At 58.5% G+C, this 56,499-nt stretch carries 54 protein-coding genes (1 of these 54 running past the window's edge); 31 read left to right on the top strand and 23 right to left on the bottom strand.

What is annotated here, in order from left to right; genetic code table 11:
* Positions 1 to 146: the final stretch of a TetR/AcrR family transcriptional regulator gene (locus GSQ77_RS15840; RefSeq protein ID WP_158903684.1), read on the top strand. Its footprint begins 445 nt before the window's first position; 146 of the gene's 591 nt are visible here — the last part of the coding sequence; the start codon falls outside the window, past its left edge; the stop codon is at positions 144 to 146.
* 98 nt (positions 147 to 244) lie between these two features.
* A complete protein-coding gene (locus GSQ77_RS15835; RefSeq protein WP_158903683.1) occupies positions 245 to 1,012 on the top strand; it encodes a cysteine hydrolase family protein in 768 nt (255 codons plus the stop codon).
* Here GSQ77_RS15835 and GSQ77_RS15830 read toward each other — a convergent pair whose 3' ends face one another.
* From GSQ77_RS15830 to GSQ77_RS15815, 4 genes are all read right to left on the bottom strand, one after another.
* A complete protein-coding gene (locus GSQ77_RS15830) occupies positions 1,013 to 2,248 on the bottom strand; it encodes a terpene synthase family protein (protein WP_158903682.1) in 1,236 nt (411 codons plus the stop codon). It abuts the gene before it with no gap.
* A gap of 123 nt (positions 2,249 to 2,371) precedes the next feature.
* Positions 2,372 to 2,779 (bottom strand): GFA family protein, encoded by a 408-nt coding sequence (locus GSQ77_RS15825; protein WP_158903681.1) that lies wholly within the window; start codon positions 2,777 to 2,779, stop codon positions 2,372 to 2,374.
* A gap of 55 nt (positions 2,780 to 2,834) precedes the next feature.
* Positions 2,835 to 3,518, bottom strand: a complete 684-nt coding sequence (locus GSQ77_RS15820) for a LuxR C-terminal-related transcriptional regulator (protein WP_158903680.1) — start codon at positions 3,516 to 3,518, stop codon at positions 2,835 to 2,837.
* Between the two features lie 63 nt (positions 3,519 to 3,581).
* Positions 3,582 to 4,850, bottom strand: a complete 1,269-nt coding sequence (locus GSQ77_RS15815) for an MFS transporter (RefSeq protein ID WP_158903679.1) — start codon at positions 4,848 to 4,850, stop codon at positions 3,582 to 3,584.
* Positions 4,851 to 5,100: 250 nt separating this feature from the next.
* Here GSQ77_RS15815 and thpR point away from each other — a divergent pair, with 250 nt between their 5' ends.
* Positions 5,101 to 5,691, top strand: coding sequence for an RNA 2',3'-cyclic phosphodiesterase (gene thpR / locus GSQ77_RS15810; RefSeq protein WP_158903678.1), 591 nt, complete (start codon positions 5,101 to 5,103; stop codon positions 5,689 to 5,691).
* A 41-nt stretch (positions 5,692 to 5,732) separates the two neighbouring features.
* Here thpR and GSQ77_RS15805 read toward each other — a convergent pair whose 3' ends face one another.
* Complete coding sequence (locus GSQ77_RS15805) at positions 5,733 to 6,680, bottom strand: LysR family transcriptional regulator (protein ID WP_158903677.1); 948 nt, start codon at positions 6,678 to 6,680, stop codon at positions 5,733 to 5,735.
* Positions 6,681 to 7,066: 386 nt separating this feature from the next.
* Between GSQ77_RS15805 and GSQ77_RS15800 the strand changes: the two genes are divergently transcribed.
* Entirely contained in the window at positions 7,067 to 8,011 is a 945-nt protein-coding gene (locus GSQ77_RS15800) for a cupin (RefSeq protein ID WP_158903676.1), read from the top strand.
* A gap of 153 nt (positions 8,012 to 8,164) precedes the next feature.
* Here the strand turns inward: GSQ77_RS15800 and grxC are convergent, their stop codons facing one another.
* The gene (grxC, locus tag GSQ77_RS15795; protein ID WP_158903675.1) at positions 8,165 to 8,425 is read right to left on the bottom strand and encodes a glutaredoxin 3; all 261 of its coding nucleotides are present in this window, start codon (positions 8,423 to 8,425) and stop codon (positions 8,165 to 8,167) included.
* 224 nt (positions 8,426 to 8,649) lie between these two features.
* Positions 8,650 to 10,065 carry a PLP-dependent aminotransferase family protein gene (locus GSQ77_RS15790; protein WP_158903674.1) on the bottom strand — a complete coding sequence of 472 codons (1,416 nt, stop codon included), beginning with the start codon at positions 10,063 to 10,065 and terminating at the stop codon, positions 8,650 to 8,652.
* 141 nt (positions 10,066 to 10,206) lie between these two features.
* Between GSQ77_RS15790 and GSQ77_RS15785 the strand changes: the two genes are divergently transcribed.
* Positions 10,207 to 10,497 carry an ArsR family transcriptional regulator gene (locus tag GSQ77_RS15785; RefSeq protein WP_158903673.1) on the top strand — a complete coding sequence of 97 codons (291 nt, stop codon included), beginning with the start codon at positions 10,207 to 10,209 and terminating at the stop codon, positions 10,495 to 10,497.
* Here GSQ77_RS15785 and GSQ77_RS15780 read toward each other — a convergent pair whose 3' ends face one another.
* Both GSQ77_RS15780 and GSQ77_RS15775 read right to left on the bottom strand, forming a co-directional pair.
* The gene (locus tag GSQ77_RS15780; protein WP_158903672.1) at positions 10,498 to 11,418 is read right to left on the bottom strand and encodes a bestrophin family protein; all 921 of its coding nucleotides are present in this window, start codon (positions 11,416 to 11,418) and stop codon (positions 10,498 to 10,500) included.
* A 23-nt stretch (positions 11,419 to 11,441) separates the two neighbouring features.
* Entirely contained in the window at positions 11,442 to 13,760 is a 2,319-nt protein-coding gene (locus GSQ77_RS15775) for an FdhF/YdeP family oxidoreductase (RefSeq protein WP_158903671.1), read from the bottom strand.
* 377 nt (positions 13,761 to 14,137) lie between these two features.
* On the opposite strand from GSQ77_RS15775, the gene GSQ77_RS15770 reads away from it, so the two are divergent.
* The 3 genes from GSQ77_RS15770 to GSQ77_RS15760 all read left to right on the top strand — a co-directional run bounded on the left by GSQ77_RS15770 (position 14,138) and on the right by GSQ77_RS15760 (position 18,835).
* Positions 14,138 to 15,514 carry an MFS transporter gene (locus GSQ77_RS15770; RefSeq protein ID WP_158903670.1) on the top strand — a complete coding sequence of 459 codons (1,377 nt, stop codon included), beginning with the start codon at positions 14,138 to 14,140 and terminating at the stop codon, positions 15,512 to 15,514.
* Positions 15,515 to 15,679: 165 nt separating this feature from the next.
* Positions 15,680 to 17,425 carry a tetratricopeptide repeat protein gene (locus tag GSQ77_RS15765; protein WP_158903669.1) on the top strand — a complete coding sequence of 582 codons (1,746 nt, stop codon included), beginning with the start codon at positions 15,680 to 15,682 and terminating at the stop codon, positions 17,423 to 17,425.
* Positions 17,426 to 17,542: 117 nt separating this feature from the next.
* Entirely contained in the window at positions 17,543 to 18,835 is a 1,293-nt protein-coding gene (locus GSQ77_RS15760; protein ID WP_254067648.1) for an MFS transporter, read from the top strand.
* A gap of 13 nt (positions 18,836 to 18,848) precedes the next feature.
* Here GSQ77_RS15760 and GSQ77_RS15755 read toward each other — a convergent pair whose 3' ends face one another.
* From GSQ77_RS15755 to GSQ77_RS15740, 4 genes are all read right to left on the bottom strand, one after another.
* Complete coding sequence (locus GSQ77_RS15755) at positions 18,849 to 19,388, bottom strand: substrate binding domain-containing protein (protein WP_254067647.1); 540 nt, start codon at positions 19,386 to 19,388, stop codon at positions 18,849 to 18,851.
* Positions 19,385 to 19,759, bottom strand: coding sequence for a LysR family transcriptional regulator (locus GSQ77_RS15750; protein ID WP_158903668.1), 375 nt, complete (start codon positions 19,757 to 19,759; stop codon positions 19,385 to 19,387). The genes GSQ77_RS15755 and GSQ77_RS15750 overlap by 4 nt, the downstream gene beginning before the upstream one ends.
* Before the next feature lie 61 nt (positions 19,760 to 19,820).
* Positions 19,821 to 21,347 (bottom strand): M81 family metallopeptidase, encoded by a 1,527-nt coding sequence (locus GSQ77_RS15745; protein ID WP_158903667.1) that lies wholly within the window; start codon positions 21,345 to 21,347, stop codon positions 19,821 to 19,823.
* 137 nt (positions 21,348 to 21,484) lie between these two features.
* Complete coding sequence (locus tag GSQ77_RS15740; protein WP_158903666.1) at positions 21,485 to 22,789, bottom strand: MFS transporter; 1,305 nt, start codon at positions 22,787 to 22,789, stop codon at positions 21,485 to 21,487.
* 307 nt (positions 22,790 to 23,096) lie between these two features.
* Here GSQ77_RS15740 and GSQ77_RS15735 point away from each other — a divergent pair, with 307 nt between their 5' ends.
* Positions 23,097 to 23,534, top strand: coding sequence for a VOC family protein (locus tag GSQ77_RS15735; protein ID WP_158903665.1), 438 nt, complete (start codon positions 23,097 to 23,099; stop codon positions 23,532 to 23,534).
* 39 nt (positions 23,535 to 23,573) lie between these two features.
* Here the strand turns inward: GSQ77_RS15735 and GSQ77_RS15730 are convergent, their stop codons facing one another.
* Positions 23,574 to 24,290, bottom strand: coding sequence for a GntR family transcriptional regulator (locus GSQ77_RS15730; protein WP_301951158.1), 717 nt, complete (start codon positions 24,288 to 24,290; stop codon positions 23,574 to 23,576).
* A 364-nt stretch (positions 24,291 to 24,654) separates the two neighbouring features.
* Here GSQ77_RS15730 and GSQ77_RS15725 point away from each other — a divergent pair, with 364 nt between their 5' ends.
* The 5 genes from GSQ77_RS15725 (at position 24,655) to GSQ77_RS15705 (ending at position 29,675) form a co-directional block, all read left to right on the top strand.
* A complete protein-coding gene (locus tag GSQ77_RS15725) occupies positions 24,655 to 25,383 on the top strand; it encodes an aspartate/glutamate racemase family protein (protein WP_158903664.1) in 729 nt (242 codons plus the stop codon).
* Entirely contained in the window at positions 25,380 to 26,870 is a 1,491-nt protein-coding gene (gene hydA / locus GSQ77_RS15720; protein ID WP_158903663.1) for a dihydropyrimidinase, read from the top strand. Before GSQ77_RS15725 ends, hydA begins: the two co-directional genes overlap by 4 nt.
* Positions 26,871 to 26,961: 91 nt before the next feature.
* Entirely contained in the window at positions 26,962 to 27,993 is a 1,032-nt protein-coding gene (locus GSQ77_RS15715; RefSeq protein ID WP_254067645.1) for an ABC transporter substrate-binding protein, read from the top strand.
* Positions 27,994 to 28,058: 65 nt separating this feature from the next.
* Positions 28,059 to 28,877 (top strand): ABC transporter permease, encoded by an 819-nt coding sequence (locus tag GSQ77_RS15710; RefSeq protein WP_158903662.1) that lies wholly within the window; start codon positions 28,059 to 28,061, stop codon positions 28,875 to 28,877.
* Positions 28,878 to 28,886: 9 nt separating this feature from the next.
* A complete protein-coding gene (locus tag GSQ77_RS15705; RefSeq protein ID WP_158903661.1) occupies positions 28,887 to 29,675 on the top strand; it encodes an ABC transporter ATP-binding protein in 789 nt (262 codons plus the stop codon).
* A 13-nt stretch (positions 29,676 to 29,688) separates the two neighbouring features.
* On the opposite strand, the gene GSQ77_RS15700 is transcribed toward GSQ77_RS15705, so the two are convergent.
* From GSQ77_RS15700 to GSQ77_RS15690, 3 genes are all read right to left on the bottom strand, one after another.
* A complete protein-coding gene (locus tag GSQ77_RS15700; protein ID WP_158903660.1) occupies positions 29,689 to 30,630 on the bottom strand; it encodes an AEC family transporter in 942 nt (313 codons plus the stop codon).
* Positions 30,631 to 30,787: 157 nt separating this feature from the next.
* Positions 30,788 to 31,891: a mandelate racemase/muconate lactonizing enzyme family protein gene (locus GSQ77_RS15695; protein WP_158903659.1), complete on the bottom strand. Its 1,104-nt coding sequence runs from the start codon at positions 31,889 to 31,891 to the stop codon at positions 30,788 to 30,790.
* A 129-nt stretch (positions 31,892 to 32,020) separates the two neighbouring features.
* A complete protein-coding gene (locus GSQ77_RS15690) occupies positions 32,021 to 33,211 on the bottom strand; it encodes a porin (RefSeq protein ID WP_158903942.1) in 1,191 nt (396 codons plus the stop codon).
* A gap of 306 nt (positions 33,212 to 33,517) precedes the next feature.
* Between GSQ77_RS15690 and GSQ77_RS15685 the strand changes: the two genes are divergently transcribed.
* A complete protein-coding gene (locus GSQ77_RS15685; protein WP_158903658.1) occupies positions 33,518 to 34,495 on the top strand; it encodes a LysR family transcriptional regulator in 978 nt (325 codons plus the stop codon).
* A gap of 179 nt (positions 34,496 to 34,674) precedes the next feature.
* Here GSQ77_RS15685 and GSQ77_RS15680 read toward each other — a convergent pair whose 3' ends face one another.
* Positions 34,675 to 35,385: an SDR family NAD(P)-dependent oxidoreductase gene (locus GSQ77_RS15680; protein ID WP_158903657.1), complete on the bottom strand. Its 711-nt coding sequence runs from the start codon at positions 35,383 to 35,385 to the stop codon at positions 34,675 to 34,677.
* A gap of 443 nt (positions 35,386 to 35,828) precedes the next feature.
* Here GSQ77_RS15680 and GSQ77_RS15675 point away from each other — a divergent pair, with 443 nt between their 5' ends.
* The gene (locus tag GSQ77_RS15675) at positions 35,829 to 36,770 is read left to right on the top strand and encodes a LysR family transcriptional regulator (protein ID WP_158903656.1); all 942 of its coding nucleotides are present in this window, start codon (positions 35,829 to 35,831) and stop codon (positions 36,768 to 36,770) included.
* Between the two features lie 85 nt (positions 36,771 to 36,855).
* Here the strand turns inward: GSQ77_RS15675 and GSQ77_RS15670 are convergent, their stop codons facing one another.
* Positions 36,856 to 37,797: a LysR family transcriptional regulator gene (locus GSQ77_RS15670; RefSeq protein WP_158903655.1), complete on the bottom strand. Its 942-nt coding sequence runs from the start codon at positions 37,795 to 37,797 to the stop codon at positions 36,856 to 36,858.
* 108 nt (positions 37,798 to 37,905) lie between these two features.
* On the opposite strand from GSQ77_RS15670, the gene GSQ77_RS15665 reads away from it, so the two are divergent.
* The 7 genes from GSQ77_RS15665 (at position 37,906) to GSQ77_RS15635 (ending at position 45,075) form a co-directional block, all read left to right on the top strand.
* The gene (locus tag GSQ77_RS15665) at positions 37,906 to 39,417 is read left to right on the top strand and encodes a CoA-acylating methylmalonate-semialdehyde dehydrogenase (protein WP_158903654.1); all 1,512 of its coding nucleotides are present in this window, start codon (positions 37,906 to 37,908) and stop codon (positions 39,415 to 39,417) included.
* 180 nt (positions 39,418 to 39,597) lie between these two features.
* The gene (locus GSQ77_RS15660) at positions 39,598 to 40,497 is read left to right on the top strand and encodes a LysR family transcriptional regulator (protein WP_158903653.1); all 900 of its coding nucleotides are present in this window, start codon (positions 39,598 to 39,600) and stop codon (positions 40,495 to 40,497) included.
* 47 nt (positions 40,498 to 40,544) lie between these two features.
* Complete coding sequence (locus tag GSQ77_RS15655; protein WP_158903652.1) at positions 40,545 to 41,642, top strand: nitronate monooxygenase family protein; 1,098 nt, start codon at positions 40,545 to 40,547, stop codon at positions 41,640 to 41,642.
* Between the two features lie 342 nt (positions 41,643 to 41,984).
* Complete coding sequence (locus tag GSQ77_RS15650) at positions 41,985 to 43,394, top strand: MmgE/PrpD family protein (protein ID WP_158903651.1); 1,410 nt, start codon at positions 41,985 to 41,987, stop codon at positions 43,392 to 43,394.
* Positions 43,395 to 43,420: 26 nt separating this feature from the next.
* The gene (locus GSQ77_RS15645) at positions 43,421 to 43,651 is read left to right on the top strand and encodes a tautomerase family protein (protein ID WP_158903650.1); all 231 of its coding nucleotides are present in this window, start codon (positions 43,421 to 43,423) and stop codon (positions 43,649 to 43,651) included.
* A gap of 19 nt (positions 43,652 to 43,670) precedes the next feature.
* A complete protein-coding gene (locus GSQ77_RS15640; RefSeq protein ID WP_158903649.1) occupies positions 43,671 to 43,871 on the top strand; it encodes a tautomerase family protein in 201 nt (66 codons plus the stop codon).
* A 211-nt stretch (positions 43,872 to 44,082) separates the two neighbouring features.
* Entirely contained in the window at positions 44,083 to 45,075 is a 993-nt protein-coding gene (locus GSQ77_RS15635) for a nitronate monooxygenase family protein (RefSeq protein ID WP_158903648.1), read from the top strand.
* Positions 45,076 to 45,124: 49 nt separating this feature from the next.
* Here the strand turns inward: GSQ77_RS15635 and GSQ77_RS15630 are convergent, their stop codons facing one another.
* Complete coding sequence (locus GSQ77_RS15630; protein ID WP_158903647.1) at positions 45,125 to 45,838, bottom strand: FadR/GntR family transcriptional regulator; 714 nt, start codon at positions 45,836 to 45,838, stop codon at positions 45,125 to 45,127.
* A 124-nt stretch (positions 45,839 to 45,962) separates the two neighbouring features.
* Here GSQ77_RS15630 and GSQ77_RS15625 point away from each other — a divergent pair, with 124 nt between their 5' ends.
* The 3 genes from GSQ77_RS15625 (at position 45,963) to GSQ77_RS15615 (ending at position 50,392) form a co-directional block, all read left to right on the top strand.
* Complete coding sequence (locus tag GSQ77_RS15625; protein WP_158903646.1) at positions 45,963 to 47,492, top strand: UxaA family hydrolase; 1,530 nt, start codon at positions 45,963 to 45,965, stop codon at positions 47,490 to 47,492.
* Between the two features lie 97 nt (positions 47,493 to 47,589).
* Complete coding sequence (locus tag GSQ77_RS15620; RefSeq protein ID WP_158903645.1) at positions 47,590 to 49,302, top strand: lactate permease LctP family transporter; 1,713 nt, start codon at positions 47,590 to 47,592, stop codon at positions 49,300 to 49,302.
* A gap of 202 nt (positions 49,303 to 49,504) precedes the next feature.
* Positions 49,505 to 50,392, top strand: coding sequence for a LysR family transcriptional regulator (locus tag GSQ77_RS15615; RefSeq protein WP_158903644.1), 888 nt, complete (start codon positions 49,505 to 49,507; stop codon positions 50,390 to 50,392).
* On the opposite strand, the gene GSQ77_RS15610 is transcribed toward GSQ77_RS15615, so the two are convergent.
* Both GSQ77_RS15610 and GSQ77_RS15605 read right to left on the bottom strand, forming a co-directional pair.
* Entirely contained in the window at positions 50,376 to 51,152 is a 777-nt protein-coding gene (locus GSQ77_RS15610) for a carboxymuconolactone decarboxylase family protein (RefSeq protein ID WP_158903643.1), read from the bottom strand. The genes GSQ77_RS15615 and GSQ77_RS15610 overlap by 17 nt on opposite strands.
* 411 nt (positions 51,153 to 51,563) lie before the next feature.
* Positions 51,564 to 51,833, bottom strand: coding sequence for a hypothetical protein (locus GSQ77_RS15605; RefSeq protein ID WP_158903642.1), 270 nt, complete (start codon positions 51,831 to 51,833; stop codon positions 51,564 to 51,566).
* Between the two features lie 209 nt (positions 51,834 to 52,042).
* On the opposite strand from GSQ77_RS15605, the gene GSQ77_RS15600 reads away from it, so the two are divergent.
* Entirely contained in the window at positions 52,043 to 52,513 is a 471-nt protein-coding gene (locus tag GSQ77_RS15600) for a MarR family winged helix-turn-helix transcriptional regulator (RefSeq protein ID WP_158903641.1), read from the top strand.
* Between the two features lie 110 nt (positions 52,514 to 52,623).
* On the opposite strand, the gene GSQ77_RS15595 is transcribed toward GSQ77_RS15600, so the two are convergent.
* The gene (locus tag GSQ77_RS15595) at positions 52,624 to 53,730 is read right to left on the bottom strand and encodes a helix-turn-helix domain-containing protein (protein ID WP_254067644.1); all 1,107 of its coding nucleotides are present in this window, start codon (positions 53,728 to 53,730) and stop codon (positions 52,624 to 52,626) included.
* A gap of 49 nt (positions 53,731 to 53,779) precedes the next feature.
* Between GSQ77_RS15595 and GSQ77_RS15590 the strand changes: the two genes are divergently transcribed.
* The 4 genes from GSQ77_RS15590 to GSQ77_RS15575 all read left to right on the top strand — a co-directional run.
* Positions 53,780 to 54,145 (top strand): diguanylate cyclase, encoded by a 366-nt coding sequence (locus GSQ77_RS15590; protein ID WP_158903640.1) that lies wholly within the window; start codon positions 53,780 to 53,782, stop codon positions 54,143 to 54,145.
* Positions 54,130 to 54,480, top strand: coding sequence for an EAL domain-containing protein (locus tag GSQ77_RS15585; RefSeq protein WP_158903639.1), 351 nt, complete (start codon positions 54,130 to 54,132; stop codon positions 54,478 to 54,480). Before GSQ77_RS15590 ends, GSQ77_RS15585 begins: the two co-directional genes overlap by 16 nt.
* Positions 54,481 to 54,488: 8 nt before the next feature.
* The gene (locus tag GSQ77_RS15580; RefSeq protein WP_158903638.1) at positions 54,489 to 54,923 is read left to right on the top strand and encodes an EAL domain-containing protein; all 435 of its coding nucleotides are present in this window, start codon (positions 54,489 to 54,491) and stop codon (positions 54,921 to 54,923) included.
* A gap of 443 nt (positions 54,924 to 55,366) precedes the next feature.
* Positions 55,367 to 56,499 (top strand): exopolysaccharide biosynthesis polyprenyl glycosylphosphotransferase (locus GSQ77_RS15575; protein WP_158903637.1); only part of this gene is annotated, 1,133 nt, incomplete at its 3' end.

Here is a 56,499-nt window from a genome sequence, read left to right as displayed (position 1 = left end):
AACTCGCTGACGATAGGGATGCCGATGAACTTGCCGCGATCCTGATCGAAGCATGGGAAGGGGCTGTCATGCGCAGCAAGGTCGATCAAAACGATAATGCGTGCCGTCGTTTCGAAACCGTCGTATTGCCGCGCCTCATCGGTTAAATTTTTTGGCGTTTTAATAAAGTGACTGGTCGTATATTAATAATTGAGTTTGATGGTTTATCTCCCGCTCCACCCAACCTAAGCAGAGAGGATTTCATATGAGTAATCAGAACAACGGACTAACCGACCAAAACGGCTCGACTGCTTCCAACCCGGACGCGAGCCCCAGCCCCTACGCCGACCCACGCGAGCCGGGCTTGCCGGCAACCGGCTTCCGTCTGGACTTGAGCAAAGCGGCGCTGGTCGTGGTCGATCCTCAAAACGACTTCCTCAGCCCTCAAGGTGCGAGCTGGGCGCTGTTCGGTGCGAGCATTACCGAAAACAATACGGTCGCCAACATCGGCCGCTTGTTCGCTGCCGCGAAAAACGTAGACATCCCGGTTGCCGTGTCGCCGCATTACTACTACCCGAGTGATCACGAATGGCACTTCGGTGGTCCGCTGGAAAAAGCGATGCACAACATCTGCATGTTCGATCGCAAGGGGCCAGTCACGCTGGAAGGTTTCGAAGGCTCGGGTGCGGACTTTCTAGAGGAATACAAGCCCTACATTCTCGACGGCAAGACGATCATCGCATCGCCGCACAAGGTGTATGGCCCCGAGACCAACGACCTCGCGTTGCAGTTGCGCAAGAAGGGCGTATCTCAGATCATCCTGGCGGGCATGGCCGCTAACTTGTGCATCGAATCGCATCTGCGGGAGCTGCTTGAGCAAGGTTTCGAAATCGCCGTGGTTCGCGACGCGACTGCGGGTCCGCGTATACCAGAAGGTGACGGCTACCTTGCCGCCATCATCAACTATCGTTTCCTCGCGCATGCGTTGTGGACTACCGCTCAGACGGTCGAGCAACTCCAGCAATCGCGTTAATTACCGCCGTCGATTCGCAATCGGAACCGGTTGCGAATCGATAACGCGCCCGTGTGCGTCCTCGCACTCAATGCTCCAGAAATCTTCCGCTACTTCATCTGCACGGCGTTGCTCCGCAATGTGAATACGAAACGTACGATTGTCTTCCACTGCGACTGATCGCTTATACCTGATGCAGTCACTATGCCAGAAGCTAAAACCTGAATCCATATACCGCAGGTGATCGAAGAACGTACTCATTCGTTCGCGAAATACGGGCGGGATTCTTGCCAACAGCTTCGCTGCAAGATCATCATATGTTTCGACTGCTTTATCGTGTATTTTTAGAAGCGCGAGACATGAATCATGCAGAGATCCGCCGAAACGCATCCGATGGTACAAAATTACATTCGTTTCTTTTTGTTCATTTTCTATGTCCTTTGGCACACTGACCAAGTCGTTTACGATCCAGCAAATACGTGCTGCCTGATCAACCAGCTCTCTGTAGTCAGGGTCGGTGTGTATCTCATGCGGGACCTCGATACCGACGGCCCGTTCCAGAGGCAAGATGGTTGGACGAATGCCCGCCGTGATAGTGCGCAGCTTGATAGCGTCGGAGAAATTCCGACCTGATATTCCGTCGCTGCCTTTGCGGCGAACGATCTCTTCTTCTACCGCGTGTTTCGTCCATTCGCTCATATCCGCAGCGAAGCGAATCCGCCATTCACGTGTAGCACCTAGGCGTTCGTATTCATCTCCAATGTGTTTGAATGCCAAGACATAGGGGTCATTCTTTCTCGAGGTGAGGACCTCTTCTCCCGCAAGTGCCATCAAAGGTTCCGCGACGTCAGAGTAGTCCGTAGCCACTTCTACACATTCATCATCCCAGAGCAGCCACATGGTGATGTACTTGCAATAGATCAAGGCGTGCTCGTATGACGCCATGGAACGCGAATAGCCCGCATAGTGACGTAGCTCGACCGCCCGAAGATGAGCTCGCCGCTCCACGTTTGTCACAAGGCCGAGAGACTCCATCCAATCGATGGTCTCTTCCTCAATCGTGGAAGCAAATGGCGAAAGCTTTACAGGCGCAAACCAATGCTTTGGATAAGATACAGAGAGAACGTGTGTCTTGACGTCTTCGGGCAGCGGTTCTTCCGAGCTGTACACGACCACATGCCACGATTTCCCTGATTTGGCTTCTGGTTGCTGATCGGCGTGGTCTTGGTGAGGAAAAGGACAAACTGGTTGCGCCATGTATCGTCTCCATACGCGTGCGGAAGGGTGAAAAAATCATATCCCTATCGACGCCAGTTGACGCATCAGGACGAGGGATTTGAGATTTTTCCTGTTCGCTGGAGGCGACGATTGCACGAGAACTCACTTGTTTTGCTGATGTGCGCCGAGGTATTGACGAAGATCGTCTGTGATCTTGTGCCATGACGCCTTCTCCGCCACAAACCTGTGTTCATGCGCCCAATTTTCAAAGGGCGTATCCAGCGTGCCGAGCCTGATTCCGAGTGAGTCAGAGCGCTCGGCACGGTATGCATAAATTGGCGATCCGCAATTCGAACAAAAGGCGCGAAACATACCTGGCGATGATTCGAATTCACGCAACACATCCGCTCCGTTCAACAAGAGGAAGTCTTTCCGGAACACAGGCGCGTTGGCCGCATGAGCGGATCCGCTGGCTTTACGGCAGCTTATGCAGTGGCAGTACCCGAAGTCTCCGGGCTGCGCCAGAAGCGTGTATTGAACTCGACCGCAAAGGCAACTGCCGCTGTACATGGCATCCTCCGTTAAGTTGATCAATTCAATTGAGTTTCCACAAAAGCTCTCAGCATCACACCATGGGCATTCCATGTACTCGCCTTCTAAGACGTGCAACGACGCCGGACAAAACATCGCCTTGTAATTTGGTACGAAGACGTGCGATATGCGTATTGATCGTCCTGAACGAAACGTCGAATGTTCTTGCGATTTCCTTATCGGAGCGCCCGGCGACGCGCTCAAGCAGAACCATTAATTCCATCTCGCTGGGCGGCGTGAAAAAAAAGGGCTCAACTTCAAGGTGCTGCAACAGTTTTTTGATGGCTACGTTCTTCCCGCAGATCTTCTTGTACTGAGTGTAGAGCGTCTGGTGAGACAGGGATTCGGTTAATTCCTGGTTAAACGTATAGATCCCAATCACGTTGCCGCGGCTTCCGCGGGCGGGAAACTTGATCACCGTTTCATGGACAAGAACTCCGCGGTTAAAAAAAGTGGCGGTGTCACGGACCCGTTCTTTTTTCTGCTGTACCAGGCTATCCATCCTGGCGATTTTTTCCGCCAACGTGTTTCCCGACTCCGATTGAGAAAAGTCGAGATCACGTACTGTCAGTCCCACCATCTGCTCTGCAGATTCCAGTCCGATTTGTTTCGCACTGGGGTCATTCGCAAAAACGTACTTTCCCGATTTCGGCTCTTTCAAATTCAAAGGGTTCGGCAACTTCTGGATAAGATCGAATAGTTGGCTTTCGGTTGTCATCGCGTCCCTGCGGTCTGATCGTGATATGGGCTTAAGGAAGAGCTTCATTTTTCTCGCAACGCTTTAGGCCGCAGCGGCGTCCCGCGCACAGGAGCCTTGCGCTGAATCACTCAAGCGAAAAGCGGCGGGCAGAGCCAATACGCAAAACAGCGTTACATAAAACGCCGGAAAGCTAAGCCAGTGCGCTTCGCGCACGAAATAGCTGCAGACCAGCGGCGCGGTGCCGCCGAACAAAGCCGTAGGCAAAGTGAAGGTGATCGCAAACCCCAAGCTTTTCGAGTTGTCCTCGAACAGCTTGTACAGCACAACCATGATGACGCCGCCGATGCTTCCGTACAGCAACGCCAAGAGACACTGCACGGATAACAGCAGTGAAAATGCGTGGAATTGAAGTAGCACGACGAACAGCGGGTACGAAAGGACGGTGATAGAGCACAGACTCGACAGCAGAATCTCTTTGTGGCCAATGTACTTGGTGAAAAAGCCACTTGTGAGAATCGCTGTGATGTAACAGACCAAAGCCAGCGTGTTGCTCAGATGAGCGTCGGAACGCGAATAGTCGAGAAAAATTTCAGCATAATTGGGTAGCCAGACGAGCAGTGTATAAAAGCCGACTTCCATTGCGGCAACCAATAGCGCGCCCTGTACGAATACCTTGGCACGCGTTGAACCGACGCGTTCGATCTTCTTGCGGTTCCCCTCGGGTGGCACGCCCCCAGCGATCATCCCCTTTCTAATATTTAATATGACCAGCAAGATGGGTAGGCCGAACAGAAAAGGGATACGCCATGCCCAGCCCTCGATTTGCGACAGCGAAAATAGACTGCCCAGTAAAAATGCTACGAGCGACGCCAGTAACACGCCAAACGCTCCTCCGGCATGGACCAACGAAGTCATGATTCCCTTTTTTTGGTCGGTCGACTGGCTCGCAACGTAGTAAGCGCTGAGCGGCAATTCACCTCCGGCGGCGAACCCCTGAATCAGTTTGAGCGTCAGCATCAGAGCTGTAGCCGTGTATCCGATGTCTCGATAGGTGGGCAGTAAGCCGATCAAGATCGTTGGAATGGCCATTAGCAGGGTCGCCCACTGCAACGCGACGCCGGCGCCACGCCGGTTGCCGAGATGCCCGAAAAATAGGCTGCCCAAAGGGCGCATCAAATAGCTGACCGCGAAGACCGAAAAGCTTTTGACGATCGCGGTGAAATCATCGTCCCCGGCAAAAAACAGTCTTCCCAAGGTGATTGCCAAGAATGAGGATAGTGAAAAGTCGTACCATTCGAGCATGTTGGCCGTTACAGCGACATGCGTCAGTGAATTTGCTTTCGGTTTCATTTGAATCGAGACCATCTGTGAGCGGACGCAAGAATTCCTCCTTAACCGCCGTCTTCACGATTTTTCCATTCGTGAGTTGATATGCGGAAATTTAAAGGATAACTAATATTGTCTGCGAAAATAGGAATCGGGCGTAACCGTTCCATGAGGTACGCCACGAAGTAAAAAATCATATTCCAAGTTCCCTTTGATTGGACGCAATGGGATCAGGGATTTGGGATTTTTCCTGTTCGAGGGAAACGTTAATCGTATGCCCGTGGAACTCTCATCAGCGGGATTGGAGCCACAGCCACAGCCTCGGCTTGCGGATGGACTATTTTTTGCCGTCTTTCCGGATTCGCATACCGCCGCCCGTATAGCGCAGCTCGCACAGCGCTTACGCAGCGAACACGCATTGAAAGGCCAGCCACTCGAAACCCAACGCTTTCACGTGACGCTGCATTACCTCGGTAATTACGCGGGCTTGCCGCAGGACATCGTGGCCAAGGCTAGCGCAGCGGCACAGACGGTCGCGATACCCCAATTCGATGTTGCGTTCGATCGCGTAGCGAGTTTTTCACGCAAGCGGCGCGACAGTCCGTTCGTGCTTCTCGGCGAGGAGGGGGTAGCTGCGTTGACAGCGTTTCAGCAGACTCTTGGCGTAGCCCTGGAACACGCTGGCTTCGAAGGCATCATCAAGTCGCACTACACGCCGCACGTGACCTTGCTATATGGCGATCACGCTGTTGCCAGTCAAGTCGTGGAGACGCTTCGCTGGAGCGTGAGGGAGTTCGTTCTCGTGCACAGTTTGCTCGGTCAAACGCAATATCTGCAACTCGCGCGGTGGCAGCTTCGATCCTGATGCAGAGTTCTGGATCGTCGGGATATTCAGACTTACCAGGTCTACGAAGAGGGCGTCAGTTGAACATCCCAGTAGGGCGGCTCGCCGACCTTCGCGCTAAAGAAATCGACGAACGCCCGCACCTTTGACGAAACGGTTTTTTTCGGCGGGTATAGAACCCAGATCGACGGCTGCTGACGCTGGGCGTGCGCTTCCCATTGCGGCAGAGCGTGTATCAGTCGCCCGTCGCGTAACGCCGAGCCGACAATCCAGGTTGGCAGAAGCGCAATGCCGCAACCCGACAAAGCCAAAGCCAACATGGCATCGGAGTCGTCGATACGTAAGCGGCCTTGCAACTCGACCACCGCAGTTTCGACGATCATTCTTTCGCGCTCCGTTCGAGCGAAAAACCATTTGTCGTCCGGTACCAGTGAAAAGCGTAGCGACTCGTGTCCAGCCAATTCCGCAGGAAGCGTCGGCATACCGCGACGAGCGAAATAGTCCGGGCTAGCGCATACGATGCGTCGTTGTGGCGCGAGGCGCTTGCCCATCAGAAGCGAATCCGGCAACGCACCGATGCGAATGGCGACATCGATACCCGCGTCGATGATGTTCAAGGTGTTGTCGCTGAGAACGGCGTCCACGTCGATGTCCGGGTACTGGCTCATGAACTCGGGCAAATGCGGCACGATGTGGCGGCGTCCGAATGCAGATGGCATCGTCACGCGTAGTAGACCTTGCGGCGTGCTGTTGAGAGACGACGCGGCCAACCGCGCTTCGTCAAGCGCTCGCACGGCAATCAACGCGTTTTCGCGGAACACTCTTCCGCCCTCGGTGAGCACCAGCCCCCGCGTTGACCGATTGAACAGCGCGATCCCGAGATCTTTTTCCAACTCGCTGACGTATCGCGAGACGGTGGACGTTTTGACGGTCATCTCCTGCGCCGTCTTGCTGAAGCTTTGCAGCTCCGCCGCATGCAGGAACGCGCGTACTGCCGAGAAATAGTCCATAGCGATAGAAAGTTGGGGAAAGTGGGAGAGCGGATAAGGCAGGCCGGGAAGTCACGACGTTATCACGAGCAGACCCGTTTCTGTCGAGTCATGCAAGCGCCGATGCCGATGCCGATGCCAACGCCAACGCCAACGCCAACGCCAACGCCAACGCCAACGCCAACGCTGGCGCAGCGACCCACCTCAGGCAATCTAATCGGCGCGCTACACCCCATTGCGCAAAGGAGATTTCCAGCTCGGGGGCTTCTGGGCGCTGATGCCGGCACCTATAGTGGGTACAGCCGCCACATGCAAGGCAACTGTTTTCAGACAGCAACCTTGCCCGCGCCCAGCCCGAATCGACGCCCAACCGCGCCAAACCGCACCCGATCTCCAAGGAAAAAATCATGCTGGACAAGACTTCCGCCGCCACACTCGCACAAGCCGCGACCGAAACCGACGACGCGCAGTACTTCGAATACACCTCATCGGCAAATCCGATCGGCGCAAAGCTGATCTCGCGTGTGCCGTTCCGCAATTTTTCGCCCACGCTGTATGCCGATGGCGAAACGCGTGTCGTACCGCTCGACCTTTCCCAAGAGCTGGCTTGCCCAAGCCCGGCCACCGGCCCGGGATTGTGCGCGAACTTCGTGCGTATCAATGCAGGCGATGATGTGACGATCGAGCCGAATGCCACCTCACAGGTTTTCTACGCCATTTCCGGCGCGGGCCAAGTCGTTCAGGGCGATTCGGTCTTTCCGTTTGCCGAGGGCGATTTCTTTACTCTGCCGGGTGCTACGGCCGCAACACTGTCGGCGAACGCGACAGCAACGCTTTACTACGTCAACGACGCGCCGCTCATGACCTACCTCGGCGTGACCGGCACGAGTCCGCGTTTTTCGCCGACCCTGTACCCGTCCGCGCGCGCCCAGGCCGAACTGAACAAGGTTGCACAAGACGCCAATGCGGGTCGTCGCAATCGCATCAGCGTGCTGCTCGGCAATGTCAATTTCCCGCAGACGCGCACTGTTACCCATACGCTGTGGGCCATGTTCGGCATGGTGACCGCCAACTCGCAACAACGACCGCACCGTCACCAATCGATTGCACTCGACTTCATTGTGAGTTGCGAACCGGGGTGTTATTCGTTGGTCGGGACCGAGGTCGATGAGCACGGCGACATCGTCAACCCAACGCGCGTGGATTGGGAAGCGGGCATGGCGTTCGTAACGCCACCGGGATACTGGCACGCCCACTTCAACGAATCGAAGGCTGACGCTTACCTGATTCCCATTCAGGACGCCGGGCTGCAAACCTATTTGCGGGCGCTCGACATTCGATTCGCACACTGATTGGCGGAACAAAACACGGCCGGCATGTACATAAACTGCACCCCAAGCGTTGGACAGAGATCCAACCTTTGGGGTGCATTTCACGTCGGCTTTTTTTCTTTTGCAAAGTGTATGCGGGACCGCATCGAACGCGCGGTCCGCACCCGCATGCGCTTAAGCAACTCCGGCCAGAAGTTCGTCGAGACGGCCGGCAATATCGAGTGCATTCAGATCGTCGTATCCACCGACATGCGTTTCGCCGATGAAGATCTGCGGGACGGTACGGCGGCCAGTTCGCTGCGCTAGCGCGGCCGCAGCGGCGCGGTCGCCTTCGATATTGATTTCATCGAAGCCGATTCCTTTGCGACGCAACAGCGCCTTGGCGGCAATACAATAGGGACAGGCCGGTTTGATATGTATCGTTACGTTAGGCATGGTATTTACCTCTGATAGTGATTGCGGGGTTAGGCGTCGGTGTGCGGCGCGGTAACTTCACTGTAGAAGAACGCATTGCTCGCGTTAAGGCCGCACGTGCTCATTAAGTTGCTTGATCGTCTCAACCGCGCGTCTCAACCGCACCCGCGTCTCAACCGCACCCGCGTCTCAACCGCACCCGCGTCTCAACCACCGTCCCAAGTGCCCTGCAAACCCCGCATCGGCTACAAAAACTCCCCAATCAGCTTCGCCAGCAGGATCAGGGCCTGGTCGATTTCAGTGGTCCACGGGTAGCTGTAATTGAGCCTGATGCAGTGCTTGTAGGCATTGCTCACAGAGAACATCCTGCCCGGCGCGATGGTGATGCCCGATTCGAGCGCGCGATGGTACAGCTTCATGGAATCGACCGCTTCCGGCAACTCGACCCATAGCACATAGCCGCCCTTAGGCCGCGAGATGCGCGTGCCATCCGGAAAGAATCGCTTGACCGTCGCGGCCATGATATTGGCCTGCTGTGCGTAAGCTTTGCGCACGCGCCTCAGATGGTGATCGAAGCCGTCGTTCTTCAAGTACTCCGTGATGGCCATTTGCGAAATCGACGAGGTGGTCAAAGTGTTGAGAAACTTCAGCTTTTCCACCCGATCGCGATACCGGCCCGCCAGCGTCCAGCCGATCCGGTAGGCGGAACTCAGGCTTTTGGAAAACGATGCACAGTGCAACACCAACCCCTTCTTGTCGTAAGACTTCAAGGACGTAGGATGTGACTCGCCAAAGTAGAGCTCGTTGTAAACACCATTCTCGATCGCAGGTATTTCGTGGCGGGCCAATAGGTCGACCAGTGCGGCTTTACGCTGGTCCGACATCTGAAAGCCCAATGGATTCTGGAAGTTAGGCATGACCATGCAGGCCGCGATGCGCTGTTCGCCGATTATTTTTTCAAGCGCCTCGATGCTGATGCCTTCGTTGGGATCGGTGGCGACCTCGATCGCCCGCATGCCCATGCGCTCTATCGCGTGCAGCATGGCATAGAACGTCGGCGACTCGACCGCGATCGTGTCGCCGGGTTTGGCCACTGCCTGCAAGCACAAATTGATCGCTTCGGTGGCGCCGACCGTAACGATGATTTCGTGAGGATCCACCGAAAGACCGTTTTCCAGGTGGCGGCGGGCGATCTGGCGGATCAATTCTTCATTGCCCGGCGGCAGATCATCGATCAGACTCCAGGAATGGTGGCGCCGCGCGATGGAGTTAGTGTATTGATTGACGCGTTGCCAAGGGAACAGCGAGGGGTCCGGGTAGGGCGACCCCAGCGGCACAGCTTCGTTGGTGCCGATCGAGCGCAGGGTGGCCAACACCAGTTGGCTGACATCGACCTCGACGGAAACGGGCTGTGGATTGGACGGCTGGATTTCGCGCGAGACGAGCGCCGTGGCCCGCTTGCGGACGAAATACCCGGACTGCGGACGGCTTTCGATGGCGCCCCGGCTTTCGAGCAGCGCATAGGCACGCAGTACGGTGGTGATACTGAGCTTGTGCTGCTGGCTCGTATGTCGCACCGATGGAATGCGTTCGCCCGGCAGCAGCACGCCGCTGCCGATAAGGGCATCGATGTCGTTGGCCAGCTTCTCGTAAAATTTCAACTACGGTTCTCCCGATACCTTTGCCGTTCGTGAGCGCCTGGCAAGACAGGTCACTACGAAGCCGTCTCAACGACCGCTGATAGGATATCAAAAGGCCGGCAACACGCTGCTTAAGCGTGTAAGCGTAACAGGAGAAAAATCATGAGTGAATTCGGCGATGGCCTGGACCCCGCGTTGATCGCGGTGCTGATCCAACTGTGGCGTGCAGCCGACGCGACGCCGGACAAGCCCTGGTCGCTTGCCAAGCTCAGCAAACAGGCGGATATGCAGATGAGTACCTTGCGCCGCAAGCTCGCCGTACTTAAAGATGCGGACCTCGTCACGGTGCTCGACCGCGAGGATGGTTCTGGAACGGCCGCGCTGACACCTGCCGGTCTGCACTTGTGCGGCGAGATTTTTGCCGACGGTGCGCAGGCGGACGACCCGTCGTGATCAGGTCAATCGATAACTCTTGCCAACCGGCATCGGGCTCGGCACGGCCTTGCCACAAAGCTCGAGCAGCGACCGCTCCACGTTGCGCGTCATCGCATCCAGGGCGAGGTGATTAGGCGCTTTGCCGAACGGATCCGCGAGTTCGCTGGCAATCGCTTCCAGCGCAAGCAAGGTGTAGGACACGAAAACCGAGATCAAAGGCGTGGCTACCCCGATCGAATCCACCAAGCCAAATGGCAACAACAAACAGTAGGCATAGACGGTGCGATGCAGCAGTACGCCATAGGGAAACGGCAAAGGGGTCGTGGCGATGCGCTCGCATCCACCCACCATCGCAGCCAGTTCATTGATTTGGGCGTCGCACATCCATACCTGCGTATCGGATAGGGCACCTTGGCGTTGCGCTTGCGCCAGCATCGCGCGCAACTGATCGAGCAAGCCGATGGGGCGATATTGCCAGTGGGCCACGCGCGTCAGATCTTCGGCCGACAGCAGATGAGTGAGATCCGTATGGGGATCCGTTTCGCGCAGTTGATTATTGAGCGCATAGACGGCCGCGATCAGCCGCTTGACGAACAGCATGCGGTCGAAGCCTGCCGTATCCGACGGAATGTAGTTGATCACCTGCGAAGTGAGCGCGCGTGCTGCAATCATCAGATTCCCCCACATCTTGCGCGCCTCCCAGTAACGGTCGTAGCTCGCGCTGTTGCGAAAACCGAGGAAGATGGCCAAGGCCACGCCTAGCAGGGTAAAGGGCCCTACGTTCAACGGCACTTTGTCGCCGAACAAGTGACCATCGGTGAACAAGGCCAAAGTCGACACCAGGAACATAAACAGCAGTTGCGGGGTGATGGACTGGAGCACCGAGCCGTCCCAGATGAACAGGGTGCGAAACCAGTTTTGCGGCGTTCTGACGATCATGGCGCGGGTTTACTCATCTGGCGTTACTGTTCAGGCGACGAGCGCAACAGCACAGGAATCGATTTGTACGCAGGCGTGTTGGCAAAATCGGCGACGCTCGAAAGCGCCACCAGCGGGTTGGTTTCCGGGTAGTAAGCGCCGAGGCAACCGCGCGGAATGTCGTACTCCACCAGGCGGAATCGATCCGCGCGCCGCTCCAGGCCATCGTCCGCGATGCCGAGAATGTCGACCCATTCGCCGTTTTCGAAGCCCAGGGCAGACAGGTCTTCACGGTTGATGAATACCACGCGGCGTTGCCCGTACACGCCACGATATCTATCGTCCATTGCGTAGATCGTGGTGTTGTACTGGTCGTGAGAACGGGTCGTCATCAGCGTCATCAGCTGTTTGCCGTGCAATGCGCGAGCGCGCCGCAGGGGCGTGTCCTGCTGGATCTGGTTGACCAGGAACTGGGCACGGCCGGTAGCTGTCTTCCACACCCGGTCGCGGGCGGGTACGGCGAGATGGAAGCCGCCGGGGTGGCTGACCCGCTCGTTGTAGTTTTCGAAGCCGTCGATGACTTTCTCGATGGCATCGCGCACGCGTGAGTAATCTTCCACATAACCGAGCCAGTCGACCTTGCCGCTGCCCAAGGTCGCGTGCGCCATGCGGCCGACGATCGCAATTTCCGACAGCAGGTGGGGGGACGCTGGTTTGTTCATGCCGTACGAAATGTGCACCATGCTGACTGAATCTTCCACCGTCACGCCTTGCGCTATACCCGCCTGCTCGTCGATTTCAGTGCGCCCGAGCGTGGGCAGGATCAGCGCGTCTTTGCCATGCACCAGGTGGCTGCGATTGAGCTTCGTGGCAATTTGCACGGTCAGTGCGCAAGAGCGCAGGCCCTCCCAGGTGCGCGGCGTATCGGGGGTTGCCATGGCGAAATTGCCGCCCAGCGCGACGAACACCTGGATGCGTCCTTCGCGCATCGCCTCGATCGTCGCGACCACGTCCAAGCCGTGCTCGCGAGGCGGTTCAAAATCGAATACCGCTTTCAAGCGATCGAGGAATGCCGGGGTCGGCCGCTCCTCGATGCCTACGGTGCGGTCGCCCTGCACATTCGAATGGCCCCGCACCGGACACAGGCCTGCGCCACGACGCCCGATATTGCCGCGCATCATCATCATGTTGGAGAGCATTTGCACGGTCTGCACGGAATTCTTGTGCTGAGTCAGGCCCATGCCCCAGGTGGCGATAACCGATTTGCCGTTGACGTAGATCTGCGCCAGCGCCTCGATTTCCTCGCGCGGCACGCCCGACTCGTCGACGAGTGCTTCCCAAGATTGGGCGCGCAGATCGGCGGCAAAAGCCTCGAAGCCACTTGTATGCTCATGGATGAAGCGGACGTCCAGCACGCGCTCGGTCTGAGCGGCCAGCGCGATATCGTCGAGCTCCAGCACACGCTTGGCCACGCCCTTGATCAGCGCGAAATCGCCGCTCAGCTTGGGGCGCACGAACGTCGAGGCGATCTTGGTGCTGCCCATGGTCAGCATCTCGAGCGGATGCTGCGGGCTGGTAAAGCGCTCCAGGCCACGTTCGCGCAAGGGGTTGATCGACACGATCGTGGCGCCGCGCTTGGCACAGTCGCGCAGCTCGCCCATCATGCGTGGATGGTTGGTGGCCGGGTTTTGACCGAACAGCAATAGTGTATCGGCGTGTTCGAAGTCGTCCAGCGTCACGGTTCCTTTGCCCACGCCGACCGTGAGCGGTAAGCCGCGGCTGGTGGCCTCGTGGCACATGTTCGAGCAATCGGGGAAATTGTTGGTGCCGTACATGCGGACGAACAATTGATACAAAAACGCCGCCTCGTTGCTGGCTCGTCCCGAGGTGTAGAAACTGGCTTGGTTGGGGTCTTCCAGCGCTTGCAGATGGCGCGCGATCAACGCGAAAGCGTCATCCCATGAAATGGGCTGGTAGGTGTCGGTGGCAGCGTCATAGGCCACCGGGTCGGTCAGGCGGCCATGCTGCTCGAGCTCGTAATCGCTCTGCTGCATGAGTTCGGCGACCGTATGCGCGCCCAGGAAATCGGCTGTGGTGCGTTTGCTGGTCGCTTCGGCCGCAACGGCTTTCACACCGTTTTCGCAGAACTCAAATGTAGAGGCATGCTCGCGGTCGGGCCACGCGCAGCCGGGGCAGTCAAAGCCGTCGGCCTGGTTTTGCTTGAACAGCGTTTTGTAATTGCCGCCCTTGACCTTTTCCTTGAGCAGGTTGATGGCAACGTACTTCAGCGCGCCCCATCCCGCCGCGGGGTGGGTATAAGGTTCGATGCGAGGCTCGAAGCGCTCTTCGGGTTTCGTTGCCATGACTGCTCTCTCCATTCTGTGAATCGTGCGGGGCCCGTATCGGGATCTGACCCAGCGGGATCTGACCGGGCCGGGACCCGACGCGGTGTGCATGCGCGTTGCGTATGAGGAGAATAAGCGGGAGCTGTCCGAAGCAGGGCGCACACATTGATCGGAACAAAAGGAGCACAGTGCGCGGGCTTAATCCACCCTGGCCCCTAAAAATAGTATTGTCCGGGTGCGAGGCGTGAGATATTCGAGGATGCTCTGCGCAAGGCTTGAAGTGTGATTGCGGCAATGGGGCGCCGCACCGGCGGTCGTAGGCCTGCGGTTATACGTCTGTGCCGAGGTTGAGCGACAATACTTAAGTAGCGACTATAAAAAAACAGGAGACAGAGATGAGTGACCGAAACATCGCGATACCGGGCAAGCAGCCGTGGTACGAAGGCTTAACGGCAATGCACTGGAGGGTCCTGACGAGCAGCTTCCTCGGATGGATTTTCGATGGCTATGAGGCGCTTGCCTTGGTTGTCGTGATCGCGCCTTTGATGCATTCGGTGCTCACACCCGAACAAGCCGTGTCGACGCCGGTCTTTGCGGGCGCGGTGATCGGCATCACGCTGCTGGGTTGGGGTGTGGGCGGCTTGGTCGGCGGGGTACTCGCCGACTATGTCGGGCGCAGGCGCATGATGCTGTGGTCGGTGTTTCTCTACGCCATGTTCTCCGGTTTCACCGCCTTCGCGGGCAGCTTTTGGGCGCTGTGTGCGCTGCGTTTCCTGACTGGCCTGGCAATGGGCAGCGAATGGAGCACCGGGGTTGCACTGCTTTCGGAGACATGGCCCGAGAAAGCCCGGGCGAAGGGCGCCGGTTTTCTTCAGTCCGGCTTCGGTTGGGGCACGATGCTCGCAGCCGTCGTGTGGTACGCGCTGTCGAGCTGGCATCCGCTGGGCGCCGAAACCTGGCGCCTGATGTTCGTGATCGGCGCTGTGCCCGCCTTGTTTGTGCTGTATATCCGCCGCGGCGTGGCCGAATCGGAGAAATGGAAGACAGCGGTTCGGGAAAAACGCTGGAGCGCGGTCAGCACCGAAACGGCGGACAGCGCTACGCCCGGCGCCACTGCCCAATCCGGCGCCGCGTCGAACCGTCGCCCGTTCACGCTCAAGCAATTGTTCAGCGAGCCCGAAGCGCGTAGGCGCACCCTGCTCACCGTGCTGCTCTCTATCGTGACGACGGTTGGCTGGTGGGCGATATCGAGCTGGCTGCCCACGTATACGGTTGCGATCGCCAAAGCGGAGGGTCTGGCCGATGCGATTTCCTGGGGCTCGAAGATCTCGATTATCTATACTGCCGGCGCGATTACCGCGTATATGGTCGCGGGCTTCATCATCGATGCGATCGGGCGTCGGCTGTTTCTATTCCTGACGTTCCTGGGCTCGCTGCTCACCACGATCGTCATGTACAGCATGACGCACTCGGTCGAGGCCATGCAGATCGTCGCCCCGGTGAACGGTTTCTTCACGCTCGGTTGTGCCTATGTATGGATGGCGATTTATCCGTGCGAGCTATTCACGTCTACGGTGCGTTCGACGGCAATCAGCTTTGTCTTCAACGGTGCGCGCATGATTGCCTGGGTGTTCCCGATTATCGCGGGGCTGATGATCAAGTCGTTCGGCGGCGTCTCGCATGCGGCGCTTGCGCTCGGATCGGTGTATATCATCGGGTTGATCGTGCCATGGTTTCTGCCTGAAACCACGGGCAAAGGCATGCCGGATTGAGGGTGCTGACAGTCTTCAGTTTGGCAGCGAGGGCGGCGGCGGCCCTCGGTGGCGGGCGTGCGAGACCGCTGGCGCCAACGCGCTCACGGGATTTTCGCGGCCGGCGGGGGTTGCCAGGGGATCGCTGCGGGGAGCACGCCGCGGGGTCGCCTTATAATTACGGCCATGAGTAAACAGATCAATCTACAGCGACAGCTCGACAAAACGCTGCGGCAAGCGGTGGCGCTGCAGCAAAATGCCGCCTTCGTCGAGGCAGAAGCGCTTTACCGCGAAATCCTTCAACTTCGGCCCAATCATTTCGATGCGCTACAGCTGCTCGGTACACTTGCGCTGCAATCCGGGCGATGGGACGAGGGGATAGCGCTACTCAGGAAGGCCGTCGCGATCAACGCGATGCAGGCTCCGATCCACTCGAACCTGGCATTTGCCTATAACGCGGTAAGCCGATTCAAGGAAGGGCTGTCGAGTGCGGATCGGGCCGTTTCACTGCGACGCGATTTCGCCGACGCCTGGAACAATCGCGGCAACGCTTTAGCCGGCCTCGATACACCGCAAGACGCGTTGCACAGCTACGACCGCGCCATCGCGTTGAAGCCGGATTTTGCGCAAGCGCTCAACAATCGAGCGTGCGTGCTGCGCGATCTGGGGCGCCCCGTGGATGCGCTCGAAAGCTGCGATCGGGCGATTGCGCTTTGGCCTGACTACGCCGACGCGTGGAGCAATCGAGGCAACGCCTTGGGTGACCTGGGTCGTCCCGAGGAGGCTCGAACCAGCTACCAGCGTGCGATTGCGATCGCGCCGAATTTGATCGATGCCTGGAATAATCAAGGTCTTTGCCTCATCGAACTCAACCGACGTGACGAGGCGCTGCTCAGTTATCAGCAGGCGCTCTCACTTGCGCCCGACTATGCAGAGACGCACTGGAACGAATCGCTGTGTCTTTTGCAAGTGGGACGGCTGGAAGAGGGATGGCGGAAATACGAGTGGCGGTGGCAACGCAACCGGATCAAGGCCAGCCGACGAACCTTCGAGCAACCGCTGTGGCTCGGCGACGAAGCGATTGCCGGCAAGACGATCTTGCTGCACGCTGAACAGGGGCTGGGGGACACACTGCAGTTTTGCCGCTACGTAGCGCTGGTTGCCAAGCTCGGTGCTCGGGTTGTACTCGAAGTGCCTGCGGAGCTGCTCACATTGCTGGCGAATCTCGAAGGGGTGGCGCAGATCGTCGAGCAAGGGGCGCCCTTGCCACCGTTCGATTACCACTGTCCGTTGCTCAGCTTACCGCTCGCGTTCAACACTTCCGTGAGCACGATACCCTCGGGCACGCCCTATTTATTTGCTGACGCAGACCGCGTGCAACAGTGGCGAGTCCGCATCGGCAGTGGCCCTGATAGCCGGTTGAAGGTTGGCCTGGTGTGGGCAGGCGGGAATAGGGCGGGGGTCGCAGAGCTGCGCAACATCGACGCCAGGCGCTCGATCGCACTGGCTCAATTGCAACCGCTTCTCGATCTTCCTTCCGTTCAATACTACAGCTTGCAAAAAGGGGCGCCGGCGCAACAGCTTGCGCAACTCCCGTCGGAACCGGCAGGCGGTCAAGCGGTGGTCGATTACGCGGACGAGCTGACCGACTTTGCCGACACGGCCGCTTTGGTCGAGAACCTCGATCTGATCATCTCGGTGGACACTTCGACTGCCCATCTTGCCGGTGCAATGGGCAAGCCGGTGTGGATATTGAATCGCTTCGACACCTGCTGGCGCTGGATGCTGGAGCGGGACGACAGTCCGTGGTATCCGAGCGCCCGGCTATTTCGCCAACCGGCCCTTGGGGATTGGGGAAACGTAATCGACGCGGTGAGAACGGCGCTGAAGCATCGGGCCGAGGCTGGGGAATCCATCGGGCCTGCGCGTTGAACGCCCCGCCGCAGGGTATGCGGCTCCAGTTACACTGTATGCGCGAGTCTACTTGGCTCGCGATGTGCGTATAAGAAAAACAGTTTATTACCAAAATATTACAGACAGGAGACAACGATGGACAACCCATCAACGGAGATCGCCGAGCAGCGGGTGATGACAAAGATGGCATGGCGTTTGATGCCGATACTGATCATCATGTTCTTGATCTCGTTTATCGACAGGCAGAACGTCGGCTTCGCAAAACTGCAAATGCTGCACGACCTCGGGATGACGGAGGCGGCTTTCGGTCTCGCATCTTCGCTGTTCTTCATCGGTTACCTGTTGTTCGAAGTGCCGAGCACGCTGGCATTGCATCGATTCGGCGCACGCTTGTGGCTCGCTCGTATCATGCTGACGTGGGGCATCATTACCGTGCTGATGGGCTTCACCAAATCGATGCCGGTATTTTGCGTTCTGCGGTTTGCCCTGGGCGTGGCCGAAGCGGGCTTTTATCCTGGCGTAATCTACTACCTCACCTTATGGTTTCCACAGAGCCAGCGGGCTCGGGTGATGGGCTATTTCACACTCGGTAGTGCATTGGCAAATATGCTGGGTTCGCTGGTCGGCGGCTTGTTGCTTGGGCTGAGCGGAACGGGTGGGCTGGCGGGCTGGCAGTGGGTCTTTATCGCAACCGGGTTGCCTGCCGTGTTGGTGGCATTTGCGGTGTTCAGGTTGCTGCCGGCATCGATTCAGGAAGCAAGGTTCCTGAACCCGGCCGAGAAATCGATTGCTCTGGCGGCTCTGCAGCGCGAACAACCGGTGAACCCGGCGCGTACCCACCCGTGGAAAGCGCTGATTGATCCGCGCGTGCTGTTTTTCGCGTTTATCTACATGTTGATGTCGACGTCGCTGTACGGCGTGACCTATTGGATGCCGACGCTGGTCAAGAGCTTTGGCGTAAGCAGCACGACCAATGGCTTGTTGAACATGTTGCCGTGGGGATTGGCTGCGCTCATGTTGTTGTGGTTGCCGGGTAAGCTCAGGCGCAGCGGTAGCGTCGTGCAAGCGATGATGATCATTGCCGGCGTGGGCACGGTTTGTTTTATCGGCAGCTTCTTGCTCGGACCTACGTCTCTGCGTTTCGGCGCGTTGGTCTTGGGCGGCATGTGCATCCCGTTGCTCTACCCTTGCTTCTGGTTTTTGCCGCCGCGGTTTTTCTCGGGCGTGCGAGCGGCGGCGAGCGTCGCAGCCATCAATTCGATCGGCAATCTAGGCGGATTTCTGAGTCAAAATCTGATGCCGTATGTTGGGAAAGTCAGTGGCACGACGACTGCGCCGATGATCGTGCCGATCGTGTGTTTGGCCCTACTCGGGACTGGGGCGTTTGTTATTCATACGAGAGACAAGCGCCGCATGGTACCGGCTTGACTCTGCAAACGCCTCACGGGCCCGGAACGCCATCCGGGTTCGCGGCGAATTTCTCCACCATGAAGTCGACGAAGGTTCGTACCTTCGCTGCGAGGTTGCGTCGGCTCATGAAGACGAGATTCATGCCGATCGGCGGCTGCACTCGATCGGGCAGCAGTCGCACCAGTTGGCCCGAGGCGATTTCCGTGGCGACCAGGTAACCCGGCAACATGGCGATGCCGAGGCCACCGACGGCGAAGCGTCGCAGCATTTCGATATTGTTGGCCACCATGCATTGATCTTCGCGCAGCGCAGCGCCGCCGATCTCGTCGACCAGACGTTGGTTCACGTTGAGTTCGTCGCTGGTGTGCGTCAGGAAGACATGGTGCGCGAAATCGGCCGCGCTGCGCGGCATGCCATTGCGCGCAATGTACTCGCGCGAAGCTACCAGTAGCAACGGACTCGATGTGAAGCGCCGAAGGACCAACGTGGCGCCTTGCTGGTTCCCGTCGGGCGCAATCACCACATCGAAACGGTGTGCCACGATATCGACCGTGTCATCGGTCAGCGTCAAATGCGGCGTGACCTCGGGGTAACGTTGTTTGATTCTTTCAACAACTCGGTCATATTGCGCAGCCCAAAAGCCACCGGTACGGCAATGCGCAGCACACCCGCAGGCGCCTGATGTTGCGCCGTGATCAGGTTCTCCGCGTCGTCGATATCCTCGACAATCTGCCGCGCTCGCTCCAGAAAAATATGACCGGTTTCAGTCAGCGAGACGCGTCGCGTGGTGCGCTGGAATAGCCGCACCCGCAGACGCTCCTCCAATGCGGCAACCAGCCGCGTGGTCACCGTGCTCGAGAGATCCAGGCTTTCCGATGCGCCAGTGAAGGTGCCGATCTCGGCCACTTTGACAAACACACGCAAGGATTGAAGGTGATCCATGATCTAGCTCCCTAATGTGGCGTCATAGGCTGGCCTCACGAGCAAACCTCATAAGCAAGCTTCATAAGCAAATACGCTCTCGCTCATTGAGCGAGCTCCCGGTCGGTCGCAAGCGTATCTGCGGATCGAGGCGCTTCCAAGGCAGATCCGAAGGGTCGGCCGCCATGGGGCCCGGTGCCTTGGCGACCAATATCGCGGCGGCGCTTGCCTCGAAGTCCGCGCGGAAGTGGACCGAACTCTTGTTGACCAATATCTTCATTCGTTCGGGGTCTATGCCCGCGATGCGGTAGAGATTGCGCTCGAACATCTGCATCTTGATCGAGCTGACAGCGATCCTCACGCCGTCGATGCGCAGGCAGGCAACTGGACCGAGCTCGGTCCACATCCCATTCATCATCGGGCCGTCAAAGCGCACGCGTCCATCAGAAAGATAGTCCACTTCGAAAGACCCGATCAGCGGTTCATCTCCCTGAACGCCCGAGCGGCCCGCGAGCGCGAGCTCGATCCTGGCGCCCACGCCGGCCTTGTGCGCCGCCGCCGCTGCTTCCGCATCCCATATCAGGCCGACGGCCGCCTCTTGCGCTCCATTGCGCAAAAGGGCTCGGACCATGCCCATGGTGTTCGAGTCGCCGCCTACGCCAGGGTTGTCCTGTGTATCGGCAATGATCACGGGCTGGTGGGCGTTCCGACTGAGCCGCATGGCTTCGATCACGGCCTCGTCGGGCGCGAGGAAGCGAACTTCCCACTGTGCCTCGTGGGCGATCATCTTGTCAAAGAGCGTTTCGACGGCTTGCGTTACCGCGCGCTCGTCGAAGCCGTATCCCCAGATCACCGGACCGCATTCGGGGAAATCGGCGGCGGGGAATCCCGGGGCGAAGGACAGTGAGAAAAGTGAGTCCGCGGAATCCGCGGCGGCTTTCTCAAGCGATGCCAGCAGGTCATACATGCCGCACGAAGGCTCTACGAGCGTACACATTCCGTTCACGGGAACCAGGAAGGGAATGCGCCGCATCGCCCGCTTTACCGGGCGATTATCGTTGGTTATCGTTTCCAGGATCTTCGCAGCCCGTTCGCCCGTTTCCGCCATATCGACGTGAGGATACGTTCGATACGCCACCAACGCGTCCGCGTGTTTCAGCATCTTTTCCGTCACGTTCGCGTGCAGGTCAAGCGAGACGACGAGCGGTAAGCTGCTGCCGACCACCGCGCGCACTCGCTCCAGCAGTTCGCCTTCACCGTCGTCGATATGTTCGGCAACCATGGCGCCATGCAGGTCGAGGTAGATGGCATCGAAGCCACCGGACTTAACCGCTTCGACGATCTCACCGGCAATCCGTTCGTATGCGTCTTCGGTCACATGTGCCGACGCGCTGGCGCCGGCCCAAATCACCGGGATCAACGCATGCCCGGCAGCTTCGGCATCCTTGATGAAGCCGCCTATCGGCACGTTCACGTCGCGCAGCTTCAGCACCTCGACACCCCGTGTCAGAGGGGGAAAGCCTTCGCCCTGCAAGAAATTCTGGTAGGCCGCTTTCGAGGGCGCAAAGGTGTTCGTCTCATGCTGAAAACCTGCGATCAAAATATTCATCAATAAGTACTCCTTTTGTTACGTTGGCGAGGAGGAAATGCCCGTCATTTTCAGAAGTATAGGGGGCGGCTCGCGGCGATCAATCCTTTCATCGAAGAACTTATGCAATAAACGCCAAGAACATTCAACGCGGGCGTTCAGTCCGATTGACTGGCACGTTTGTCCAAGGGCAGTTTGTTCGTGACCAGCAGGAGCGAGGCGATAACCAGCAGGGAGGCCATGACCAGCAGGCCAAGATGCAGATTGCCGGTCGCCGTCTTGGTCCAGCCGATGATCGCGGGTCCCCAAAAGCCCCCGGACAGTCCGATGGTATTGATGAGTGCGATGCCGCCCGCGGCGGCCGGCCCCTTGATGTAGGCGGAAGGAATTGCCCAAAACACGGTGTAGGCGATCCACATCATCGCCGTGGCAAGCGTGAACAAGATCAGCGATACGGGGAAATTGCCGTCCGAAAGGATCGAGCCAGCGAGCAGGATCGCTCCAAGCAGTGCGGGCAGGGCACTGTGATAGCGCCGCTCGTTCAGTCGGTCCGACCTGCGTCCCACAAAATACATGCCAAATGCGGCTGCAATGTAGGGGATGGCCGCGTACCAACCCAACTGCATGGTGTCGTTGATGCCCTGCGCTTTGATCATCGTCGGAAGCCAGAAGCTGATGGAATAGATCGAGGCAATGATGCAAAAGTACGCGAACGCCAGGATATAGATTCGTAAATCTCGCGCGACGGCTTTGAAGGAATGGTCTTTCGCGGAAGCGGGGCCGAGTTCGGCCGTAAGCAGGCGTTTTTCCTCGGCATTCAGCCACTTGGCGTCTGCGGGTCGATCCGACAAAAAGAAAAACGTGATGACGCCGAGCGCCATGCATGGGAGCCCTTCCAGCAAAAACATCCACTGCCAGCCGGCCAAGCCGCCCGCGCTGGAGAAGCTGGACATCAACCACGCCGAGATCGGGCCACCGATGATACCGCCCAGGGGGCCTGCGAGAAACACGATGGCGATTGCCCGGGCCATGCGGGTCGGGCCGTACCAGCAGGAGAGGTAATAGATCATGCCTGGGGCGAAGCCGGCTTCGAAGACCCCGAGCAGAAAACGCATGCCATAAAACATCGGTACGTTGCGTACGAACAGCATGCAGGCCGAAGTGATCCCCCACAAAATCATGATGCGACTGAAGGTCTTGCGCGCACCAATTCTCGGCAGCATCAGGTTGCTGGGGATTTCAAACAGCACGTATCCGATGAAAAAGATACCGGCGCCTACACCGTAGGCCGCGTCGGAAAATCCGAGGTCGCTTTGCATCTGGAGTTTGGCGAAGCCGACATTGACCCGGTCCAGATACGCAAACATATAGCAAATCAGCAAGAACGGCAGCAAGCGCCAGTTGAGCTTGTTGTATAGGGCGGAGACGTGATCTGTTCCATCCAGGGTTTGAATCGATGACATGGTGGTCTCCGCTATGCGACTTATTGTTCACTCTGTGCCTGCGACTATCATCCACGGGGGAAAAATATCGAGCAAGAGCAACTAAGTTCACGCATCGTTGCTTTGGGGGCAACGCAAGATAAACCTTGAATTGGGGACCATAGCAAGGTGATACAGCGAAAGCAGAGTTGAAACCAGGAAATGAGCGCCGTCCCAGAACGGTATGTCAGGCTATTGCAACGGCCTGCCGGCGTATTGATTGCGCAAGTTGATCGTTCTTATCTTACTATCCTTATTTGTCTTTACTACTTCGACGCCGGGAGCGTTCATGAGCCAAGCTACACAAGATTCGATGCCACCGTTTCACCTGGCCTTTCCGGTACACAGCCTGGAAGCTGCACGGGCTTTTTACGGCACGCTGCTCGGTTGCCCGGAGGGCCGCAGCTCGCCCGATTGGGTCGACTTCAATTTCTACGGCCACCAGATCGTCGCGCATCTGTCGCCTGAAGAAACCGGCCATCGCAACACCAGCGCGGTCGACGGCGACAACGTGCCGGTACGGCATTTCGGCGCAGTCCTGTCGATGAGCCAGTGGGAAACCGCAGCCGAGAAGCTGCGTGGCGCAGGCATCAAGTTCATCATCGAACCGCACATCCGCTTCAAAGGCGAACCGGGTGAACAGGCGACCATGTTTTTTCTCGACCCGTCGGGGAACGCGATGGAGTTCAAGGCGTTTGCCAATATGGCATCGCTGTTCGCGAAGTAAGCGCCTAAGCCTGGGCTTTTACTTCGCTCGTCTGCCGCCTCACAAGAAAATGGCTTCGATGTCCGGCATCTCGGCTGGCGACGCACTCAGGTCCAGCGTGTTCTCGATGTGACTCAAGTGCTCGCTCATGGTTGACGAGGCGCGCACTGCGTCGCGCGCTTCGATCGCATTGATCAGATCGGCATGTTCATGATGAGGGCAGGCCGGCGTGTTCGGCTTATCGTAGAGCGTGATGACCAGGCAGGTCAGCGACGTGAGCTCACGCATCAGCCGTAGCAGGATTTCGTTGCCGGTCATCTGCGCGATCAGAATATGGAACTCGCCCGACAACCGGATGATGGCGGGCCGGTCATCCTTCACGCGTGCCTCTTCTTCCTGCTTTACATGACGCCGTAACGCGCGGATCTGCACGGGAGTGGCGCTTGCGCACAGCATGCGCGCCATTTCGGGTTCGACCAAGCGGCGTGTCACGAACACATCGCGTGCCTGCTCGACGCTAGGGCTGGCGATGAACGCGCCGCGGTTAGGCACCAAGGTGACTAGCCCTTCATGTGCCAGACGCCCCAATACTTCGCGAATCTTCGTACGACTGACGCCTGAGACTTCCGCGAGCCGGTCCTCCACGAGTCGCGCGCCCGGCCCGAGACGGCGCTCGAGCACAGCTTTTTGCAGACGCCGATAAATTTCGTCATTGCTGAAGGCGGTTTTATCCGCCGCAACGGTAGAAGAAGGCGAAAGTGAAGCGGGAGGGCACAAGGTAATTCTCGACGGAGTGGGTACGGGCCAATCTTAAATCATTGCTCGCGCTTTTGTACACAAAGGTGTTGCCTCATGGGCGCATATCGCGCTCGTTTTGTGAGCGGGTATCGCGCCTCATAAACGCGAATTTACGCACTTATATTGTGCTTGAGAGCGATGGCCCGCACCGGCTCGATGCAGCACAATTCCAATGTATAGGTGGCTCGGAGCTTCCAGAGTGCGTGCCGGCAAACCGCTTGGCCGCGCCATACATTGCATACGATGTAGTTTTAAATCGTATACAAAAAAATCATATTTTGTTGGCACAGCGATTGCTTATATTGGTTCTCTGACCCTGCGTCTTCCACAGAATTCGAGAGCTATGACGAATCGCACTTTGCTTGGCATGTTGACTCCCTCGTCCAACACAACGCTGGAACCGGTCACTTCCGCGATGCTGGCCGGCCTGCCTGAAGTCAGCGCGCATTTCGGTCGCTTTCGCGTAACGGAAATCGCGCTATCCGAGCGCGCGCTGGCCCAGTTCGACGATGCCGAGATACTGGCGGCCGCGGATCTATTGGCGGACGCGAAACTCGACATGATCGGCTGGAACGGTACCTCGTCAGGATGGCTTGGCTTCGAGGCCGACGAGCGTCTGTGCCAACGCATCACCGAGCGCACCGGCATCCCCGCATGCACTTCGGTGCTGGCATTGAACGAAATCTTCGCCAAGACCGGCGTGCGTCGCTTCGGACTGGTGACGCCTTACCGTGACGACGTGCAAGCCAAGGTGATCTCCACATACGGCGCGGCCGGCTTCGACTGCGTGGCGGAGCGCCACCTCAACAAACAAGACAATTTTTCATTCTCTGAAGTGGATGCGGATACCTTGCGTGCGATGGTGCGCGAAGTCGCAGCCTGCCAGCCCGATGCCATCACGATTTTCTGCACCAACCTGCGCGGCGCGCCGCTGGTCGAAGAGCTGGAAGCTGAGTTGGGGATCCCAATTTACGACACCATTTCGACAGTGGTGTGGAAGGCACTACGTATGACCGGTGTGGACACTAAACGCGTGCAAGGCTGGGGCCGCCTGTTCCAGGAGGTCGCGTGAACGACGCATACGCCTTCGACTTAGTGATACGCAACGCCGACATCGCGACCGCAGCCGATCGCTTTCATGCCGACATCGGCGTGCGCGACGGGCGCATCGCGATGCTGGGCACCGATCTGGCGCCCGGTGCGCGCGAGATCGATGCACAGGGGCGGCTGGTGACGCCCGGCGGCGTGGACGCGCACTGCCACCTCGATCAGGAAACCGGCGACGACAGCGTGATGGCCGACGACTTTGCCAGTGGCACGGTCTCCGCCGCGTGCGGTGGCACTACCACCGTCATGCCGTTTGCCTGTCAGCAAAAAGGCCGCACTTTGCGCGAGGCGATCGACGAGTATCACCGGCGCGCCCACGGCCGCGCAGTCATCGATTACGCGTTTCACCTCATCGTCACCGATCCCACTTCTTATGTATTGCAGCAGGAACTGCCGCAACTGATCGAGGAGGGCTATACGTCCTTCAAGATCTACATGACCTACGACGCACTCAAGCTCAACGACCGGCAGATGATCGAGGTGCTGGCCTTGGCTCGCGCGCATGGCGCGATGGCGATGATCCACGCCGAAAACGCCGATTGCATCGCGTGGCTTACGCAGGCGCTGCTGGAGCAAGGCATCACTGCACCGATCGGTCACGCGCTGTCGCGCCCGATGCTGGTCGAGCGTGAAGCGACGCACCGCGCTATCAGCCTGGCCCAGTTGGTCGATACGCCGGTGCTGATCGTGCATGTGTCCGGCAGCGAAGCGATCGATCAGATTCGGTGGGCGCAAGGCCAAGGCCTTTCGGTATTTGCCGAGACCTGCCCGCAGTATCTGTTGTTGACCGAGGACATGCTCGAGGACGGGGCGCGCGGCTATCAATGTATCTGCAGCCCGCCGCCGCGCGATGAAGCGAACCGCCAGTCGGTGTGGGATGGCCTGCAAAACGGTACTTTCCAGATCGTCTCTTCGGACCATGCGCCGTTTCGCTATGCCGGCACCGAAGGCAAGCTGGTAGCGGGTGAAACGCCCAGCTTCGATCAAGTGCCCAACGGAATTCCAGGCCTGGAAACGCGCATGCCGCTGCTGATGACCGAAGGGGTATTGACCGGGCGTATCGACATTCACGCCTTTGTCGCGCTGACCGCCACCAATGCGGCCAAGCTCTATGGACTGTATCCACGCAAAGGGTCGATTGCAATCGGCGGCGATGCCGACCTGGTGGTGTGGGATACGGCGCGCGCCTTCACGCTGCACAACGATGACCTACACCACAACGTCGATTACACGCCATACGAAGGTTGGCAGATGCAGGCTTGGCCTGCGCTCACGATCTCGCGCGGCGTTCTCGTCTGGGACGGCAGCGCACCGTGCGCGCAGGCCGGACGTGGGCAGTTCCTGCCGGCGCTGCGCCCCGAACTGGCAAAACCGCATCGGCCTTTGAGTCCGCGCGTGGGCGCGCACAAGGTGTTATCGAAATTTGCTTTTCCCTCGGGCTATCGCGGTTGATGAGCTGGCCGCGTCGGCGGTTTGCATCGGCGGTATGCGTCGGCCGTATGCATCGCGTCTACTTTCTAAAAAACGTTGCTTGGAGAATCTCGTGTCTGATGCCATTTCGTGTCGCCGCTTTTTGAGCCGTATCATGGTGCTGCTGCTTATGGTGTGCGGCCTAAGCTTTACAGCTAGCGCCAACGCCCAGTCGACGCCGACCTTTAAGCTCGCTTATGCCAAATGCGCCCATTGCATGTCGATGGCCCTAGTGCCGGCGCTGGCGAAGAACGTCAATATCGAAGCGATCAACTTCACGGCCGGCAGCGACGCATTAACGGCGCTGGTATCCAAAAGTGTCGATATCGCGCAAGTCACGTATCTGAGTTTTGTCAGCGGCCTGGACAAGGGCTTCGATCTGGTGGCGGTATCGGGTCAGGTGAACGGCGGCTCGGAAATGCTGGTCGGCAAGGACATCCCCCTTGCGGCCGACGACTGGGACGGCCTGAAAAAACTGATCGCGCAGTACAAGGCACAGGGCAAGCCGTTCCGGGTTGCTGCCTCGCGCGGCAACGCACAAGATCTGCATATGCGCGGTGAGCTGGCGCTGCACGGCATCAACCCGAACAAGGATGTGCAGTTCATCAACATTCCCAATCCCGCTGACCATCCGGCCTCATTGCAGCGTGGCGAGGTCGAAATGATCTGCTCGGTTGAACCGTTCGCCTCGAAGATCCGCATGAGCGGCGTCGGCAAACATTTCTCCTATCCGTATGACCAGGCTGCAGGGCGGTTGACCAACCTGATCGTCACACGTTCCGACGTGATCAAGGAACATCCGGCCGAGGTGCGTGAAACGGTGGCGGCGGTAGTGCAACTGGTGGGTAACCTGCAAAACGACAAGCAGGCCTGGGTCGCCAGTATCGTCAAAGGCACTGGCCTGGATGCGGCGACTGCGAACGAAGCGCTCAAGAATGCCTACCCCGACTACCGGATGTACCGCCAGCAGACCCATGCAATCGCCACGATGATGAACGATCTGCACTACACCTCGACCGATGTGTCCAGTCAGATCGACAAGAGCATGGATTACAGCTTCCTGATGGATGCCACCAAGAAATCCAAGGTTGAACTCGGTTATTGATTTGGGCGTAGCTCGAGCGTGGCTCGGGTGTGCCCCGCGGTGTGCTCGTTATCCTGGAGTAGTCGATGAAACAAGCAATGCAGTCACTGTGGCGCTCCAAATCGCGCGTGGTCGTGCCGATCTGCCTGGTGGCGTTCTGGGAGGTGTTTTCCCGCTCCGGAGTGCTGCCGGCGTCGCTGTTGCCGGCGCCGTCGCGGGTGCTGATGACCTGGCTGGATTGGATCTTCGGTTTTTCCGGGACCGCGCAGGACGACAGCGGCCGATGGATTTACGACGCGCTCGCGAGCTGCTTGCGGGTGTTCGCCGGCTACCTCGTTGCCGCTGTCTCGGGTATCGCCCTGGGCGTGGCAATCGGCTGGTGGCGCTGGGTCGAAAAGACCATAGAGCCGACCATCCAGATGCTGCGCCCGATTCCGCCGGTCTCCTGGATTCCACTGGCGATCATCTGGTTTGGCATTGCCAACAAGCCGGCGATCTTTTTGGTGTTCCTGGGCGCGTTTTTTCCCATCTTGATGAACACCGTGCAAGGTGTCAAAACCGCAGACCGCAACTTGTTGCGCGCAGCGGCGATGGCCGGTGCGAATCAGAGCCAGTTGCTGCGCTTCGTGATCGTACCAGCCGCGCTGCCCAGCATTTTCTCCGGCTTGCGCATCGGTATCGGCACCGCCTGGATGTTGACCGTGACGGCCGAGATGGTCGCCGTCAAAAGCGGGCTCGGTTACGTGTTGTGGGATTCGTATTACTTCCTGCGTTACGACCTGGTGATCGCTGCGATGATCAGCATCGGCTTGCTCGGCTTCCTGGCCGATTTCGGGCTCAAGCAGGTGATGAACTACGTGCTGCGCTGGCAGCATACGGCAACCGTGCAAGGCACCAGGGCTTAGGGAGCGAACATGTCTTTTATCGAATTGAATCGCATCGTCAAGGTGTTCAAGGACCGCAAGCGCGGCACCGATATGCTGGCCATCGACGATGTCACGCTCAAGCTGCCGCAGAAGGAGTTCCTGTGCCTGCTCGGCCCGAGTGGTTGCGGAAAATCGACCTTGTTGAACATGATCGCAGGCTTCGAATTTCCGACGAGCGGGACGGTTACGGTAGCCGGTAAGCCGGTCACCGGCCCCGGTGCCGAGCGCGGCATGGTGTTTCAGCAGGCCAACCTGATGCCCTGGCTGCCGGTTTGGGACAACGTCGCATTTTCGCTCAAGTTGCAAGGCAAGAGTCAGGCCGAGCGGCGCCGCGCAGCGCAGCCATTTATCGATACCGTCAAGCTGACCGGCTTTGAAAACCATTACCCGTCCGAGCTGTCCGGCGGCATGGCGCAGCGCGTTGGTATTGCGCGCGCACTGCTGCTCAATCCGACAGTGATCCTGATGGACGAACCGTTCGCCGCCCTCGATGCGCAAACCAAGCTGGAAATGCAGGAGGAACTGGTAACCCTGTGGCAGCGCTACGAGAGCACTATCGTGTTCGTCACACATAGCGTGGATGAAGCCCTGATTCTAGCGACCAAGGTCGCAGTCATGACGCACCGCCCGGGCCGCATCCGGGAGTTGATCGACGTTACGCTGCCCAGGCCGCGCGATTCCACCTCGCAAGCCTTTAACGACGCCAAGCGCCATGTGCTCAGTCTGATTCGCGAGGAATCCGCGCTGGCTCGCGCCGACGCGGTTGCCTTGGCCTGATTGAAAAGCGTTCTCAGGCTGCGGCAAGACCGCCATTGATCAGATAGATGACGGCCGAGAAGGTGATGATGGACAGCGCCGTGTCGACGAGAACCGAGGTGGCCGCCTCGCTTTGATATACGCCCGCGTCGTTGGCAAACATCGCCGTCATCGTTGCGGACGGGAGTGCGCAAAGCAGGATCATCTGCTGTGCATAGATGCCTTTGATCGAGAGGAGCACGATTGCGGCGTACATCAGTGCCGGGTGCAACACCAACTTGAGCCCGACATTCGACCAGATCTCGCCGGAAAGCTTCAACTTCACAGAGGACATGATAAGTCCGAGGCACATCAGCGAAACCCCCGGCGTTGCCTTCCCAAGAAGGTTAAGAGCATCCGCCACCACGGCAGGAAGCTTGATGGCGAACAGGGAGCACAGGATGCCGATCGCGGGAGCCCACAAAAGCGGCCGACGAACGGCACCCAATACGCTTGAGATGAACGCTTTCGTGCCACTTCCTTTTCCACCGGCTATCGTGAGTAGCACCGTAGTCAGCGGAATCATGACGAGGCTTGCGATCACGTTGAGCACCAGTATCGAATACAGGCTACTTGGCCCATACATGACCTGCAGAATGGGGATGCCCATGAATGCCGCATCGGGGTATCCGCATACGAAGCCCTTCAGCGTTGCTGTTTTCAGCTCACGAAAGCGTAGCCATCCGATCGCTATGCCTATGGCATACATGCCCATCAAGCCAATGAACGTTGCGATGATAAGCCGGTAATCGAGCAACTGCGAACGCGCCGTGCTGGCCATGCCGACCAGCAAGAGAGCGGGGAAAATCCAGTTAAGAATCAGACGGGTGATCAGCAAACTGTCGGAATGGGTAAGCTTGCCGCGTTTTCCTGCCAAGTAACCGAGAGCAATGACTAAGGCCACGGGCACCAGGGGCCCTACGATCTTATCCAGCATTACGTTAGTACTCCTTTAGATCAACGATTACCGCAGCCGTCGCATTGCAGGACCCATGCCTGCGCAATATGTCTCTCAGGCCCGGGAGCCGCTTGCCTGTCTGTCGTGGAATAGGGCGCTGTTGAGTGGCTCGCTAATTTTCACGCAGGCGGCGCGTTCAGGCCACGCGGTATTCGCGGATGACATCCGCGTCCGGTTCAAGGCCGAGCCCTGGGCCTTGAGGTACTGCGATTGCTCCGTTCTTCGGGATGATCGCGTCGCCATAGAGCTGCGCTTCCAGGTCGAAGTAGCGCCATTCGACGAGCGCACCTGGACCGCCCAGAGCCGCGCTCGCATGCACGCCTGCCAGCAGGCCCGGACCGTCATAGAAGGTGTGCACCATCACCGTGGTGTTATGGGCGTTGGCTAGCGCGAAGATTTTTTTTATTTCTGTGAGACCGCCCATTTTGGCCGGGCTCGGTTGAATGAAGTCGACGGCCTTCGCCTCAAGCATATGTTCAAAATCCATCAACGTCGACGCGTTCTCGCCGGCGGCGACGGGAATGCCCCCCTCCTGTCGCACCCGCGCAAGCCCCGAGTAGTTTTCTGGCGGCCAGACAGGCTCTTCGAGCCAACGGAGGTTGAACTCGTGCAGCTTGTTCGTCATGTCGAGCGCTTCGCGCACGGACCATGGGCAATTGACGTCGAGCGTGATCACAATGTCATCGCCTGCGGTTTCGCGAGCGACACGTACGCAATCGAGGTTGATCTCGTGCAACTTGAGATGACTGTAGCCACTCTTGAGCGCACGCGAGACGTTCTCTCTGACGAGTTCGGGATCGGAATACCGGATAAGACTGGCGTAGCAGCGCAGCGAGGTTGCGTCGCTACCTCCGAGCAGTTGATGGACCGATTGGCCCGCGACCTTCCCGGCGATATCCCAAAGCGCGATGTCGATCGCGGAGAGCCCGTAGATAAAGGCACCGCTGCGCCCGAAGATGTGGAATTTCTTCTGCAGATCGACCATCAACTTTTCAATCTGCGTTGCATCCCGACCTATCGCATCGGGGGCGAGGAAGGAATCGATCACGACCTTTGCGCCGGGAACGGACATAAAGCCAAACGTTTCGCCCCAACCCACTACCCCTGTGTCGGTCGTCACTTTGACGATCAGCGAATCGACTGTTTGCAGACCTGCGCTACCCCACGCTCCCGCATCGGACCGGCCACCCGAGGTGAAGGGTATTCGCAAGGGGATGGACTCTATGCTGGCAATTTTCACGGTGTTCCTTTTCTCATGTTCTCGTATCGCGTCCGATGGTGGCTTGGGCCATGCATCGATCCGCGGTTCCCGCGCCCCTAATCTATTGGGTCGCGAACGCTCCCGCGTGACGGCGCACTCTATAACTGCTTAAAACTTGTGTCGTAGGCCCAGCCGCACAATAGCCTGGTGATTGTTTGACGAATCGCCCTGGTTGCCGATGTTCGCCACGGCGGGGGCGCCGGTCGAACTGGTACCCGAGGCTTTTTGCCATGTGCCCAGGATGTAGACATCGGTGCGTCTGGACAATGAGTAATCAGTCACTAAACTGAATTGGCTGTAATGTTGATCGCCGAGGGTCTGGCCGCTGGCGTTCGTTACGCTGTTGCCTTTTGTGTAGTTATACGTCGCACCCGCATAAAGATTTTGCTTGAATTCCCATTTCAACCCCACTTCCGCGGTGTTGAACATTGCGTTTGCGCCGCCGCTCACCGCGTCGCCGTATTGGGTGTTCGAATACGCGACATTGAATTTGGCCGGCCCGATCTTGTAGCTGGCACCTGCGGCTATTACTTGATACGAAGTGGCGGCGGCATAACCGCTATTCAAGGAACCTCCCAGTACGGATACACCGTTCTGGTTGTCGGTGAAAAAGCCCGTGCCGGCTGTGCCGGTCGGGTTCTTGAAGTAGTTGTAGCCGGCGCCCAAAGTGATCGGGCCGCTGGCATACGCTGCGCCCGCGGAATATCCGCCGCCCCCGGTGACGTTGCCGGCTTCGCCACCCAAGCTGACTACGGCACCGAACGTCAAGCCGTTGAAGTTCGGGCTCCCATATTTGATGGCGTTGTTGGTGCGCACCGTATTGCCCAGATTGTCCAGGTCGCCCGGGTGATCGAACAAGGTGGAGGAAGCGACATATCCATACGCCGCCACCGGCTGAACGTAGGTCACGACGGCGTCGTACTGGCGGCCCATTGTCAGCGTACCGAATCGCGAGCTGCTCAACCCGACAAACGCTTGACGGCCGAAGGGCGTGCCGCCTTGTCCGAATGCACCATTGCTCACGTTGATGCCGGATTCGAGGGTGAAGATGGCCTTCAGACCGTTACCCAGATCTTCGGCACCTCTGAGTCCCCACCGGCTGCCATTCAAACCGGTGGCCGAATCGAGCGTAACCTGGCGTCCGCCCACGTTGGTGCCGTTCACGACATTCTTGGCGTTGGTGTTGTACTGCACGCCTTCGTCGATGATGCCGTACAGCACCACGCTGCTCTGTGCATGCGCGCTAATCGAAACCGTGCCCGCAATAGCACTCGCTAAAAGTATTTTCTTCACGGGAATATTCTCTGAACGAATGAACGGGGCATGCTTAACCAATGTAGTTGCTCACGCGAGCTAGTTCAAGGTTGTAACAGCACGCCCCAGCGGCCAACGCCGATGGCGTGGCGCGCATCCTGGCTATCTGTGAGGGAGATTAGCCGACGGGATTCTGGCCTTTGTGGGCGAGGCGATAGAGGGTGCCCCTATCTGTTCCAGCGATACACCTATCATCACAAACCGCGTGTGTGATCTGGAAACATTGCTAACCTTATTCCTACGTGACTTGTTACTACATGCGGCATCAATAATCTGTCAGTGAGGTAGGAGATGGACCAGCTTTACATGTTGCGGGCGTTTGTTGCGGCCACCCGACATCGGAGCTTTAGCAAGGCCGCGGCGTCGTTGGGCGTGACCACCGGCTCCATCTCGAAGGCGATCGCCAAGCTTGAGGCGAGCATCCATACGCGGGTCCTGCATAGGACAACGCGGTCCGTGTCGTTGACCGAAGCGGCACAGCCGTACTATCTGAGCTGCTGCCGTCTGCTGGAAGAACTCGACGAAGCCAATCGCCGCATCACGCAGGAGAGGGAAGTCGACGGTGGCAGGCTACGGCTCGCTGTGCACCCGATGCTGGTGAGCGAAACCTTCACCCGACTGGTGCTCAGCTATCACGCCATCGCCCCGAATGTGAATTTGATGGTTTCCGTGCAGGACGGAACCGTGAATCTGTATGACGGCCGATTCGATATGGCGATACTTCCGCCTCATCTGGTAGAGCAATCGGCGGTGATACGCCGCACGTTATCGAAGTCGCCGCGCATCCTCGTTGCAGCCCCCGGTTATCTTGAACAATACGGTACACCCGAAGCGGCGTCGGAACTAACTCATCACTTCCTGCTGCTGGACCCCGAGTCGAGGCAGAAGGACTCCGATTTCATCGAGTTATTGGAGGACGGAAAAAGAGTGAGCGTGTTTCCCATGTCGTCTCTGGACGGCAACGAAGTGCTGCTGCGGGCCGCGGCGCTCACCGGGACCGGTATCGCCACGTTGCCTGAAGCCATGGTTCGTGAGGACATCGCCTTGGGGCACCTCACGCACATCTTGCCGCAGTGTTCTACGTCGGACAGTAGCGTCGAGATTTGTCTCTTCTATTCGCACCGCGAACTGCTACCCGCACGGCTTAGGACCTTCGTGGATTTTTGTGCGGAGTTCTTTCGCGCGCCGGCTCAACCTGTTCCCGAACACGCGAGCCCGGCTTTGCACCGGCTGGAGCATCGCGAAGATCGCAGGTTGAAGACCGCCTGAGGCTTGCACCACATCGATGATCGGTGTGGAAAATCGCGATCGACAAAAAGGGCGCCGACTAGCGGCGCCCGGTGGTGCAGGGTGATCAGTGGCCGAATGGGACGACCTATGCGATCTCCCATGCAATGGCCTATCGGACGCCTTATCAACGGACGTCGCGGCCGCTGACCCGTGACTGCTTAGTGGCCTGCGCTCTGGCCGCCGTCGACGTGCAGGATTTCACCGGTCACGAAAGGCGCCGAATCCAGGTACAGCACAGCTTGCACGATATCGCTCATCTCGCCCATGTGGCCCATCGGGTGCAGAGCTCCGAGCGCCGCGTGGGTTTCAGGCGCGTGCATCGGCGACTTCATGATGCCCGGCGAGACGGCGTTCGCGCGTATGCCAGCCTTCGCGTATTCGATTGCGAGGGACTTCGTGGCCGAGTTCAGACCGCCTTTGGTCAGCGATGCCAGTACCGACGGAACACCGTTGATAGCGTGGTCGGTCAGGCTGGTCGTGATGGTGACCACGTGGCCGCTCGAATTCTTTTCCATCTCGGGGATTGCGAGCTGCGTGAGGTGGAAGAAGCCGTTGAGGTTCACGCCGGTGATCGCCGCGTAGTCTTCGTCGGTGTACTTGGTGAAGGGCTTGGCGATGAAGATGCCTGCGTTGTTGACCAAGGTGTCGATGCGGCCGAAGCGTGCCACGCCTTCGGCAATCACGCGACGAGCGACCGCCGGATCGCCGATATCGCCGGCTACGGTCAGAACGTTCGCATCATCCGACGGCTTGATGCTGCGTGCCGTTGCGACAACGCGGTAGTCGAGCTTGCGGAAAGCCTTGACCAACTCAGCGCCTATGCCTTGTGACGCACCAGTAACGACGACGACTTTTTGTGCTGTGCTCATGATAAACCTCGAAATAAGTGGATTCGGCTCTGTTGCCGATCGGACCGATGGCGCCGATAGGTGCTAAATCTAGGCGTGTTGGCGCAGAGTTCGTATACCCGCCATGGACAAACAGTTGTGCGTGGCGAGAACAAATCGGGTTGATCCCCAGCGTTTGTCGCCGACTCCAACACAGTCACACGGTACGTACGTAGGCGCATATCGACCTACAGTGTTAGCGCAGGCGCTGTCTTCCAGCGTGAGCGAGTCGCCTCCCGCAGAGCATTGTTGCGCCGGAATAATTTTCTCTAGTCATTGATTCTTGTGGGGAAAAAATGGCGTTCGGTCTCGGCGAAATACCTTCCCGGACTTGCCCCGCACGATCGTCCACCAATTTTCGCAAAGGGCTACAATCGGATTCCTGAATGTCGTTGGTGGTTCAACCGTTGAGGGCCTAACGCAGCATGGACACGTTTCGCGACATGAAAATCTTTGTTGGGGTGGTCGAGGCAGGAAGCTTCACGGCGGCCGCTGAGCAACTGGACACAACGACGGGCTACGTGTCCCGGTTGGTTTCCGAGCTCGAGACTCATCTGCGTACGCGCTTGCTGAACCGCACGACCCGGCGCATCGCACTGACGGGGCCGGGCGAGCGCTATCTGCAGAGGTGCTACGCCATCATCGCGGCGGTGGCGGAAGCCGAGGCCGAGGCGTCGAACGCGCATGCACAGCCGGTCGGAACGCTGAAGGTTCACGCGATGTCGAGCCTGGGGCAAAACTATGTGGTGCCCGCCATCGCGGCCTACCAAGAGCGTTATCCCGATGTTACGGTAGACCTGACCCTTTCGCAGAACGTCCCCGATCTGATCGAAGATGGCTACGACGTGGCCTTACGGGTCACGTCGACTTCGCTGCCTGACTCCGGCTACATCGCGCATTCGCTGGGCACGTTGTACAGCGTTTTGTGTGCGTCTCCCGGGTACCTCGAGAAGCACGGTGTGCCGGAAACGGTCGAAGATCTATCACGCCATATGTGCTTGCAGGTGGCCATGCCCGTGTTCCCGTCGGACCGCTGGCTACTGAAAGGTGTCGACGGCGAACATGAATTCAAGTTGCCCCATGGACGATTCAAAGTGAATGTTCCGGACGCGATGGCCACGGCCTTGCAGGCGGGTATGGGAATCGGCGCGCTACCGACGTTTGCGATCCGGTCTTTGTTTCAGTCAGGCTCGTTGGTGCGGGTGCTGCCCGAATATCACCTGCAAACGCTGAATGTCTTCGCGGTTTATGCGTCGCGACAGTACCTCGACGCGAAGATCAAGACATGGGTCGAGTTCTTGCGCGAGTGGATGACGCAGGTGCTAGGGACCGACGACACGGAGATCAGAGGTATTTCCAAGCACTGAGTGACGGTGCCGCCTACACACCGCCGCCACCGCCGCCACCGCCACCACCGGCGCCACCACCGCCACCGACGCTGGGCCCAATCCGTTACATCGGAAAACCGATGGCAAAGCTATCACGCAGATAACTGACAAACACCCCGACTGCGCGCGGCACATGCGATGTATAGGGCCGCAGTATGTGCAGTTGTTCGGCGAATGCGCCGGTGACGCGCCAATCAGGCAAAAGTACCATCAGCTTTCCGGCCTGGACCGCCGCTTGGGCAGTGAAATCGGGCAGCAGCGCAATCCCCAGGTCATCGAGAGCCGCATCGCGTAGCACTTCGCTATTGCTCGCGGAAAACTGCCCGGTGACGGGGACCGTGATCGGCGCAGCCGCGGTTTTACGCGCCGTTCTGCGCTCGAACGACCACATGGCTCCTCCCGTCGAACGCGGATAGAACAGGCAGTCGTGAGACGAGAAATCGTCCGGTGTCTTGGGCGTGCCGCGTTTGCTCAGATAGGCGCGCGTCGCAACGAGCACGGAACGTGTCTCGCAGAGCTTCCAGGCGACGTGGGTATCCGGCGCTTGCGCGCTATGGCGTATCGCCAGATCGAATCCTTCCACCGCCAGCGAGCTGATCCTGTCGGACACCTCCAACTGAACACGGACCTCGGGATTCGCTCGCAGGAAATCAGGCAATCTCGGCACGAGCTGCTGCCGTGCGAATGAGACGGGTGCCGTAACGCGCAATAGTCCGCGCGCAACGCCGGCTTGTTCCCGCACCGATGCAAAGCTCGCGGCGATGTGTTCGAAGGGACCCCGCGTATTGTCGACGAGCCGTTGCCCGGCCTCTGTCAACCGCACGCTGCGTGTGGTGCGCTGGACCAGCGAAATGCCTGCGGCGTGCTCCAGTTCGGAAATGCGTTGGCTCATCGCCGCCTTGCTCACGCCAAGGCGCAAGGCCGCCGCCGTGTAGCTGCCTTGCTCGGCGAGCGTGGTTAGCCAGTGCAGATGAGTCCAGAGACCTTCAACCTTTCGGATGTCCATACATTCATTGTTCACAATACAAAACAGTGATTTCAATGATAGCGTCTTTCCAGTTCGCTCGCAGCCTCCTAAACTCCTTTCATCGCCAATTACCACAGAGGAGTCGATATGCAAGCCTTCAACGATAGCACTGACGTCGGACATTTCATCCACGGCCAGCGCGTGAGCGGTACGGGAGCACGCACTCAGTCCATCTTCAACCCAGCTACGGGTGCACAGCCTCGCCGGCTGCTGTTGGGCGAAACCGCGGACGTGGAGGCAGCCGTCGCGAGCGCCAAGGCTGCATTTCCGAAGTGGAGCAATACGCCGCCGATACGCCGTGCACGCGTTATGCTGCGTTTCCTCGAATTGATGAATAAGCACACTGACGAACTGGCCGCCATCATCACGGCAGAGCACGGCAAGGTATTTTCCGATTCTCAAGGAGAAGTCGCGCGCGGCATCGACGTCATTGAATTTGCGTGCGGCATCCCGCAACTGCTCAAGGGCGACTATACCGAGCAAGTCTCGACGAACCTGGACAACTGGACGACGCGGCAGGCGCTGGGCGTGGTCGCGGGCATCACGCCGTTCAACTTCCCTTGCATGGTGCCGTGCTGGATGTTCCCGGTTGCCATTGCAGCCGGCAACACCTTCATCCTCAAGCCCAGCGAGCGCGATCCGTCGGCGTCGCTGTTCATGGCGGATTTGCTGAAACAGGCTGGGCTGCCGGATGGTGTGTTCAACGTGGTTCAAGGCGACAAGGTGGTCGTGGACGCCTTGTTGACTCATCCGGACGTCAAGGCGGTCAGCTTCGTCGGCTCAACCCCGATCGCCAACTATATCTACGAGACGGGCGCCAAGCACGGCAAGCGTGTCCAGGCACTCGGGGGCGCGAAGAACCATATGGTGGTGATGCCGGACGCCGACATCGATCAAGCCATCGACGCCCTGATCGGCGCCGGGTACGGGTCTGCCGGCGAGCGATGCATGGCTATTTCGGTGGCGGTCCTGGTGGGTGATGTGGCTGACAAGGTTGTTTCGGGGTTGGCCGAGCGCGCCCGCACTCTGGTGGTCAAGAACGGGATGGAGTCCGATGCCGAGATGGGGCCGCTCGTAACGCGGCAAGCTCTGGAACGCGTCGAAGGCTATATCGCGCTGGGTGTGGAAGAAGGTGCGACGCTGGTGGTCGACGGTCGCGGCTTTAAGGTTCCGGGTCACGAGGATGGCTTCTTCACCGGCGGTACGCTGTTCGATAACGTGACGCCTGAAATGCGCATCTACAAGGAAGAAATCTTTGGTCCGGTGCTCGCATGCGTTCGCGTCAAGGACTTCACCGAAGCGGTTGAACTGGTGAACGCCCACGAGTTCGGTAACGGCGTGGCATGTTATACGCGTGACGGACACATCGCCCGGGAGTTCGGCCGCCGGATCGAGGTCGGGATGGTCGGTATCAATGTGCCGATTCCTGTTCCGATGGCGTGGCACAGCTTTGGTGGTTGGAAGCGCAGCCTCTTCGGCGACATGAATGTGTACGGAGAAGAAGGCGTGCGTTTCTACACGAAGCAGAAGTCCATCATGCAGCGCTGGCCCGAGAGCACCGAGAAGGGTGCCGAGTTTGCGATGCCGACCGCGAAGTAATAGCGGAGTCAGTCACTTCTGAGCTGAATGCCTGGGGTAGCTCGCATAGCGACTCCAGGCAGATTGAAGTCTTTCCATTGGGTAAAGGGTGTTTTTCCTGCCTACCGATTGACTGCCCGTTCGTTCAGACCGAACATCCTCGTGTGTATCTCCCCGAGCGAGGATCTGACCGAGGGCAAAATGGATTTTTCATCGCTGGAAATATTCTGTGCCGTCGCGACGCAGCAAAGTGTCACTCGCGCGGCCCGGCATCTGGCACGTGCCCAGTCAAACGTCACAACGCGTGTGAAGCAGCTTGAAGAGGAGCTAAAGGTTCAGCTCTTTTCAAGGGGCGGTAAACGCATGACGTTGACGCCCAACGGGCACAGATTGCTCGAGTACGCGCAGCGCATGCTCAGTCTGGCCGAACAAGCGCGTCAGGCCATGAATCCGGATCCCCCCATGGGTCGGCTACGCATAGGCGCCATGGAAAGTACCGCAGCGGCACGCCTACCTACGCTGCTTTCGGCTTACCACAGCAGGTGGCCACAGGTTGAGCTGGAAATTTCCATCGGCACATCTCGCTCACTGGTTGAGGACGTGGAAAGCAACCGCGTGGACTGCGCATTTGCGGCCGATGCCGGTTTGCAGTTTTGCGCCGAACTGGGCGCAAGGTTTGCCGAGCGCGGACTGACTGCAACGCGCGCCTACACGGAAGACCTGCTGTTGGTGTTGCCGCCCAACCATCCACCCGCAAACGGGCCGCAGGACCTCAAGATCACGACGCTGGCTGCCTTTCCCCTCGGTTGCACCTATCGAAGTGTGCTCGAACACTGGTTGGGGGCCAAGGACGGAGAAGGGGATCACGACTGGACGATGATGGAGCAAGCGTCGTACCACACGATGCTAGCCTGCGTGGCGGCCGGGTCCTGTTTCGCCCTTTGCCCCAAGTCGATATTGGATTTGCAGCGTGCCCCGATGGACGTGCGAACGCAGGAACTCGCCACGATCGATACCTATCTGGTCACGCGTGCCACATACAGTAGCAGCGCATACGAAGAGCTGCTTCGGTCCGTTCAGACCGGAAGGCACTTTGTGTAGAGAAGCGGCTATCATTTGAAACGAACCTTAAGTGAAAAGGAAGCGACATGACTAATCAGACAGACAATCGAACCTTGCTGCGTTTGTTGAGCATCGAGAAGCCAATCATTCAGGCCCCCATGGCCGGGGTTAGCACGCCTGCGCTGGCCGCGGCGGTATCCAATGCCGGCGGCCTGGGCTCGTTGGGCGTCGGCGCGATGAACGCCGAAGGGGCCCGCAAGGTTATCAAGGAGACCCGCGCACTGACGGCTAAGCCCTTTAACATCAACGTCTTTTGTCATGGCCCGGCGACTGCCAACGAAGCGATCGAGCGACAGTGGTTGAGTTGGCTCACGCCGCACTTCAAGGAATACGGGGCGACGCCGCCCGCGTCGTTATCGGAGATCTACACGAGCTTCTTGGCCGACCCGGCCATGCTGGAGGTGTTCCTCGAGGAGAAGCCTGCGATTGTCAGCTTCCATTTCGGTTTGCCATCCGCCGAAGTGATCGCGGCGTTAAGGAAAGCCGGGATCAAGCTCTTGGCCACCGCGACAAATCTGAAGGACGCTGAGCGGATTGCAGCGGCGGATGTCGACGCCATCGTTGCGCAAGGTATCGAGGCGGGCGGACATCGCGGTGCGTTCGACCTGCACGCGCGCGATGACCGGCTGGGCACGTTTGCGCTGACGCGCCTGCTGGTCAAGGAATTCAAACTGCCGATCATCGCTTCTGGCGGCATTATGGACGGAGCCGGGATTGCGGCGGCACTGGCGCTCGGTGCTCAGGCGGCTCAACTTGGAACCGCATTCGTTGCCTGCCCGGAAACATCGATCGACGAAGGCTACCGTCGTGCACTTCTCGGCGAGTCGGCACGTCACACGACTTTTACGGCCGCGATCTCCGGGCGGCTCGCGAGAAGCATGGTGAACAAGTTCACGGAACTCGCTAGCGACGAAAAATCGCCGCAGGCGCCCATGTACCCGATCGCGTATGACGCCGGCAAGGCGCTTCATGCTGCGGCCAAAGCGAAAGGCGAGTTCGGCTACGGCGCGCAGTGGGCCGGGCAAGCCGCGGCGCTTGCGAGGTCGTTGCCTGCAACCGAACTGTTCGCTCAGCTGGAGAGCGAGCTCAGAGAGAGTGTCAGGCAGTTGCAGCAACAGCTTTGAGAATGACTGTTTACTAAACGGAAACGGCTTTCCGTGACTGCTCCAATATAATCGGCGTGCTGCATAGGCGCGCTGTTTTCGCTATTCGTTTAGTAGAACTTTACGTGACGGATGATTGGTTATCTGGTGGATAGATAACCCTATGCAATACCTTCGCTTGATATTCATTTTTAACAGTGCGAATCTGCATCACGGGCTTGAGTATCGATGAAGTTGTCGTCGGACTGTACAAACGTCAATCTTCAACTGTGAGTGGGAATGCCGCGGGAATACTGCGTGCATACCGTTCTGCGCGATTTGCAAATTTTTCGATTGAGCATTTTATTTCAGGAGCTTCATCAAATGAGTACTCCTACAACCGCCCAACGTATTGGCACGTTCGCGCACGACGCGCGTGCCGCTCACTTAACGCCGCAATCGCGGACCGTGTTCAAACGTAACATCCTCGATAGTCTGGGCTGCGCGATCGCAGCGCTACCGGGCACGCCATTCAAAGCACTGCGTGAGCAATTCGACGAATATCGCGGCACCGGATCGTGCTCGTTGATCGGCGGCGGCAGCACTTCGCCCGACCAAGCTGCGTTGTACAACACGAGCCTGGTTCGTTATGTCGATCTGCTCGACAGCTATATGTCGCCAGGCGGCCTCTGTCACCCGAGTGACAACTTCGGCACGATACTCGCCGCCGCCGACCATGCGCATGCCAGCGGCGAGGACTTCATGCTCGCCTTGGCCGTGGCCTATGAGATCGGATGCCGCATCACGGCGATTGTCCCGGTCATGGCGAAAGGGTTCAATCATTCCATTCAACTGGCGATATCGGCCGCTGCCGGGTCGGGCAAATTGCTGGGCCTCGATGCCGATCAAATTGCTCACGCCATCGCGATTGCGACTGTCGATAACATCTCGTTGACGTGTCTGCACTCCGAGCCGGTCTCGCAGTGGAAGGGGTTCTCGCCCGGCATTACGGGCATGCGTGCGGTCTATTCCGCGTCTCTGGCGAAACGCGGCTTCACGGGCCCGCTGCGCCTGTTCGAAGGACCCAACGGACTGGTGCGTATGTTCGATCAGCCGCTGGACGTGGACTGGGACGATCAGCGGCTGGAGGTCATCCACCAGACGATCATGAAAAAGTACTGCTCGCTGATACACGGTCAACCTGTGCTTGAGGCAACGCTCGAACTCAAGCGCAAGAATGGTGTGAAGAGCGATGAGGTCGAAGAAGTCGTGTGCGACATCTTCCAGAGTGGATTCGATATTGCGGGCGGCGGCAGCTTCGGTCCGAAGGACGATCCGCAAACCAAGGAACAGGCCGACTACAACATCAAGTATCTGATAGCAGTGGCATTGATCGATGATGAAGTGGGCCCTGCTCAACTGGATCCCAAGCGAGTGCAAGCCGCCGACGCGCAGGCGCTGCTCAAGAAAGTGACGGTACGCCCGGACGCTGGATTCTCCGCGCAGTACCCGCATGCGTTGAACACCCGAGTGACGATCAAATGCAAGGACGGCCGTGTGTTCTCCAAGGAGCACGTCGGTTTCGAAGGCGGCCTTGAAAATCCGTTCACGTGGGAACGTACGGTCGAAAAATTCCATTGGTTGAGCGAGCAATACGCGGATGAAGCGCTTCGAGGCCAGATCATTGATCTGGTCTCCACACTGGATGAACACTCGATTGCGGAGTTGATGCAGCTCCTGGCGAAGGTAAGTCCAACACCCCGATTCCCGGCGAAACATCCGGGCATTCAATAACCGATAAAGGTCCTTAGGAGATAACCATGGCCCTGATTTCTTGCGACATGCGGTACGGACGGACTGACGAGCAGAAGCGGCAACTTGCTGCCGGCCTGCTGCGTGTGGTCAGCGCGGCAACAGGTGAAACGAAGAACGACATCTTTCTCGTCTTCCGCGAAGGACGGGGTATCAACTTCGTCGAACACGGCGAGCATCTTCCCGAGTACGTGGAAGGCGCCGCAAACGATAAAGAACTCATTAGTCGACTCAAATAGAAATTATTGGAGGATCACCTTGCCTTTCATCGAATGCCACATCAAGACAGGTCTCACGCATCAACGTCGTGAACAACTCATCAGGGACATCATCCAGGTCACGCACGATGCGATCGGGTCTGATCCCAAGATCATCAATGTCATCCTGCACGAACATCCGGCCGAAAACATCAGCATTTCCAGTCGTATCAACGGGGAGGACTTCAAGAAGAGTAGCTAACGGGGTGACATTAACGGAGTGACCTGACCTGAGCCACGTGGATTTAGCCACGCGAATTTAGCGAGACGAATTTAGCGAGACGAATTTAGCCAGATTAAGTGCGCGTCGTTGGTTGCGTGGCTTGCGTCATGGAATGCTATTTAACCGATCCGCCAGGCATTGAACTTGACGGACCGGGATAGGCGACTATCCCGACGAATAGGAGACGAGTATGTTTGAGCGGTACGAGCAATTTACGAAGCAACTGGGTATCCGTCATCCGGTGCTGCTGGCACCGATGGATCTGGTGGCCGGCGGCAAGCTTGCCGCGGCGGTCACGAATGCGGGCGGCCTCGGGATCCTAGGAGGTGGCTATGGAGATGAGGCGTGGCTGCGCGAGCAGTTCGCCGCGGCACAGGGCACTCGGGTGGGCGTGGGTTTCATCACGTGGAGCCTGTCGCGGCAACCGCATCTGCTCGATGTTTGCATCGAGCATTCGCCGGCCGCGATCATGTTCTCGTTTGGCGATGCACGTGAGCACATCGCGAAGACGAAGAAGCACGGCATTCTCACCATCTGCCAAGTGCAAACGGTTGCGATGGCGCGCGAGGCCGTGGACTACGGCGCCGATCTCATCGTTGCCCAGGGTACCGAAGGCGGGGGGCACGGGGTCGCTTGCGGCACCGTCTCGCTAGTCCCCGCGATTGTCGATGCAGTGGGTGCAAAGGTGCCGGTTGCCGCCGCCGGTGGTATCGCGGATGGCCGGGGCTTTGCTGCGGCCCTCGCGCTAGGAGCTTCGGCCATCGTTCTCGGAACCCGCTTCTACGCGAGCAAGGAAGCGATCGGCCACGACGACGCCAAGCGGCGCATCGTTGAGTGCAAGGGCGGTGAAGAGACCGTGCGCAGCATTCTGTTCGACATGGCACGCGATAACGTGTGGCCGGCACCGTATGCAGGCCGGGTGCTGCGCAACGACTTTACGGAAAAATGGTTAGGACGTGAGCGTGATCTACTGCAGCAACTGCACGTGGAGCATCCTCGGTATATGGAAGCGCGTGCACATCACCAGTACGACACCGCAGCCGTGATTGCGGGCGAGTCGGCTGCATTGATCCACGATGTGCTGCCGGCCAAGGCGATCGTCGAGAATATCGTCAGGGAAATGGACGAAATTTTGGGCTACTCGTCGTATCGGCAAAGGCATGAGGCGAAAGCTCACGCGTAATTGCTGCGTAGTGCGGGGCGCCGCTTATCGGTGCCCCGTGCGCCAAGAATCAAGATCCGAATTGTTTCCCGACAAAATCGATGTGCGCGAACATCGCCTGCTGCGCGGCATCGGGATTGCCGTCTCGAACCGCAAAATAGATGGATTCGTGCTGGCTTAGTCGCATCGTCGACTGAAGCGCGGCATTCGCGTTGTTGACCGTTGCATCGAACGTGTTCGCCGCGATGTGCTCGCGCAACATCGTAATGACGCTTGCGTAAAACTGGTCGAGCATTCGGTTGTGCGATGCGGCCGTCAGCGCCAGATGAAACTCGCCGTCGACGACGGCTTCCGCATCGACGTCCTGCGCCGTGACCGCGTTTCGCATTTTCAACAGTATCGTCTTGAGCCTGTCCAATTCTTCCGGCGTCGAACGCTGTGCGGCGAAGCGCGCAGCCGCGCATTCGAAAACCAGCCGAAATTCCAGCGTCTCCGATCTCAATGGCGGGTTTTCAGCCACCAGTTGCAGCCACGGTGCGCTTAAGCGCACAGGCTGTTTCTGCACGACGTACACGCCGCTGCCGCGCTTCGTTTCGAGTAATCCCTTGCTGACTAGCCGCTGGATCGCCTCGCGCACAGTCGAGCGCGACACGCTCAGCAATTCCGCCAGCGCCCGCTCCGCGGGTAGGCGCGCCGAAGCGCTCCAACTGTCTTCGAGCACTTTTTCTTCGAGTTGCCGGACGGTCCTTTCGAGTACGCCGGACGAAAGGCTGTGAAATACCATGGCGCTGTTTCCAAAATTGGCCTGACCGATTTGCTTCGCCTCCCGAACGAAACCACTATGCATGAGAGCCGATGCGCATGAGCGACCGCGTCGCTCATGCACCCCACAATCGAGGAGGAAAAACATGACAGATTTTACTTCACTGGTCATCAAACTGCATCGTAGCGACGACGTTGCCATTGCGCGCGGCGCGATTGCTGCAGGTACCGTGCTGCATGAACTGGACGACTTGCTGGTCACCGACGATATCCCTGCTGCGCACAAGGTGGCGTTGCGCGCACTGAAGGCTGGCGACCCCGTGCGGCGCTATGGCCAGATCATCGGATTCGTCACGCAGGCGATCGAGGCGGGCGCCCATGTCCATACGCAAAACCTCTCGATGGGCGACTTTGCGCGTGACTACGCCTATGGCCAGGACGTGAAGGCCGTCGCGCCCGCGCACGAAGCGCTGACGTTTCAAGGCTTTCGCCGGGCCGACGGTCGCGTTGCGACGCGCAACTACCTGGGCGTGGTCAGCACCGTCAACTGCTCCGCGACGGTGACGAAGCTGGTCACGCAGCACTTCTCGGCACCCGGCGCCCTGGACGCCTGGCCCAACGTCGACGGTATCGTCCCTATCACCCACAGCTTTGGATGCTGCATCGACCACAACGGTGACGGTATTCAGCAGTTGCGCCGCACGATCGGCGGCTACGTTCGGCATCCGAATTTCGCCGGCGTGCTGGTTATCGGGCTGGGCTGCGAATCGAACCAGATGGGCGCAATGTTTGTTGCTGAAGGTGTCGAACCCTCGGAGATGATGATACCGCTCGTGATCCAGGATCACGGTGGCACACAGAAGACGGTCGACGCCGCGATCGCTGCCATCGAGAAAATGCTGCCGGTCGCGAACCGCGCCGTACGCGAGCCGCTGCCGGTGTCGCACCTGAGCATCGCGCTGCAATGCGGCGGATCGGATGGGTATTCGGGCATCACGGCCAATCCGGCGCTCGGCGCCGCCGTCGATCTTCTCGTGCAGCACGGGGGCACCGCGATACTGAGCGAGACGCCCGAGATCTATGGCGCCGAACATCTGTTGACGCGCCGCGCGATCACGCCGGAGGTCGGCGAGAAGATCGTCGAGCGCATTCACTGGTGGGAGAGCTATGCGGAGCGCGAAAAAGGCAGCATCGACAACAATCCCACGCCGGGCAACAAAGCCGGCGGATTGACGACGATCCTCGAAAAATCGCTGGGCGCGGTGGCCAAGAGCGGCTCGACGCCGCTGATGGGCGTCTATCGCTACGCGCAACCGGTGGACACGAAAGGCCTCGTGTTCATGGATGCGCCTGGCTATGACCCCATGGGCGCAACCGGGCAGATCGCAAGCGGTGCCAATCTCGTGTTGTTCACGACCGGACGCGGTTCGTGCTTCGGCGCCAAGCCTGCGCCTTCGATCAAGCTCGCGACCAATACGCGCATGTACACACGCATGCTCGACGATATGGACATCAACTGCGGCGACATCATGGACGGCAGCGCCACTGTGGAGCAAAAGGGCCGTGAAATCTTCGAGATGATCGTCGATGTCGCTTCAGGAAAGATGAGCAAGAGCGAAGCGCTCGGCGTGGGCAACGAGGAATTCGTGCCCTGGATGATAGGCGCACAAATGTAGGGTATGGATCAAACGCGCACGGCAGACGTGGCGCACGCGAGGGGGCATGACCACCCGCGCGCCACGTCTGAATAACTAAAGTAAGGAGATTGTGGACATGGAAGCGTGGCATCAAAATTATCTGCCATTCGATAGCATTGGCTTTTCCGCGCTTGCGGCAAGCGCACCGATTATTCTGTTCTTCATCTGTCTGGCGATGCTCAGGGTCAAAGGGCACGTCGCAGCGGCATTGACGCTCGCGCTGTCGCTGTTGGTTGCGGTAACCCTATTTCATATGCCGCTGAGCATGGCGTTGGTATCGGCGTCTTACGGTTTTCTCTATGGCATGTGGCCGATCGCGTGGATTATCATCGCGACCGTATTCGTCTACAAGGTCGCGGTGCGCTCGGGGCAGTTCGACATTATCCGCAGTTCGATCACCAGCCTGACCGACGATCGCCGCCTGCAGATGCTGCTGATCGGCTTCTCGTTCGGTGCATTCCTCGAAGGCGCGGCCGGCTTCGGCGCGCCCGTCGCGATCACTGCCGCGTTGCTGGTCGGGCTCGGCTTCAATCCGCTTTATGCAGCAGGCTTGTGCCTGATCGCGGACACGGCGCCGGTGGCATTCGGTGCGCTCGGGATTCCCGTGATCGTCGCGGGCCAGGTGTCGGGTCTCTCCCCATTCTCGATTGGTGCCATGGCGGGCAGACAGTTGCCGCTCATGTCCGTGTTCCTGCCGTTCTGGCTCGTGTTCGTCATGGACGGCAAGCGAGGGTTGCGTGAGACGTGGCCGGCCGCGATGGTCGCAGGAGGCAGCTTCGCACTGACGCAATATTTGAGCTCGAACTTTCTCGGACCTGAGCTTCCCGATGTTGCATCGTCTATCGTGAGTCTTGTTTCGCTCGGGTTGTTCCTGAAGATGTGGCAGCCGAAGAAAGCCTACGCGCCCGCCGTGGCTGTCGTCGGCGGTGGCACAGCAGCGTTCTCTGCTGGTGGTGCTCTCGGTGGCGGCATGGGGGGTGGGTTCGGCGGCGCAGCAACGGCGAGCCCCTATCCGATGAGTCGAATCGTGAAGGCCTGGTCGCCGTTCCTTTTCCTCACCGCGACGATTACGGTGTGGGGCCTCGGTGGCTTCAAGGCATTGTTCGGCGCGAAAGGAATGCTCGCGGCGACGACACTGTCTTTCCACATGCCGTTCATCGACCGGCTGATCATCCGTGGCGCGCCGGTTGTCGCGACGCCCACGCCGCTTGATGTCGTGTTCAAGCTCGATCTGATCGGCGCGACCGGCACCGGCATCTTCCTCGCGGCGATCATCGCGATCGTGTTCCTGCGCATGCCCGCGAAAGCCGCGCTCGACACGTTCGCCGAAACGCTGAGGGAACTGCGCCGCCCGATCCTGTCGATCGGCCTCGTCCTCGCGTTCGCGTTTGTCGAGAACTACTCGGGCATGTCGGTAACGATGGCGCTGCTGCTGGCGAAAACCGGCTCGTTGTATCCGCTGTTTGCGCCGCTGCTCGGCTGGCTCGGTGTATTCCTGACCGGCTCGGACACCTCGTCGAACGCGCTGTTCGCCGCATTGCAGGCAACCACGGCCCATCAGATCGGGGTGTCGGATATTCTGCTCGTCGCGGCTAACTCCACGGGCGGTGTGGCCGGGAAGATGATCTCGCCGCAGTCGATTGCCGTCGCATGCGCGGCGACCGGACTGATCGGAAGAGAATCGGATCTGTTCCGCTTCACGCTGAAGCACAGCATTGGACTGGCTGTGATCGCCGGCATAATTACGCTCAGCCAGGCCTACTGGTTGACGGGAATGGTGGTGAAATAGGCGCTTGCGGCAAAGAGTTGATGGGCCAGCTTCCCGTTGCGTAGTGAGAACTGCTTCCGGCTAGTGTGCACTTTCTCTTTGGTGTACGATAAATGGTTAGCGCTGTGATGGATAGAAACGTCATGGTAGGAGCCGCTTATTACCGTTTCGCGCCTCGCGCAGGCATAGTGAAGCTGGCAGTCATTTCATAGAGGTGCAAAGCATGGACGTTGCAGACCTCAAGGTATTCGAAGCTGTTGCCCGTCATGGAAGTATGAATCGGGCAGCTACCGAGCTGCATACTGTCCAGTCGAACGTGACAGCACGAATCCGGTCTTTGGAAAGAGAAGTCGGGGTCGCGCTTTTTCAGCGGCACGTACGCGGTGTAAGTCTGACCCCGGCGGGGCAACGGATGCTGCCGTACGCGGCGCGCATCGCAAAACTGGTCGCGGATGCCAGGGTCGCAGCGCTCGACGATGGTCTGCCTGGCGGCGCTCTCGCATTGGGAACGCTCGAGACCACTGTGGCGCTGCGCCTTTCTCCGATACTAAGTAATTTTGCGCGAACCTACCCTCAGGTTCGCTTATCGCTGATCACCGGCACGAGTTCCAGCCTGACAGCGGATGTGGCCGAGTGTCGACTCGACGGGGCGTTCGTAGCCGGGCCGCTGGATCATCCGGCGCTCCACACCGAGACGGTTTTCCAGGAAGAGCTGGTTCTGGTGACACCGCGCACCCTGCGCTCGTTGGAGCAGCTTAAATCGGTCCAGGATCTCAAGACGATAGTCTTCCAATTCGGTTGCTCATATCGACAGCGGCTCGAGGCCCTGCTCGCCGACATGGGGATACTCACTGCAGTGCCGCTCGAATTTGGCTCGCTGGACGCGATCATCGCGTGCGTGTCTGCCGGTATCGGCGTCACGCTACTGCCACGCGGCGTCGTATCGAGTGCTGCGGAACAGGATCTCGTTACGATCCACGCGCTCGCTGCAGATAAAGGGCGAGTCGAGACGCTGTTCATTCGACGACACGATGCCTACGTTTCGAGCGCAATGCAGGCGTTCGTCGATATTGCCCGGTCTGAGGCCGGACCGCTTATGGTCGCGGCGTAGGCGTAGGCGCCGGTGCACTGAAATTCTCCTCAAGCATGGGGACGCCGATCAGCGCGCCGTGAATCCCGATGACACTGACGATCTCGAGCACTTCCATGATTTCGTCTTGCGTCGCGCCATGACGAATGGCATTACGCATGTGCGTCTTTATGCCGGGCTTGTACAGATGGGTGGCCGCAGCATCAAGTGCACAAAGCACGAGTTCCTTGACCTTCGGCTCGAGATAGGCCGCGTTCCAGGGAATAGCCGAAAAATTGGCGTATGCCTCGAAAAAATCCGGGTCGACGCTCAGCAGGGCGTCCCACGACGGGTCCCAATAGCCTTGATCCTCGATGAAACGCTGTTTGAGCGCTTCATGTCGTTCACCTGACGCGGCCGAAGTTGAGACGAGCCCCTCTTCGTTCAGAACCTCGAGCAGGATAGGCACACCAACATTCGATGCATGGATGCCCACCGTGCTGGTCAGTTCCAGAACTTCCATCAATTCCTCTCGGCTAGCGCCAAACTCGATCGCCGCCTTCAGATGCATTTGGATACCGGGCGCGAAAAGGTGGGTAGAGGACGCATTGACCGCGATGTAGATGAATTCCTTGACCTTGTCGGCCAGGTGATTGTGTTTCAGGGGCACGGCTGACAGGCGCAGGTACGCATTCAGAAACTCGCAGTCCATCCGCAGAATGCTCTCCCATTGCGCAGCCCAGCTGTTCCTGATCCGGATAAAGTCGTCCTTGATGGCCTGCTGTCTTGCAGTGAGAGTCATGATCGGTTCCGTGAGGTCATAGCGGTGTTGCGGTGCGATGCCTAATGTGGCCGCCGCGGCCGGCACTCGCGGTGGCACCCACCGTTGCACCCGCTGTGGCACCAGCACCCCTCACGATAAGGCGTTTTCTCCGCGGCGGAAACCCGCGCCGCGATCAACAAAGCGATCGATCAATGCCCAATGCGCAACGAACCCGTGACAGAAAACGCTCGCGGCCACAAGTTCCCGGCAGCTTGCGCAATCGACCCGCGCTCTCACAGTGACCCGGTAGCTGAGGTAGCAAGAAATTTGCGCCGGGTAGTCGATCAATATACTTCGGATACCATATCTTACTTGGCCGATAAACGGCACCCCGTGCCACAGTGGCCTGCCCGATAAAAACCGGGAGGCCAACTGCGTGACAGGTCCGGCTTAGTGATGTGAGTACAGCGCATCGTTGTCATTGGATGCCAGAACGTAGGACGGGGTTTGCGCCACGCTGCTAACCGACTGCGTGCCCGCGTTTGTGTTCTCCGTACGCGCGGCCTCAGTACTTTGGCCATGTTGCGACGCGGATACGGCAGCAACGGGGGTGTAGCGAGATGCGCTGTCGTAACGGCTGCTGGCAAAAGCGGGAGTGGCGGAAGCGGCGGCTACGGCGCTGGCTGCGATGATCACTGCGGCGATGAGATGCTTGTTCATGGTGAAACCTCCAATAATTTAAAAAGTCACAAATCGTGCTATCGATCTTTCTTAAAGCGGATCCGATTCAATCGGATGAGATGAATAATACGCCAAGATTTCGTAATGTCAATCCCTACCGATTAAATCGCATCCGATGTATAATCGGGGCACGAGACGCGGGTCTTTGCCTGGGTCGCATCCGGAGTCTTATCCTGACAGGGGCGCAAATGAAACCGACCAAACCAACCAAACCGGCAGACCCGCCAGAGCTGAAGCTTGCCGACTTCCTGTGCTTTGCGGTCTACTCGGCCAACCTTGCCTTCGGCAAGGCCTACAAGCCGATCCTCGACGAGCTCGGGCTCACGTATACGCAATACATCGCGATCATTGCGCTATGGGAGGAAGACAACCAGACCGTGAGCGGGCTGGGCGAGAAGCTGTTTCTCGAATCCAATACGCTCACGCCTATCCTCAAGAAACTGGAAGCGATTGGTTATCTGCGCAGACAGAGGGACCCTGAGGATGAGCGTCAGGTGCTGGTCAGCCTGACGGACACCGGGCGGCGTCTGCGGGAGAAGGGTTTAAGCATGGATCTGACGGAAGCTTGCGGCCTGGCGGCCGATGAGTTTCCTAGAATGCAGAAAGCGGTCGCCAGGCTGCGCAACAATCTCATCGATTCCGTGCGCGGGAAGGGATGATGGCTCGCTGGCTCGCGGCAACCTCATGGGAACCGCGCTTGAACCGCATTTGAACCGCGTTTTCCAGCCGTGGCGAGCTATGATCACGACGCTGCATCAGGCGCTAACTATCAGCCTGTTCGCATTGCGCCGATTTCCTGCGGTCTGCGCATCTGAATGATTCGCGATGTTTCGCTGGCGACATGGGGTGTAGGCAAGTGCCGGGAGCGCTGCAATTCGGACGCTTGAACACGGGCGTCCCGCGGACTCAGGCCATAGGCGCGCCGGAAGGCGCGCGTGAAATCCGACGCACTTTTGAACCCTAGTCCATACGCGATTTCCGTGATCGCCCGCTGCGGGAACCGAACCAGTTCATCGGCGGCTTCCCGCAATCGACGATTGCGGATGTAAGCGCCCAGTCCACCCTCATGATCGAACCAGCGATATACCGTAGCGCGCTTCAATCCCAGCGCGTCCACCACGCTAGAAGGGGAAAGCGCGCTGTGATGCAAATTGGCGTCGACGAATCGACGTATTTTCCCGAGGATGGCGCTTTGGATGGCCGCACGCGCTTCGCCGTTCACGCGCACCTGTCTTTGGAAGGTCGCAACCAGTAACTGAGCCGCCACGTGCAATGCGTTGGTCGCGTCGTGCGAGTGCATTGCCGGCAAGTCGCGGCTGAGCGAGGCCATGTGATCGAAGGCGAGGCGGGTCAGCGGCGAGTTGCGCTCGATGATACGGCCGTGTATGCCTTCGGCATCCGGGAAATCCGACTCAACCAACGATTTTGGTACGAAAAGGCTAAGCAACTGACAGGCAGGACGATCGACTGCAAACGGCTGATTCAGGTCGAACGCGGCTATCCCCTGGACCGCATCGGCAGCGCTGCGTTTTTTGTGCACGCCTGTCACATGTCCTATCTGCCCCAGCACCGGGACGTGGAAGACGTAATCGCGTCTCGTGTCCATGGAGACTCTCGCGACCGACCGCTCAAGCACCATCGAGTCGGTATGGGCTTCGGTGAAGACGAAACTCCCCACCGTATAGCGATCGATGGACCCGCTGAACCCACCCGCAACTTGCGCCTTCGAAGGCAGTACATCGACGACATGGCCGACCCGGTCGCGCCATGCCAGCATTTGTTGGTCCGTCGGCCGGCCATGCGTGCTGAACCGGTTCGGGACAACGAGTGCCGCAGCGGTGTTACGGTGACTGGGGGAGCTTGCGAGCGTATTCACAGAGTTAGATTCCTTGGCGAAGGCCGAGCCGATGCAGTCTCACGGTACCATGTCGCAAAAATTGGTGCCGGGTGTTGCTATTTTCTCCGGATTGGGACGCACGGTAAAGTCGCCCGAAGACAATGCGATACCTTCTAGCCCGTGGCGTCGGTGTCCCGCAAGTGCTGCGGTCGACATCACGGAGCGCAAGCATTACGAGGCTTTGTTGGAATACCACGCCAACTATGACGTGTTGACCGGTCTGGCAAATCGTCAGCGGCTGCTGCAAGCGATTTCGCAACGCCTTAAATCATGCGTGCGCGAAGGCGATACGGTGGCGCGACTGGGGGGCGACGAGTTCGTCTTGGTGATAGACCATTCGAATGACAAATCAGCCGTCGCGTCGCGAGGGAATCGCGATTGCGCAACGCATTAAATTGCGGTGAATTCTTTCTGCATTATCAATCGAAGGTCGATTTGTACACCGGCCAGATTGTCGGTGTGGAAGCTTTGATTCGTTGGAGACACGAAGGATCGGTTATCTCGCCCAACGAATTTATTCCCTTTGCGGAGGAAACCGGACTTATTGTTCCCATCGGCGAGTGGGTTCTTCGCACTGCTTGTGCACAGATCAAAACTTGGCAACGGGCAATCTTGCCGGAGATAAGCGTGTCCGTTAATTTAACGGCACGCCAGTTCAATGAAAAGAATCTAGTGAACCGGGTGGTGCAGACACTGAACTTGAAGCGAAATTTCTTGAGCTTGAGCTGACCGACAGCATGGTCATACCCAGCGTCGAATCGAGCGTGGTGGTCTTGCAGCAATTGAAAGATGTGGGCGTGAGGCTCTCCGTCGACGATTTCGGTACCGGATGCTCCAGTTTGAGTCACCTGAGGCGTCTGCCTATCGATGTGTTGAAGATCGATCAGTCGTTTGTCCGCGATATTACGAGCGATGTCAACGATGCTGCAATCGTACCCTTGGTTATCTCACTGGCGCATAGCCTGAAGCTTAAGGTAATTGCAAAAGGTGTTGAAACGCAGGCGCAGCTCGATTATCTCCATCAGTGCCATTGTGACGAAATGCAAGGTGAAATTTTCAGCCGGCCGAGTGCTCCCGATGACGTGGAACAGATGCTACGGCTTTCTAGTTTATTGCCCCTGCGTCAGGTGAAACTTGACTCATCAATTAATAACGCCATAGTCAATAGATAACCTCGCTCTGCACCACCGCGCACGCCTCACGGCTGATATGCATCGAATATCGGAGGAAAGACTATTACGATAAAAAATGAATGAAACCAAAGATGCGCAATCGGGTCGTCGGAAAAATTTTCCGATTTCGATTATTGGATTGCGCTACCCGTGATATCCGGCACCGAGTCGGACAAAATGCAAGTCAATCAAAAAAAATCCTCGAGCACCGTTGTTAAGCCATCAATTTTATAAAATTGAGACGCATGGTCAAGTTTGCCACACGCAAATCGATATAATCCGCCCGGGCACGTCGATGCTTACACTGGCATATCTACCAAGGATCAAAGTTGTGGTTCTCCGCAATCCGTTTCCACCGCAGACCGCACTACCCTTGGATTTAGCGAGTATGGCGCCGACTTTTTACAGGAGCTTCTTGACCGGTTTGGCGAGGGGGGGAAGGTATGGACACTGATGGATTTCACTCCCGCGAGCCCGGCCTAGCCGTCGAAGTTCGATTTATCGACACCTTTGCCGTGGTTGTCTGCCTGCCGTTGGCGGCATGGATCATGAGGCAATCGCTGGACGGCAATTACCTGCTGTTGCTCACCTTGGCGCTGTTGTTTTTCACACTGTTTTCTCAGGTGGGGAAGCTGTACGGCTCTTGGCGTTTGCAGCCACTGTGGATGGAGCTGGTCCGGGTCGGGCTGGTTTGGTGCGGCGTGTTGGGCGCGCTTTTGGGCATGGCGTTCCTGTTCAAGGAGTCCGCCGTTTATTCGCGCTTGCTTTTAGGCGTCTGGGCTTGCATGGTGCCGAGCGTGATGGCCATCGTCCGATGGAACCTGCGCCGCCGCATCAGGAAGGACAGTTTGCGGGGCATCAATGTGCGCGTTCTGGCATTTGTCGGGGCCGGCCCCGCCGCGCAGCGCTTGGCCGAGCGATTGAACCTGACTGCCTGGATGGGCTTGCGCGTGGCCGGCGTGTATGACGACCGCCATATAAGCCGGTTGTCGCTGGGCGACATGTCTTTGATAGGCGACACCGAAATGCTGCTGCGCGACGCTCGCGCCGGCAAGCTCGACTATGTCTACATCACGCTGCCGATGCATGCGGAAAAACGCATCGTCGAGTTGGTGAACGCACTGGCCGATACGACGGTTTCAGTCTATGTGGTGCCGCACGCATTCATCTTCGACCTCATGCACGCCAGTTGGGTGCAGGTCGGGGGGCAGCCCGTGATCAGCATCTACGAGACGCCTTTCTTCGGTATCGACGGTTCACTCAAGCGCCTGGAAGATTTGGTGCTCGCCAGCCTTATTTTGGTGTTGATCAGTCCACTGCTGTTGGCCGTGGCCATTGCGATCAAGTTGAGTTCTCCGGGGCCGGTACTGTTCCGCCAACAGCGCTACGGGCTCGACGGGCAAATCGTCGAGGTCTGGAAATTTCGCAGCATGAGTGTGAGCGAAGACGGCGACGTTGTGCAGCAAGCCCAAAAGGGCGACCGGCGCGTAACGTCGTTGGGCCGTTTCTTGCGCCGGACCTCGCTGGATGAGCTGCCGCAGTTTATCAATGTGCTGCAAGGGCGGATGTCCATCGT

It is taken from the genome of Burkholderia sp. L27(2015) (assembly GCF_009765705.1).
In the GTDB taxonomy this organism is placed as follows: domain Bacteria; phylum Pseudomonadota; class Gammaproteobacteria; order Burkholderiales; family Burkholderiaceae; genus LMUX01.
Note: the sequence above shows the minus strand (reverse complement) of the source record. Positions and strands in the feature narration are given on the sequence as shown.

Excerpts from the sequence above, each read along its gene's own strand:
- GSQ77_RS15645 (WP_158903650.1), top strand. The coding sequence starts at position 43,421 with ATGGCCCTGATTTCTTGCGACATGCGGTACGGACGGACTGACGAGCAG.
- GSQ77_RS15785 (WP_158903673.1), top strand. The coding sequence starts at position 10,207 with ATGAGTGAATTCGGCGATGGCCTGGACCCCGCGTTGATCGCGGTGCTG.
- GSQ77_RS15675 (WP_158903656.1), top strand. The coding sequence starts at position 35,829 with ATGGACACGTTTCGCGACATGAAAATCTTTGTTGGGGTGGTCGAGGCA.
- GSQ77_RS15805 (WP_158903677.1), bottom strand. The coding sequence starts at position 6,680 with ATGGACTATTTCTCGGCAGTACGCGCGTTCCTGCATGCGGCGGAGCTG.
- GSQ77_RS15830 (WP_158903682.1), bottom strand. The coding sequence starts at position 2,248 with ATGGCGCAACCAGTTTGTCCTTTTCCTCACCAAGACCACGCCGATCAG.
- GSQ77_RS15630 (WP_158903647.1), bottom strand. The coding sequence starts at position 45,838 with ATGGTATTTCACAGCCTTTCGTCCGGCGTACTCGAAAGGACCGTCCGG.
- GSQ77_RS15725 (WP_158903664.1), top strand. The coding sequence starts at position 24,655 with ATGACGAATCGCACTTTGCTTGGCATGTTGACTCCCTCGTCCAACACA.
- GSQ77_RS15580 (WP_158903638.1), top strand. The coding sequence starts at position 54,489 with ATGGTCATACCCAGCGTCGAATCGAGCGTGGTGGTCTTGCAGCAATTG.
- GSQ77_RS15775 (WP_158903671.1), bottom strand. The coding sequence starts at position 13,760 with ATGGCAACGAAACCCGAAGAGCGCTTCGAGCCTCGCATCGAACCTTAT.
- GSQ77_RS15635 (WP_158903648.1), top strand. The coding sequence starts at position 44,083 with ATGTTTGAGCGGTACGAGCAATTTACGAAGCAACTGGGTATCCGTCAT.
- GSQ77_RS15710 (WP_158903662.1), top strand. The coding sequence starts at position 28,059 with ATGAAACAAGCAATGCAGTCACTGTGGCGCTCCAAATCGCGCGTGGTC.
- GSQ77_RS15770 (WP_158903670.1), top strand. The coding sequence starts at position 14,138 with ATGAGTGACCGAAACATCGCGATACCGGGCAAGCAGCCGTGGTACGAA.
- GSQ77_RS15760 (WP_254067648.1), top strand. The coding sequence starts at position 17,543 with ATGGACAACCCATCAACGGAGATCGCCGAGCAGCGGGTGATGACAAAG.
- thpR (WP_158903678.1), top strand. The coding sequence starts at position 5,101 with ATGCCCGTGGAACTCTCATCAGCGGGATTGGAGCCACAGCCACAGCCT.
- GSQ77_RS15750 (WP_158903668.1), bottom strand. The coding sequence starts at position 19,759 with ATGGATCACCTTCAATCCTTGCGTGTGTTTGTCAAAGTGGCCGAGATC.
- GSQ77_RS15605 (WP_158903642.1), bottom strand. The coding sequence starts at position 51,833 with ATGAACAAGCATCTCATCGCCGCAGTGATCATCGCAGCCAGCGCCGTA.
- GSQ77_RS15600 (WP_158903641.1), top strand. The coding sequence starts at position 52,043 with ATGAAACCGACCAAACCAACCAAACCGGCAGACCCGCCAGAGCTGAAG.
- GSQ77_RS15765 (WP_158903669.1), top strand. The coding sequence starts at position 15,680 with ATGAGTAAACAGATCAATCTACAGCGACAGCTCGACAAAACGCTGCGG.
- GSQ77_RS15780 (WP_158903672.1), bottom strand. The coding sequence starts at position 11,418 with ATGATCGTCAGAACGCCGCAAAACTGGTTTCGCACCCTGTTCATCTGG.
- GSQ77_RS15745 (WP_158903667.1), bottom strand. The coding sequence starts at position 21,347 with ATGAATATTTTGATCGCAGGTTTTCAGCATGAGACGAACACCTTTGCG.
- GSQ77_RS15620 (WP_158903645.1), top strand. The coding sequence starts at position 47,590 with ATGGAAGCGTGGCATCAAAATTATCTGCCATTCGATAGCATTGGCTTT.
- GSQ77_RS15660 (WP_158903653.1), top strand. The coding sequence starts at position 39,598 with ATGGATTTTTCATCGCTGGAAATATTCTGTGCCGTCGCGACGCAGCAA.
- GSQ77_RS15685 (WP_158903658.1), top strand. The coding sequence starts at position 33,518 with ATGGACCAGCTTTACATGTTGCGGGCGTTTGTTGCGGCCACCCGACAT.
- GSQ77_RS15735 (WP_158903665.1), top strand. The coding sequence starts at position 23,097 with ATGAGCCAAGCTACACAAGATTCGATGCCACCGTTTCACCTGGCCTTT.
- GSQ77_RS15705 (WP_158903661.1), top strand. The coding sequence starts at position 28,887 with ATGTCTTTTATCGAATTGAATCGCATCGTCAAGGTGTTCAAGGACCGC.
- GSQ77_RS15700 (WP_158903660.1), bottom strand. The coding sequence starts at position 30,630 with ATGCTGGATAAGATCGTAGGGCCCCTGGTGCCCGTGGCCTTAGTCATT.
- GSQ77_RS15680 (WP_158903657.1), bottom strand. The coding sequence starts at position 35,385 with ATGAGCACAGCACAAAAAGTCGTCGTCGTTACTGGTGCGTCACAAGGC.
- GSQ77_RS15825 (WP_158903681.1), bottom strand. The coding sequence starts at position 2,779 with ATGTACAGCGGCAGTTGCCTTTGCGGTCGAGTTCAATACACGCTTCTG.
- GSQ77_RS15655 (WP_158903652.1), top strand. The coding sequence starts at position 40,545 with ATGACTAATCAGACAGACAATCGAACCTTGCTGCGTTTGTTGAGCATC.
- GSQ77_RS15815 (WP_158903679.1), bottom strand. The coding sequence starts at position 4,850 with ATGAAACCGAAAGCAAATTCACTGACGCATGTCGCTGTAACGGCCAAC.
- grxC (WP_158903675.1), bottom strand. The coding sequence starts at position 8,425 with ATGCCTAACGTAACGATACATATCAAACCGGCCTGTCCCTATTGTATT.
- GSQ77_RS15625 (WP_158903646.1), top strand. The coding sequence starts at position 45,963 with ATGACAGATTTTACTTCACTGGTCATCAAACTGCATCGTAGCGACGAC.
- GSQ77_RS15615 (WP_158903644.1), top strand. The coding sequence starts at position 49,505 with ATGGACGTTGCAGACCTCAAGGTATTCGAAGCTGTTGCCCGTCATGGA.
- GSQ77_RS15610 (WP_158903643.1), bottom strand. The coding sequence starts at position 51,152 with ATGACTCTCACTGCAAGACAGCAGGCCATCAAGGACGACTTTATCCGG.
- GSQ77_RS15820 (WP_158903680.1), bottom strand. The coding sequence starts at position 3,518 with ATGACAACCGAAAGCCAACTATTCGATCTTATCCAGAAGTTGCCGAAC.
- GSQ77_RS15590 (WP_158903640.1), top strand. The coding sequence starts at position 53,780 with ATGTCGCAAAAATTGGTGCCGGGTGTTGCTATTTTCTCCGGATTGGGA.
- GSQ77_RS15835 (WP_158903683.1), top strand. The coding sequence starts at position 245 with ATGAGTAATCAGAACAACGGACTAACCGACCAAAACGGCTCGACTGCT.
- GSQ77_RS15800 (WP_158903676.1), top strand. The coding sequence starts at position 7,067 with ATGCTGGACAAGACTTCCGCCGCCACACTCGCACAAGCCGCGACCGAA.
- GSQ77_RS15670 (WP_158903655.1), bottom strand. The coding sequence starts at position 37,797 with ATGGACATCCGAAAGGTTGAAGGTCTCTGGACTCATCTGCACTGGCTA.
- GSQ77_RS15665 (WP_158903654.1), top strand. The coding sequence starts at position 37,906 with ATGCAAGCCTTCAACGATAGCACTGACGTCGGACATTTCATCCACGGC.
- GSQ77_RS15650 (WP_158903651.1), top strand. The coding sequence starts at position 41,985 with ATGAGTACTCCTACAACCGCCCAACGTATTGGCACGTTCGCGCACGAC.
- GSQ77_RS15740 (WP_158903666.1), bottom strand. The coding sequence starts at position 22,789 with ATGTCATCGATTCAAACCCTGGATGGAACAGATCACGTCTCCGCCCTA.